This is a genomic window from Xanthomonas euvesicatoria, from assembly GCF_013112235.1.
GTDB classification, from domain to species: domain Bacteria; phylum Pseudomonadota; class Gammaproteobacteria; order Xanthomonadales; family Xanthomonadaceae; genus Xanthomonas; species Xanthomonas euvesicatoria.
On sequence record NZ_JABFFS010000001.1, the window covers coordinates 2,349,498 to 2,405,774 of the forward strand.

Below are 56,277 nucleotides of genomic sequence, written 5' to 3' on the forward strand. Positions count from 1 at the left end.
GTGGTAGGTTTTCTTAGTAGGGTAGTTCCGGAGCTGCTTTGCCGGAGCCACTACCAATAGGATAACTGGTGGAGAGAGCGGGAAGTACTGATCCCGCTCGAACTTCCTGACTCTCCTACAGCCACGCAAACCAGGAAGGTGTCCTGCTTTGAGGTATGTCATTTTAGCGATTAGAGCGCGTCCACTGCTAGTCCATGGACAAGATTGTCGTATTCGATGGTAGTGCTACAGCCCATGGGTGGGCTTTCGCCGTTAACGACATGACCAGCGCTACGGGGGTTCTTTACCATCCCGGCAAACTTTTCCAATTCACAGGAAATCCTAGCTCGGCGAGTGAAACGTTTGGATACTTGATAAAAATGCTTTCAATTTCTGATTTCCAATTATGTGGTAGCCCGGTTTGGCTCAGTAGATAGTTCACCACGGTGGCAATCGCAAAGAAAGATTTCTGGTCGCTGAATTTTATATTCATTGACTTATAGTTTGCAGGTGCTACTTGTATTTTTGTTTTGAGCAGTTGGCCGTGGTGCGCAGCGATGTTGCGAGCTACAGTCAAGGCGTGTATCCATGACTCGAAAACTTCTGACTTATCCACGCCGAACTTTTTTGCGATGCCTTTTTTATCGATTGGGTCACGGAGGATTGAGTAAGTCCTTGACCAAAGGCCAAAAGTTACACATTCACTAATAGACCAACTGGGGGGCAGATATGGCTCGTCGTGTTTTTCGAAGTAGTGCTTAACAAAGCGCTTCTCGTTAGATCGACTGACCTCATCTTCAATTTTTTTGAGGAGTTGCCCCATGCCCCATGATTTATTGGGTTTGAAAATATTAGGAGTCAAAAACCAGTGGGGGGAGTGCTTGAGGCTTAAGTAGTTTGCCATGACAGTGCGAATAGCAACTTCAAGCCTATCTATTGCTGAGATGGTCAAGGCGCGAAGGTTTCGATCAAATTCGTATCTAGCCGCTATGTCTTCAAAGCGAATGCCCGGAGGAAATTTTTTGCTCGTCGGGTCGATTAGATGGAACCAATAGCCTTTCAGCCGGTAGCCTCCCACGCATGTAAGATAGGCTAGGGCGGTTGGTTCGTATGCGGGACTGCATTCGAGCCCGGCGTGTCTAAGCTTTGCCAAAAGTTGCTCTGGCGTCGCCGCAGTTTTGCTAAACGTAGTTTTGGTCACCGGCAAATTCCGGGCAAAATAAAACCCGCCTTTTGCACGTCTGCTTTCGCAGAACCTTGGCCGAGACCAAGACGTGTGGCGGGTGCGTTGGGACTAGTCTACCAACAACTAATGGCTTGGTCAATAAGGTGGAAGGCTGTAAAGAGTTGCCTGTGTAAGTGTTTGTTTTTATTGTGATTAAGCTTGTGTCAGCTGAACCCAGGAAACGATCAGCGCCATTGGTAGCCATTTCAGAAATGCCAGTGCCCCCATGCCCATGGTGACCACCAGCGGGGTCATAACCCACCACTGGGCCCAGCTGAAGCCTTGGTCCCTCTGCCGAGCCAGGTAGGCCTCATGAGGATGAAGCCGCTCCGCCTTTCTCAGGCCCCGCCGGGCCATGAGCGGTCCGACGATAAACCCGAAAGGCCCAAGCAGGAGCAGGCTCAGCGAGAACCACCAGAAGAAGCGATTGTGGGGCGTCAGGACCTTCTTGGGAGTGGCGCGCAAGGCGCCGTCCCCGCGAAAGCCGCCAACGGCGCCGACTGTCGTTCCCACCATCGAATTGGGTTGGGTCTTCATTTCGCGTAGGCCCTCCAGGTTCCAGATTCCCGCACGTAGCGAAGATTTTTGCTGACGGGGATCGGCACCTGCCGGCCCTCGATGTTGAGCACCGCTTGGCCGCGGGTATCGCAGCGGTAGCCCTCGGCGCCTTCCGCTTCAACGCAGCCGGAGAGCTCGAATTGCTGGACGTCGGTGACCTGTCCGGCGCCGCTGTCCTTCAGCAGTTGGACAAAGGCTTCCTTGGCATTGTCAGACGAAGGCTTGCCGCCGCAGGCGGTCAGGCCCAGGGCCATGGTCAACGCGACCAGGCCGATCCTTGCGTGTTTCATGTCTGTCCTTTGATAGCGAGAGGGATTGAGAAGTAGGAGGCAGGGTTACTTGTCGCGGTTCCCGTCGGGCTTGAACCCCGCGATCCACATCCGTGTGTCCTTGAAGGGCGTCAGCATTCCGGAGGGGCCGGGATGCAAGTCGGCGGTCTGGATAAACCCGGAGACCCAGGCGACGCGCAGCGACACGTCCACAGCGCTGTCGGCGACCCCAGGGCGGCTCACGTTGACGACGAAGGGCTGCGCAGGCGTGTTAGGGCCCGTGGACCGCTGAGTGCCGGAGTTCGGCTTGCTGGGCAGCACGCGGATGCCGCTCAAGGTGTCCCGCCCCTTCCACAGCGCAGCGTTGTTGAGTTCAGCGGTCTCGCCCAGGTCGTCCGTTTCCGTCAGCGACGCATCGAAGCACGTGCGGAAGGTCTCGGTCGTCGACGCTGTCGGGCTGGTCCAGATGCGGGCCTCCGTCGTCCAGCAGGGCAGCGAAGCACCCCACTCGGTGAACGTGAGCGCCACTCGCGGCCATTCCAACTTCCCAAGCTGGGCCTGCTGGTGGTTGTCGCCCTTGAAGAGCCCGGGCAGCTTTCCGGCGCCGCTGATAGGCGTGTAGATCGAGCCCGTCCCCTGGCTGCCGGCCTTGTTGCCGCCGTTCGGCTTGATGCCGACCATCTGCTTGCCCGAGTCTGCCAGGCTCTTTCCGAGTTGGCGGAAGAAGCTGGACTTCTGTGCCGGCACGTCCTGGGCGTGGGTGGTCAACGGCGAGACGAGCGTCAACGCCAGGAGCGCAGCGAACGCTCCTTGTCCTGTGTGCTTCATACGAAAAGCCCCTGTAGACCGCCGGTCTGGCAGCATTTACGATATTCGCAGATGAGAAGCCCGCTTCCAAGCGGCACACTGAGGAAATTCAGCTTTCGTGCAATCTTCTCGATGCCCAAACCCAAGACACCGGCCACGGTCTATGGCACGCGTCTGCGCCATGCGCGCATGGCCATGGGCTGGACCCAGGCCGAGCTGGCGGAGCGCATTGGGATGGTGGACAACGTCTCAGGGGCGACGCGCGTGAGCCGTTACGAGACGGGGCAACATGACCCCGACCCCGCGACCGCTGAGGCGTTGGCAAAAGCGTTGAAGTTGCCGGTGGCTTACTTCCACGCTACCTCTGACCTGTTGGCGGACATCATCCTTCTCGTGTCGCGCCTACCAGTGGCGAAGCAGAAGGAAGCGCTAGAACGCCTCAAAGAGTTGTCTGTGAAGCAAGGGGGGGAAGGCTAGGGTGATGTGTTAGCCTTTTAGCACTATTTAAAATTCCGGTTTAGCGTCGTCCATCATCAAATTTCGCTTACAACTCAAGGATCGGTGCTACTAGCGAAAGATGTTGGTCTGTGATCGTCTGATCGTTTCAATTTTTGCTAGTTCATCAACCATGACTTCCCGGGGAAAGGCGATGTCAGAATGGACTGTGTGCTTGGCCAGCACGGCGCATTCTCAGCCAGTGCGATGCATATTGGCGACAATGTGACCAATATTGGAAGGAGTCCAACCCATGCAGTTTCAGTTCTGGTCAGCACTCTTCATTTTTTTGGGCTCCTATTTCCCCTTGGCCTTGATCCTGATGGTTCAAGACATTTCGGCGAAGTATTGGGGTGCACCCTTGTGTGGCTGGAGAGGGCAATGGAACTGCCAGTTTCAGGTATTTGGTCACCCGTGGTTGGCGTCTGGGAGCGTAGGGGTTACCTTGGGAGCGCTCCTGTTGATGGTGGTGGTGCTCCGCTCGGTTCGGCTGACGCACCGCGTGCACGTGCAGGAAGTGAAGGCTATTCCCAATGACCTAATTAACTACGTGCTGCCGTATGTGGTGTCTTTTATGGGTCTGAGCTATGGGGATCCGCAAAAGCTCGGCGGTTTTCTGGTCTTTTGGATTGGGCTGTTCGTCATTACGTATCGATCCGGTCAGATTTTGATGAACCCACTGCTGATCGTGATGGGCTGGAAACTCTACGAGGCTAAGGTTGCCTTAGGCCAAGTCGGTGCCGTTCGAATAGTTAGGGTCTTGAAAAAAGGTGCGCTTTTGCCCAGTATCCAGATAGCCGAAGAAATACAGGACGTTTATCTAATGGGGGATCCATGACCGACCAAGCATTGAGGGAACTGCAGGGTTTTGATCTTGATACCGCAAGGGTTCATTTGTGGGTCTTTAAGTCCAGCACGACTGTAAGCCGATTTACTGCCAACTATGTCCGTATAGATGAGGCTCTGGAGGGTAGGCTGCGCGAGTTCGCTAAGACGCAAAGGGCAAAGATGACTGAGTGGATTCCCTATGGACACTTGGCTCAGCCCACGGACAACGGCTGCTTGTCGGTCTCAGCTGCGGACACCGACTTTGCCTTGCTTCAGGCGCTTGTAGACCGCCCAGAGCTCGAACACCCGGCAAAGAAGCGTGACCAGCTCAAGAATGCCGCTGGTTATGTAGTCAAGTTCTATCAGGAAGAGCGCGTGCTATATGCAGTGCGACGTTCTCCGGCCACGTGGAAGACCGCGTATAGAAAGAAAGGGGTTATCAACATGGCGTTCCAAAACGGCGCGCTCAGTGCCGTGCAGGAAGTGGATTTTACCTTGGAGCCGGGATTTGATCTGTTTGCCTTGGATGACTCGTTGCTCGTAGGTAATAAGCGTGCCTTTGAGTCAATGATGAAATATCGTGCTGGCTTTGTTGACGCGTTTGTTGAGCTTCAGGAGGAAAAAAAGTTCATTTCCCTTTTCACCGACATGGCGCCTTTGGTCGCTCATGTCGGGCTTAATGGCACTCACTTGCGCCGCATGGCGGTCATTCAAGAGCGTAGGCTATACGAAAACCCCAAATATCTGGGGACGCTGCGCGAGGTGTGTGAAAGACACAACTGGGGAATTCAGTTTGATGCCGAAGGATTGATCATCCCAACCGAGGAAACCGCAAGGGTGATAATGACGCTGCTTCTAGATCAGCGCCTGATCAGCGAGATCACCGCAATCATGTATGACGTGCCAGGCGGTCATCGTGTGGATGCGGCTCAGTAACAGAAGCATCGGACTCTTTGATTTTCTACTCCCGGCGGTATCGACGGGAGGGCGCAGCTTTTGTGGCATGTCCAATTGCCTCAGGGATAGAACTTGCTCGAATCTGCCAAGCACGAAGCGAACTGCCCCCTCTTGTAGCGCGGCAGCTCCACGTTGGGCTGATACAGTTCCAGTGCGCTGATTTGCTTGCTGCGCGTTGCTTGCGATCGCTTGTGTAAGTAGTGCTTGCGCAGCACTGGAACCCGTTCACGGGGATCGGTGCTGTGGCCCGTGACCAGGGCAATCTCCTTCTCGGGGACGTCGATTGCATCTAGTTCGGTGGCCAAGGTGTGGCGGAAGGCGTGGAAACCGATTCCTTTCTCGAACCCAAGGGTCTTCAGGTAGCGCCCAAAGTCCACCACGAACTGCTGGCTGTAACGCGCATTCGTTTCCCCGGTCTTCCGGTTCACACCAGCGGAGAGCAACGGGAACAGTCGGGGGTGGCCGGTCGCCTTCATGTCTTCCACGAATTCCAGGAAGCCTGCCTCCAAGAGCGGCTTCGCGATCGGGACGATGCGCATGCAGCCCGCTCCCTTCATGCTCTGCCGGCTGCGCCGACGGCGTTTCGGGTCTGCGGCCAAGTCTTGGTCCAACGTCTTCTGGAAAGAGATGCACCACACCCCGCGTTCCTCGACGATGTCGGTCAGCTTCAGCTGGCAGACCTCGTTGACCCTGGCGCCGGTATACAAGCCGATCATCGGCGCCCACCAATACTGGGGTTTCTTGGCCCAGGGGATGAATGTCTCGGGGTCGAAAATGGTCTGCAGGTCTTCGTCCTCGAACAGCCGGATGGCCTTTTCTGGGTCGATGGTGTCGTCCTGCTTGATCTTCCGGAAGGCTTTCATGGGCGAAGAAACGATGGCCTGTCCGTTGACCAGGTGGTTGAAGAAAGCGACGAGGAACCGGCGATGACGCTCCTCGGTGGCCGGGGCCAGCGGTGCCACGTCCTGCTCTTTCCCCATGGCGATGGCTTCGTCGAAGGTGAGATCCTTCAACAGCGGGTCCGACGTCAAGTTCCTGGGGGCCCAGCGTAGGAGCTTCCAGAGCGCTTGGATGTGGTGGTAGTCGACACGTGATGCGGAGATGTTGCCGCAGGTAAGAAGCAGCAGCTTCAACGTGCGCTCTGTGGCCAGCACTGTCTTTGGGTCCAGCTGCCGGCGGCGCATGTCCTCCAGGTGGTCTTCGACTTCCTTGGCTAAGGGCCGAGCAGGAGTTCCCATCGGCAGCTGCTCGGGATACCGGGTGCCGCGCTTTAAGGCTTGTTTTCGGCCAGTCTCGTCCAAGGCCGCCAGGATGCATTCCTGGAGATTGATGGCCGCTTCCCGGCCTCGAATGATGGCGCGGTCGATGCGGAACCGGCCGATGTGGATGCCTTCCAAATGCAGGAGGCCGAAGGGCGAAGCGATGTAATCGTTGAGTGCTGCGGAGGGTAGAGTGGTCATGGGTCACTTCCATCGGAGATGGAAGTAGGGATATGACAGGACGAAAATTCGTCAACGGGGGCGATACAAAAACTTGCGGCCACGGCGAAGTCCTTAGGTGTTGGGGTATCGCCGCTGGGGTGCTTCCCAGACTCGCCAATCTGTTACCTGGTGAGAAGCCTTATGGACCAAGGATTTGCAGCGAATTGAGGCCGATTTATCGCAGTCAATTGCGTACTGTTTGCAGCAAATAAGCTAACGAGATAATGCTAAAGAGCTGGTTTTAAAATGAATATAAAATAAATGTTAGGTTATTTTCGTTAGTTTAATTGAGTTAATCGATGGCTGCGACGATGCGGACAACTCAGAAATTCCCTACATCGCGAGGGGATTGAGACCTATGGTTTACGAAACAACCTAAGCGTAATTTGACATTGCCGGACGCGAGACCGATGGTCGCTCTCCTCGCGGACGATTGAGCAGCGTCATGCCGGCGCCCTGTAAGAAGCTCACCAGCGACATCATGGCGAGTCCAGGTCTCGTTTGGCGTCATGGCGCTAAATAAGCGAGAAGACCGGATTCGCACTCGGATCTTCGTCGTTCGCTGCTTCGACAGACGTTGCTCCGATACGGACCTAAATTTGTGTAAGATTAAGCTTGCGTGAAGCGAGCTGATCTGCAACGCTATCCACCTTGGGACTGCGCTTACGCAGCTGTAATGGAATTACGAGAAGGTGAGATGGGCAACAAAGCAGTAGCGCTAAGTGCAGTCGCACTGGCAGTCGTAGTAGGTGGCATCATCTGGACGCACGAAGCGCGTAAGGACGAAGGGTCAACGCAGGGCATCTCCCAGAATGAGACTCCCAATGCAGCGAACGAATCAGTCAAGGATCGGGCTCCGTCTCAATCGGTTGAAGGCGGCGTCGATCTTCGGAATGACTCTCATGTTCGACATCCGTTCCCAGAAGTGCCGAAAACTAGAGACGGGATGAGCTTCGATAACGATCCTGGCTATGCCGAAAGCAAGGCCGAGCAGAAGTGGCTGGATCGTCATGGCTATCCCAACGAAAAACAGCTAGAGGCTTACATGGTCGCCCCGGAGGCCCTGCTGAAGCAGGCATCGAGCGCGGGCGATAAAGTCGCTCAAACGATCTTGGATGCGCGGTTGTTGCCTTCAGACCCCATGGCGCAACAGCGCTTGGTGGATGCTGGAGCGGAAGGAAACCTCTTTGCTTTAAACATGCTGGCGTCCTTCCAAGGCGGCAGCGAAAGTGGTGATCCTGTTGCTGCGTATGCCGTGTCGCGTGTGGCGGAAATGCGTGGAGATACCCGTGCGTCTGTTACTCGAGAAGTAATGATGTCTAAGTCACTCTCAACAGAGCAAAGAATGCTCGGGGAGTCTGAAGCCTTGAGACTCAACGCTGAAATAGACCGGATCTACACTTCGAAGCATGGCAGGGCACCGGTATTGGATAAACGTCCAATCGGTCAGTAAGTTTGTGTGGTTAATTGTTCTTTAAAAAAGGAGTGGGGCGTAAATGGGAATTATGAAAAAAGCTGGCGTCGCTGCGATGTCTCTGACGGGGCTTATGGGGGCTGCATTTGCGTGCTCGGAACTCCCGATGCCGCCACTGGTGCCAATTCAGGTGCCCTTGACGCAGCTGCCAAAGTTTAGCGACAGCAAGAATCCTGCCAATGCCCTTTTTATGGATAGGCTTGATTCGGCAGCCTCCAAACTGCTGGGTGAGGGAAATTGGGTCGCAAACTCCTATAAGGGATATGTTTCCTACACCGTAAAGATTCTCAACTATACTGGCCGGGGCATGGTCTACATTGAGAAGCCTTGCGGAAAGAAGGCAAAGGAAATGGCCGAGAAGATTGCTCAGCAGCCTTCGAGCGGCGGCGGTGGTGGTGGCGGCTCCGCTGGAACCGGCGGTGGTGGTGGTGGAGTGCTGATCGGCGGCGGTTGCTACGGCTCTTGCGGCGGCAGAATTCCGACGGGTGACGTGGGTCCCATCGAAACCCTGCCGAGCTGAGATCAGGTCGAGCTTTTCTAAGAACGCCCCAGTTCAAAGCTGGGGCGTTTTTCTTTGTCACCAGGTGATTCTCGTTTCTCAAAAGGTGAGAGGAACCAGGTGGCGCTGGCGAGGTTGAAAGCGTTTCGTTGGCCTACACGTTAGGGCTCGGTGGGCGTTGCCAGGCTTTGAGAAGCTCCCCTATGGAATGCTTGAGCAGCGTCGTGCCGGCACCCTGCAAGAAGTTCGCTCTCGCTGTCCTGACGATGCTAAGTCTCAAGTGGTGCGACGACACTGCCGATACTCGAGCCCATGGACAGAGCCGATCTTCGCCGTCACCTTGAGCGTCTGGATGCTGCGGTGCCGACATTACGGGCCTCCAGTCCTGACCGCCGCCACTTCTGGCAAGCCTTTGCCAGCATGGCCGCCGCCATCGAGAGCAAGGCAGCGACGAGCGAAGACGCGCAGTTCGTCGGCCGTCGGGCCGAGGAAATCTTGTTCTGGCACGGGCTGGAAAACATGGACGAGCACGTCTGACTCCATTGGTGCTGCCTTGGTCCATCCCGAAGCTTGCGTGCTGCTCATGCGCAGCCATAAGGGCTTCAGGCAAGCACAGGTCCGCAGTAGCTTCATCACTGGCTGCAAAGCCCAGCCATCGCTCGCTGATATCAATCGACAGCGTCCATCCGAATGCCGTTTAGCTCGCAAGCCTTGTGGAATGCATGGTGCTGTCTCCACCAGCGCTGGGCCTCTTGAAGGGAATCTTGGCTTCGCTGTCCCGACCGCAAGGACAGGCCTCCTTCTCGGCGCTGGCGCTCTGTTGCGGCCCTTCGCTGTGCGCCGCTTGCGCGGTGCTTGCTCTCGGGTGCGGTAGGGCCGGACGCTCCGCCTACCGGTTCCCACGAGGCGCACAACGCGCTGGTGGAGACAAACCGATGAAGCGCACCCAAGACCTGAAGGCTCAATACCAACTCCAGATGGACGAGGAGGGCATCTTGCTCGCCGCCGCCCACATCCTGGAGCAGCGCCGACAGCGCCAAGGCCGCATCCACAGCCCCGACCAAGCCGGCGATTACTTGGTTGCCCGCTGCGCACATCTGAGTCACGAAGTCTTCGGGGCCGTCTTCCTCGACACCAAGCATCACATCCTGGCAACCGAACATCTCTTCTTCGGCACGGTCGACGGCTGCGAGATTCATCCCCGAGTCGTGGCACAGCGCGCTCTTGAGCTCAACGCGGTGGCCGTCATCCTCTTCCACAACCACCCGAGCGGCAATCCAGAGCCGAGCGAAGCGGACCGCAAGGTCACCCAGCGCCTGCAGGAAGCCTTGGGCCTCCTGGACATCCGAGTGCTGGACCACCTGGTCATCGGTGGCCAGAAGAGCGTCAGCCTCGCGGCAAGGGGGTGGGCATAGCCCCCCTTCTTTCATCGGGTGACGACGGCGCAGATGTGCTCCGTAGAACGGGACCCACTGCTTACCGCATAGCAAGCCACAGCAACAGCAAGAACATGCATGCTCCTGCGACAGCAGCGAACATCTTCCACTGTCGGAGTTCGGCTTTTAAGCCCTGACTATCCAGCTTGCTCTGCTGCAATAGCTCTCCCAGGTGGCGGCGAGTTTCGTCAAGCTCGGACTCCCTCCGATCCAGTTTTGTCGAGAGTTGAATCAACTTGTCTTCGGCATCGCTTGCTTCGGTTCGTGCGTCTTCTGCCTCTTGAGCTGCATCCAGGCAATCTCGCAGTCGGTGGCCGAAATCGCTGGGCGTGAGGAAAACATCGTCGGCGTGCTTGTCCAGCAACAGCACGTCGTTGGCATGGCCCAGCGCGGCATAGAAGGGCAGGCCTGTTTCGATCAGGGCACGGGTGACGTTGCGTGAGTCACCAATGGTCTCTAGTCGCTCGCCACCACCTCGCGCGATGACCAGTCCTTTTACGCCAGTTGCAGTGAGCTGCTTCAACGCTTCAAGGAACTTGGTTTCATCACCGAAGTTGGCCGTCACAAGCGTGTTGTTTCGAAGTTTCTGCAGTCTTGCCGCAGAGCAGATGTCGTCCCAACCGGTCTTGCTCGCAAGGAAGCCAAGCCCAGAAAGGCCATTTTTCCCGAGGAACTCCCCAATCGTCACTGGATTGCGTCCGCGATCCGGGATGGGAACCCGTGGCTCCCGCGCTGCCGTGAGCCAGGGGCCCTCCACACGCCCCTGGAGCTCTACGGACATTTTTCTGTTCACCGTCAAAACGCCCGCGATGATGATCGGTGCGTCGTCTTGGGGTTGTTCCTCTAAAGGGATACGGAAGCTCAACTCTGCGCCGGGATAAGGCTCAAAAACCCCATAGCAGAACTGTTTCCATGGCATGAGTTTCTTGGCTCTCCCGGCTACCCGGATTGGTAGCTTCCCGCCCTCCAGGCGCGCAAGAGGCAACACCTGGTCAGCGGTGATCCAAGGCGTGTTGGCGTCGGTGGCTGCTGAGTCGAGATTGCGGCTTGCTTGAGACATGAGCGCATCAATGAAAGCATTTCCTACAATGTAGCCCAGCGATCGAAACGTGGCCCACGAGTGACTCGCTATACCGGGAGATTTGTCACACAACCATGCGGTGCGCTCGACAATTCCGACGTTTGACTTGCTGGGCTACTGTGCGGATAGACTGAGCCTCCCAACTCTTCGTATGAGCTGGCTTATGGACTTCAGTTGCAACGGACGCCCCCTCTCCTTTGCCTTGGCCATGACATTGGCCGCAGGGGTTTTGACTTCGGGACTGGTGGCGTGCGCTCAACCTTCGGCCTTGCCCCAGGAGACCACTGTGCCAAACCCCCCAAGCAAGGCCGCGATTGAGGCCGAACAGAACAAAGCTGCTGCGGCATCCGATATCGCGGCGGATGCCGCGGCAAAGGTCACGCCTCGGCTTGTCGATGAAGACGACTACCCCGAGTTGCAGCCGGGGCCCGCGTTGACTGCCCCCGCACTCATCAAGGTCATAGCTCAGTTGGCACAGGCTCTTCGCTCCCAAGCCGACACGGCCCCCGGAGCTGTTGAGCACGCCACGGGATTGAAGTTGCCCTCCGATGCCAAGGGGCGACGCTATGGGGCTAGGGGCGCACTTGAGAAGGTAGGTTACGAGGTGGCGGTCTGGAAGCCCTACGCCAAGCACCCTGGCCACTTGATAGAAGTGTCGGTCAGCCCGCCTGGCTCATGCGAACTCACCATGGACGCGGTGCAAGCCCCTCTGTTGTCGGCGGGCTTCCGGATGACCAAGCCGGGTTTTGGTGACGACCACCGGATCATGTTCGACAAGCACGCCGGTCAAAACCTTGGTGCCTACATCGCCGTTAAGACAGACAACCGCAACGATCCGCACTGTGTTTCGAGAGTGACCTTCGAGTTGGAGCCAATCGATGGTTGACCCACGTGTCGAACAGCTCCTCAGCGAGGTAGAGAAGCAAGCCGGGTTGCCGCCTTCGGCTGCTCGGGACTTTCGCGAGGCCGTCGAAACCTCTCCCTACCTTGCGTCTGCGATGGCCCAGGCCGTGGAGAGCGGCAGTTTGCGTCACCTGTCGGTGTCAAACCGGCCGAACGAAGGCGGGCACTACGACGCGAGCACAGGCACGGTCAATGTCAGCGCGGATATATTCCAGAGAACCAAGCAATCGGATCGCGTGGATTTGCTGACGGGTGTGCTGGGTCACGAGACCGGGCATGCGTTGATGGCCAAGTCGGCTGAGCAATCGCGATACAAGCTTGCCTACGGCATCGATCAAGCCCTCAAGGAGGGAGCGCAATACGGTGAGCCGGTGGTGGATGTCACTCCTACAGCCAAGGAATATCTTGCCTCCGCTCGCCGGGATGAGGGCCTGGCAGAGTTGATGAGCATGAACTCTGTGGCGAGCCGGGTGGTCACGACCACTGGCGAAGTCAACCAAAAAGATCTGCTGCGTCGGCTAGACCCCACGACCGCTTGCGTCACCAACGAACAGTTGGAGCCCGGTGTCCGGCTAGATAAGCATGGATTGCAGCTTACGCAGGGCCGCATTGCCAGCCCTGCCGTGGAGGCGGTGGCCGAGTGCCATTTTGACAAGGGTGGCAACACCTTGGGACACAAGGGCACCTCGGCCTACCAGGCTTACTACACGGCTTACGCCATTGGTGCTGGCGCCGACATCTGGAAAGATCGTGCGAACGTCACGGCGCAGCCGATGCCTAAGTTGGGCTACAACCTGCAGGAGCTAGGGGTGAGTGCTCAGCAAGCCGAAGATGCGGGTATTGACCTGGGTGGGGTGGGCAAGACGTTCGGGTTTGCGGACACCTCCCAGGGACAAGTGCGTCAAGTGGAAGTGCGGCAGTTAGGTGCGGGCAACAGCAATCGCCCGGAGTTGATGTCAGGAAATGATGTCCAGCCGCAGCGGATTTTGGCCGACAACCCGGCCCATGCCGACCATCAGACTTATGTCCGCATCCACGACTGGGTCAAAGGCACGGGCAACTGGAACGACGAGGAGAGCCGCAACGTGTCGGCGTCGCTCTACAAGCAGCAGGCCGAAGATTCACTTTTGCAGCGGGTCGATCGGGTGACCGGAGGCCTGGGGAGCAATGGCGCTCAGAACGTCGTTGCGATCTATGCGCCCTTTGGGGACAAAGGGCCGTTCTTCCATGCTCATGTGGACGGGCGCGAGGCTTCTCAGCAGCCCGCGCAGCAGAGCCTCCAACAGGCGGAGGTCATTAAGCAGGACCAGATGCGACAGCAGCAGATGGAGCAGACCCAGCAACAAACAGCTCAGCAGGAGCAAGGACCGCGCATGACCATTTAGCGGGAAAGCTGGATGGAACGATGAGCAAGAATTTCGATTGAATTTGTCGGTGGGCGAAGACTCAACGAACAGGGGGCGGCATGAGCATAGTTGCGTATCGCTGCGGGAAGCAGATCACTGACGAGATAGAGCTTCAGGCTTATCTCGCCTCTTTGTTGAGGCTAGAAAACGTCGGTTTGCTGCTTGGGGCCGGAGCATCCTGCTCTGCTGGTGGGCAGACGATGAGGACTCTATGGAGCAGCTTCTTGGCAGGGAACCCAGTCAAGGCAGATTGGCTTCTGGCGCAAAAGTTCATCACGGAGAACGAGAAAAGATTGCCACTGCCTCCGGCTCCCCGGCCTCCTCCTGGAGTTGTGCCGTCCGCGGCGAACCCCTTCATCCAGGTCTCGGTCCCTGTCGCAGTTTTACCAAACTTCGAAGTCCTTCTGGACAAGCTTGAAATCGCAATCCTTGAATGGGAGCGTCAAGGTAGTCCTCAACTTACCGAAGCCCAGGGTGTCAGAACGGCCCTCTTCAGATCCGTCGTGAATGCTGCGAAGCTCAAGGAGGATTGGTGGAAGTCTCCCTTAGGTGCTGACTTGGCCGACGAACTGGGAGCCCATCGCTCGATTCTTCAGAAGCTCACTGCAGCACGCCAGCCCGGCCAGCCAGCCCCCTGGGTCTTCACAACCAACTACGATCTGGCGATTGAGTGGGCAGCGGAATCGGTAGACCTTCAGGTCATCAACGGCTTCTTAGGCGTGCATAGCCGCCGCTTCTCGCCCCAAAGCTTCGACCTCGGGTTCCGCAATGCCCAAGCCAAGGGAGAGGCCCGTTTCGGCGTCTACAATATCTACTTGGCCAAGCTCCACGGGTCGTTGACCTGGAAAGAGGTTGACCACAGCTTGTATGAGGTCTCGGCCTCTGAAGCATGGCGTGACATCGGGGATTTTTTGATAGGCCTCCAAGACACGCTTAGCTACTTGGTCCTGCCGCGTGCCGCGAAATACCTCCAGACCGTCGGGTATGTCATGGGCGAGCTGCTGCGACGGTTCGCGGAGTTCATGGCCCGACCGCAAACGGCGCTCATCATAAGTGGCTATGGTTTTGGCGATGAACACATAAACCGACTCATACGCTCCGCCTTGCTCAATCCGACGCTTCAGGTGGTCGTGTATCTCCCTGAGTTCAAGGGCGATCCCACAGCGGGTGATCTCCCGCAAACCGTGCGCAGATTGCTTGCGCTTCAAACGCCACGTTTGACCATCGTTGGTGGTGGTGAAAGAGCCTACACCAGCGCTTTGGCAGCCGATCTGCCTGACCCCACGATCTACGATCAGGAGCTGGCGGACTTGCGCAGGCGTTTGATGCCCGAGAAGCCCGACGTAGAGGAGGACGACGAGCTATGAGGAGCCGGCAGGCCATCGGCTACGTTGTCCAAATCGACGGCGTGGATATCACGCTGAACCTCATGGATGTCCATCGCGGCCAACTGGCCGCTCACGCGCACGGGGTCTCGGTTGTCACTGAAGTGGGAAGTCTTCTCGGGATTGAATCCGGTGGCCGGCTATTGGTGATGAAAGTTCAGTCCTTGTCCTTTGCTGAGCCCAAAGAGGTTCACCGGTTTGGGCTCTCGGGAACATCGGTTGCTTCCGAGCCATTGCGTCATCTCACCGGTTTGGTGGTGGGTCGGCTGCGGCGTGACACAGGAAAGCTGGCTTTCGTGTCTGACTCTCTTTCCTCGCCTGCGCTAGGGGCTGAGGCCTTTCCGCTCACTGACGAAGAGCTGTCTTCGATTCTGCACAGTTCTTTGGCCTCACCGGCAGACATTCACTTGGGGGATGACCTGCGGGGTGGCGGCCGTTTGATGGTGGACCTGGAGAGTTTGGTTTCCAGGCATGTCGCGGTGCTTGGCAGTTCAGGGCAAGGAAAGAGCTGCTTTACAGCTGCGGTGCTCCAGCAGATCGCCAAGATGCCCAAGGCGCGGGTGGTCATCTTCGATATCAACGGCGAATACGAAGACGCTTTCCCTGCTGCCAGCTATCCTCCGGGAGCCATCAAAGTCACACGCATCGGCGGGTCAGATCCGAATAGCTACCGTATCCCTTATTACGCGTTGGGTCGCTTGGGCCTGCAACGCCTGTTGTTGCCCAGCGATAAGACTCAACGGCCCGCCCTTACCTTTGCCTTGGACCACCTCAACCAGGTGAAGTGGTTCCCGGCTTACGGTGGCGTGGGCCTAGCGACGGACACGCAAGCATCGTTGTTCGACGACTGTCGGAGTGACCGCGTATCCGAGGCGCAGACCATCATTGAAAGCCTACGTGCAGGGATGCCACCGCCGGCGCTCTCTTGGCCTCCCATGCAGGCCCTCGGTCCCTTGATTGCTGACAGCCACGCCATTGCTCCTGCGCGAAACGGCTTCGAACGCAGCGCCTGGAACTACGGAAACATTGCCCCGCTCATTACTCGCATCGCCAGATTCGTGGATGACGAGATGTTCAAGGATGTGGTGAGCGTAGCTGGTGGCCCGGGCTGCGGTGGTCCGCTCAGCTGGAAAAACGAATCAAAAGCGGTCGTGGAACGGCTGTTTGGCGGAGATGAGGTCAACTGGCGGGTGCATATCGTTGACCTCCGTCGGGTGTCGCACGATCTGACGCCGTTTGTTTTAGGGGCAGTGTTGGAGCTCTACGCGTTTGAGCTCTTTAGACGGGGGCAGGAGAACAAACGGGAGACCTTGCTAGTGCTTGAGGAGGCGCACCACTACCTCCGGCAAATGGGGACTGGCGATGAAGCTGTGAACAATGCTCTGGCCTACGAGCGTCTAGCAAAGGAAGGGCGAAAATTTGGGTTGGCACTATGGCTCAGCACCCAGCGACCTTCAGAGATATCTCCGACCGTGCTTTCCCAGTGTAATACCTGGGTCTCTTTTCGCCTGTCCTCGGAGAAGGATCTTTCCGCGATCCAATCCGCAAGCGAGTGGGCGGATAAGCGTGAGGTGCGAAGGATCGCTGGGCTTGCTCGCCAGAACGCTTTGGCTTTCGGTGGAAGCCTCCAGATGGCCACTCTGATTAAAGCTCCAGTAGCTCATCCTCTCCCTCGTTCTGAAGACGGCCGCTTCAACAGCTGGGCTTCCGACGTGAGCGAAGAAGAGGAAGAGGGTTTTGGTGACTACCTGTGATGCGCTTGTCTCGTGGCATGACCGCGCCCGACTGCGCGCATCGCGTCAGTGGAACCTAGCTTCCGGCGATTGACTCTTGCCGGTTACGTGCTCCCGGAGCAGTGACTCTAGTTCCGCGTCGTCCAGTGCATGGGCACCCGTCTGGAAGACTAGGTCAGCCACTCGCTGCCGTCGTCTCATCTCTTCGCGCCTTGCTGTTTCCTGCGCCTTTGCTTCGCGGCGCTGGTTGGCTAAAAGCTCTTTCGCTTGCAGCTGTGCTAAGCGCTCGGTGGCCCGCTGAATTTGGTCTCGGTAGTGATTCGTTGCGGTCATGCGTTTCTCCTGTCGCTTGAAAATGAGTCAAGCAGGAAAACGGCTCGCGTCAAGCATTGAGGTGGTCTCGAATTTCGTCCGCCGCGTGACTCGAAAGTTCTGAAAAACAGGAGCTTTCAAGAACAAGCAAGAGCGCACCTAGGTGTCACTGCGTGACACGTGCGCAAAGGGCTTCGCCCCTTGAACCCCAAGTGCTTTCAGCCCTTGCGCAAATCCGAATCCAAGGCATAACGAAGCGAACCCAATCGCTTCGGAACCCATGCTTCATGGCCATCTATCACGCGCAAGTCAAGACATTCAGCCGCGCCAAGGGGCACTCATCTGTCGCAGCGGCCGCCTACCGCGCCGGCCTGCTGCTTGAGGACGCGCTCACCGGCCTGCGCCACGACTACCGCCGTCGGGACGGCGTGGTCGAAACGCGCTGCATTGCTCCCGAGGACGCGCCCGATTGGGCTCTGGTCCCCGCTGAGCTCTGGCCGGCGGCAGAGGCGGCTGAGCGTCGCAAAGATTCCACGGTTGCACGTGAGTTTGAATTTGCCTTGCCCCACGAGCTCGACGATCTTCAGCGCTCCGAGCTGGCCGTGGAAGTCACCCGTGCGCTCGTCGGGCGCTACGGCTTTGCGGCCCAGGCCAGCATCCACAGCCCCGGCAGCAAGGACGGCTTGAACTGGCACGTCCACGTGCTGGCGACGACGCGGCGCATGGGGCCAGACGGTCTCACGGACAAAACAAAGGAACTGGATGGCGGGCCGTCGGGACGTGTTGAAGTGCAGTGGGTGCGCGAACTCATCGCCTCCACCATCAACGCCCACCTTGAGAAGGCGGCGCTTGAGATTCGCGTGGACCACCGCCGACTTAAGGTCCAAGCCGAAGATGCACTGGCGCGCGGCGACCTTGCCGCTGCTGCCGTCCTGTCCCGAGAGCCCACCAAGCACGTCGGCAAAAACGGCACGGCGTTGGCTCGACGGGGCCAGCCGTCGGAGCGTTCGGACGCAAACCGTCGAATCGAAGAAACCAACGAGGAGACCTTCCGAAAACTCATTGACGTGTTCGAGCAGGAGGGGCGCGCCATGCCGGTGCCCGATGGTCATAGCCGGGCCCAGGCCGAGCGCGAGGCTCGCCGGTCTTCCGCCGTGCTATCTCTGCCACTGGGGCGCGGGGCGGGGCACATCGAGATGTCGAGCAGCATGGCGCCCATCGCCCGTGGGCTGGGACTGCTGGAAGCCGAGGATGCCAAGCCGCATCGCGATCCGCGTTCGGTCTCCGAGCTCGCGGAGGAGGCCAGCGACGAATGGGGAGTGGCTGTTCAAGCGGATCCCCGCTTGGCGAAAACACTCCACGCAACACTGGACCTGCTGCAGTGGATCAGGGAACGCGTGGCTGCCTTCGCCGACGAGGCCCGGCTGCGTCCGGACCTCAACGAGCTGCTGCGGCGGCTGCGGCGCTTCAAGGCAGCCGCCATGAAGTTCGCCCGGCGGCTATTGGCGGTGCGCCGAGCGGAGAAGCTGCACCACATGGCCGAGAACTCATGGAACGACTTCGTTGCGAACAACCCCGAGCCCGGTCCATCGTGGATGCAGGGGGGATGGAATCAGAGGCGTGGTCGCCGACTGAGCACCCTCGAAAGTAGAACCGCAGAGATGGCGGATGCAAGGGCCAGGGTGACCCCGGAGGAACAAGCCCTTTGCGAGAAAGAAGCCTCGGCCAACGCGGCGCATCTGGAGGTGTGGAGCCGAGACATGCTCCAGCGGTATCCCCTCCAGCTCGACATGGCGAGTGAACCCGAACAGCATCGTCCCAGCCCTGCCATCTTCGTCCCTCCCGCTCCTGTCTACGTTCCCAAGCCGCCGCGCTTCCACTGAAACCATTGAGCCCCGCACTGCGGGGCTCAATGTTTATATGCTCTCGGTAGACTCAGTGAAGGGTCGGCCGTTTTTTGGCACGCACAGGATCCAACTGTGCGTCTTTGTTCTTCCGGCCCGCGCGCCATTCGTCTATCGATGGGAGCTCTCGAACAATGACAGCCTCGCGTGTGCGCACGGCCGGCGAGGGCCGGGGAGGAGCATGGTCCAACGATGGAGCGGCGTTGCTTCCGCCTGGGACGTTCTTCTGGCTGTAGACGATCAGTTCGCCAGCGGAGGCCCAAGCATTGCAAACATTTCGCTGGCGCGTAAGGGGCTCGTCCGAAAGGGTTTGGCTCATCAGCCCTGCGAGCAGTTGGCCAGCGATTTCGAGTTGTTTGGGATGGGTGGTCATGAAAATTCCTACGTGTGGGGAAGCCCTCATCCAATCAACAATTCTCGACTGCGCAAGAGCTCGCTTGTGGGCTTATTTCACAAATTTGAATACGGGTCAAAATTTGATGGCTGCTATGTCATAAGGAAGCAGTTAAGCCGAGTCGGGCAGTTCGGGCTTGTGTGCGCTTCAACCGTCGGTTTCCCTCTGCTGTGACAGGCAATTCTGTCAAAGTAGCTTAGCTCAAGGTGACTTCGTCGGATGAATCAGATAAAGGGGGGAACACCAATCCCTATCTTGCTTGACAAGTCCCAAAATGGGACTATGATTGCGGCATGAGAGTCATCGCCATTGCCACGCTTAGGGACTACTGGGAGGCGAACCCCCCAGCCGAACAACCCTTGAAGGCGTGGTATGACGAAGCGAAGGCGGCCACTTGGAAGTCACCGCAGGACATCAAAAACGCTTACCGAAATGCAAGCTTCATTGCCAACAACCGAGTGGTGTTCAACATCAAAGGCAATGATTACCGATTGATCGTGGCGGTGGCTTACCGAGTCCGCATTGTTTACGTGAAGTTTATTGGCACACACGCCGAATACGATCAGATAGACGCCGTAACCATAGAGGTTGACTGACATGAACATCACCCCCATCCGCACCCCCAGTGATTACAAGGCTGCATTGAGGTCGATCTCCAAGCTGGTGGAGGCTGACCCCGCGCCCGATAGCCCGGAAGGCGAATACCTGGACGTGATGGCTACGCTCATTGAGGCGTATGAAGCCAAGCAGTTCCCCATAGATGCGCCGGATCCGATCCAGGCAATCAAGTTCAGAATGGAGCAGGCCGGTCTTGAGCCAAAGGATCTCGCCGCCTCCATTGGCAAGCCCAACCGCGTGTATGAAGTGCTCAACGGGAAGCGTGGTTTGTCCATTGAGATGATCCGAAACCTTCGCAAAAACCTGGGCATCCCTGCGGAAAGTTTGATTGGCGCCTAATCCTTAGCCCCCGCTTCGGCGGGGGCTTTTCTTTCGGACTAATTGGTGTCGAAAGGCGACCGTCTGCTTGGCGTGCTCCATAATGTCGGTCGGCACGTTGTCGCAATCTACCAGCACGGCGACGTGAGATTCGTGCGGAAGTCCAGGTGTGCTCATGTGGATTGCTTCCTTGGCTTGGAAGGTTTCTTGCTCTGTGGTGGTTCTTCGAGCAAAGGGAGAAGAGTGTCCAGGCTGAGTCCATAGGCCAACACCGACAGCCCAGGCGACACGCCCCGGAGCCCGTCCAGCTTCTCCTGAGCTGTGAACGCCCTGCTATAGGTCACGTGGTGCTCGTCGTCCAGCTCGTGGCCGACCAACTGGGCGCGGAGCTCAGACACCACGCCCGCGCCTTGCAACTCTTGGATCAGGGTTTTGCGCAGCGAGTGGAAGCCTCGCTTGGCCGTGGGCCAGTTCTTGCCCACCTCGGCCAGGTGCCGGCTGAAGGCTTTGGAGATCCAGTTCCCCTGGCCGTTCTTGGCATCGGCTTTGGCCGCTGGGAACAAACGTTCCTGTCCTTGGGCGCGCGCCTGCTCGACCCAGTCCAGGAAGCCTAATGCGAGTAGGTCGGGGTGGATAGGCACGGTTCTCAAGCTCACGTCCGTCTTGACCTTCTGATGCTCTCCCTCATCTGAAATCTGGACGCAGGGGATGCCGCCATCAACCACCACGTCGGCAGTCAGCAGTTGGCCGACCTCCGAAGCGCGGGCGCCGGTATACAAGCCAATGAGGGACGCCCACCGTGCCGCCAAGGGCAGACCTTCGAAGGCGGCCGGCGCGAACAGGGCCTGGACCTGGTGGGCGTCGTAGGCTTTGAAGCCGAACTTGCGGCGGGCGCGCTTTTCCCGGGTGGAGTAGCTCACGTGTCCGGACGCGGGGTTGTCGCCCCGAGGGTAGTGGCCGGAGGCTTGGGCCCACTCAAAAAAACCTCCCCGCCCACCGATATACGACTGCTTGTTCGTGAGGGTCGGGGTGGAGGCTCCCTTCTCACGCATGTCCTGATACCACCGGGCCAGATCTGAGCGGGTGACCGTGTGCAGCTTGGTCTTCTCACCCAGGAAGCTGGTCAGCAGTTCGACAGCGGTCCGCTTGATGGTCCAGGTCTTGGGCAAAGTGCTGCCCTTGAGGCTGTTCAGCCAGGCGTCTCGGGCCTTCCCGAGCGTGATTGATTCGAGGGCGGGCTTTGTCGTCCGCCGTGGCGTCTGGAGGGGCGGCACGTGCTGATGAATCAGCTCCCCCAACGCGCTGGGCTGCGGGGCCGTCAACGCCATGAGTTGCTGGTAGAGCGTGACGTCCTCGGGCGTGTCGATCTGCCATTGCTCGGTGATCGACCCATCTGCCGAGCGCGTCCGATTCAGGGTCAACTCCTGCGGACGTTCGGTGCCGGTCAGGCGCGCCAGGAGCGCGTCCAGGTCGTCGTCTTGGCTTTGCATGCGTCGTTCCTTCAACACGGTGAAGACCTGAGCATAGCGGGCGGCCATCGTCAGCGCGCGCAACCTTGCCTCGCGCATGTCGTAGGTGTGCAGGGTGCGTTTGAAGGTCTGCCGACCGACGATAGGCTGCAAATCGACCGGCACACGCTGGCGATACGACCAGAGTCCGGACGGGGCTCGAACGAGATGATGAGGAATGCGCATGGGCGTCGTGTGTGTTCCGACTTGCGCAGCTGCAGCCAGTTTTTACGCTAACAAAAAACCCCTGATTTCTCAGGGGTTTGCGTATTCTGGCGGAGAGAGGGGGATTCGAACCCCCGAAGCGCGGTTTAGACGCTTACACACTTTCCAGGCGTGCTCCTTCAACCACTCGGACACCTCTCCGTGCCTGCCCGACCGTGGTCGAACAGGGCCGCAAATTCTAGCGGTCGCCGGCCCGTACCACAAGCTGAATCTTCCAGCCGCAGTCGCTGAGACCGGGCATGGCACAATATCGGCTCAAACAGAGCCGGTTGCCCGATGTCTTATCTCGTTCTCGCCCGCAAGTGGCGCCCGAAGCGTTTTGCCGAACTCGTAGGCCAGGAACACGTGGTCCGCGCGCTCAGTAACGCGCTCGACAGTGGGCGCGTGCATCACGCGTTCCTGTTCACCGGCACCCGTGGCGTGGGCAAGACCACCATCGCGCGCATCTTCGCCAAATCGCTCAATTGCGAGACCGGCACCAGTGCCGATCCCTGCGGGACGTGCCCGGCCTGCCTGGACATCGACGCCGGGCGCTACATCGACCTGTTGGAGATCGATGCCGCATCCAACACCGGCGTGGACGATGTGCGCGAGGTGATCGAAAACGCGCAGTACATGCCCTCGCGCGGCAAGTTCAAGGTCTACCTGATCGACGAAGTGCACATGCTGTCCAAGGCGGCGTTCAACGCGCTGCTGAAGACGCTGGAAGAGCCACCGGAGCACGTGAAGTTCCTGCTGGCCACCACCGACCCGCAAAAATTGCCGGTGACGGTGCTGTCGCGCTGCCTGCAGTTCAACCTCAAGCGATTGGACGAAGACCAGATTCAGGGGCAGATGACGCGCATCCTGGCCGCCGAACAGATCGAGTCGGATCCGTCGGCGATCGTGCAGCTTTCCAAGGCGGCCGATGGCTCGCTGCGCGATGGTCTGTCGCTGCTGGACCAGGCCATCGCCTATGCCGGCGGCGCGCTGCGCGAGGATGTGGTGCGCACCATGCTGGGTACGGTCGATCGCACCCAGGTCGGCGCGATGCTGCAGTCGCTCGCCGATGGCGATGGCGCGCGCCTGTTGCAGGTGGTGGCCGCGCTGGCCGAATTTTCGCCCGATTGGAGCGGTGTGCTGGAGGCCCTGGCCGAGGCCCTGCACCGGGTGCAGGTGCAGCAGTTGGTGCCATCGGTGGCCTTTGTCGGCGACGGGATCGACCCGACGCCGTTTGCGGCGCAGCTGCGGCCTGAAGTGGTGCAGCTGTGGTACCAGATGGCGCTCAACGGGCGACGCGACCTGTATCTGGCGCCCAGCCCGCGCGCCGGTTTCGAAATGGCAGTGCTGCGCATGCTTGCCTTCCGCCCCGCAGCGGCGGTGCCGGCTGGCGGCTCGGACGACGGTCGCGGTGCCACGGCGGGCGGTGGTGCGCGTTCTGGCGCTGCCGGCGGTCAGGCTGCTGCGCCGGCAGCGGCAGCGCCGGTGACGGCTGCGCCCGCCGTAGTGGCCGCGCCTGCTGCAGTGACGGATACGGTGCCGGCTGTGGCTGCGGAGGCGTCCTTGCCGGCATCAGCGACCCGGGCAACGCCGATTTCGGCTGCGGCTCCCGTTGTCGTGCTTGCCCCCCAAGAGTCTTCTTCGGCCAGCCGTGCGTCTGCAGCCAGTGCGCGTAATGATGACACGCCGCCGTGGGCAGTGGACGATGCGCCGGTGCGTGCGCAGGTCGCGCCGGCACCCGACACGATGGCCGTGCTTGCGCCTGAAGCGGCGATGGCTCCGCCATCTGCCCCCGCCGAGCTCGCGCACCCCGATGCGATTGCGTCTGACGCTGCGGTGGAGGCTCCGGCTTCGGTCGCAGTGTCGTCGCTTGTCGAGCCCTCGTCGCTTGAGGAGCCAGCGGTGGTCGCGCCATCGGCAACGGCAGGGGCTGCATCAGACTCGGCGACCGACGCGACGGCCCTGCTCGATGACGGCCGCATCGCCGATGCCGAGCAATGGCTGGAGCTGGTCACGCGCAGCGGCTTGAATGGCCCGTCGCGGCAGCTGGCCGCCAACGCCGCATTCATCGGCCATCGCGATGGCGTGCTGCGGCTGGCGCTGGCGCCTGGCTTCGAATATTTGAACTCCGAGCGCTCCATCGCCAACCTCGCGCAGGCGCTGGCACCGGTGTTGGGAAACCCGCCGCGCATCGTCATCGAAACCGGCAGCGCCGATGTCGAAACCTTGCACGAGCGTGCCAACCGCCAGAAAGGCGAGCGCCAGAGCGCGGCCGAAACAGCCTTCATGAACGACCCGACGGTGCAGTTGCTGATCCAGCAGCAAGGCGCGCGGATCGTGCCCGATTCCATCCGCCCTTACGACGAGTAACGACCCATGCGTGGAAATATTGCCCAACTGATGCAGCAGGCGCAGAAGATGCAGGAAAACCTGCAGCGCGCCCAGGAAGAACTGGCCAAGCTGGAAGTCATCGGCACTGCCGGTGGTGGCATGGTCAGCGTGACGCTGACCGGCGCCAAGGAGTGCCGCAAGGTGCGCATCGACCCGAGCATCCTCTCCGACCAGGAGATGGCCGAGGATCTGATCGCCGCCGCCTTCAACGACGCCTCCAACAAGATCGACGCCGAATCCAGGGACCGCATGGGCTCTGCGACCGCCGGCATGCAGTTGCCGCCGGGCATGAAGTTGCCGTTCTGAAAGGCAGGGAATCGGGGGTGGGGAATCGGGAATCGTAGAGCGAGCTGGCTTTGCTGTTGCGATTCCCCAATCTCGATTCCCGATTCCCGATTCCCGACCCAATGTCCACTTTGCTCGAACAACTGATCGAGGCCTTCCGGGTATTGCCCGGCGTGGGCCAGAAGTCGGCCCAGCGCATGGCCTATCACGTGCTCGAGCGCGAGCGCGAGGGTGGGCGGCGGCTGGCCGCTGCGTTGGGCAACGCGGTGGAAAAGGTGGGGCATTGCGTGCAATGCCGCGACTTCACCGAATCGGAAATCTGCAGCATTTGCGCCAGCAGCAGCCGCGACCGGCAGCAACTATGCGTGGTGGAGTCGCCGGCCGATCGCCTGGCGATCGAACATGCCACCGGCTACCGCGGGCTGTATTTCATTCTGCAGGGGCGCCTGTCGCCGCTGGATGGCATCGGCCCGCGCGAACTGGGGCTGGATCGGCTCGGCGAGCGTCTGGCTGCCGGCGAAGTGACCGAAATGATCATCGCCACCAATGCGACGGTCGAAGGCGAAGCCACGGCCCATTACCTGGCGCAACTGGCGCGCCAGCACGCAGTACGCCCAAGCCGGCTCGCCCAGGGCATGCCGCTGGGTGGCGAGCTGGAGTATGTGGACCGCGGCACCCTGTCGCACGCCTTCGGCACCCGCAGTGAGGTGCTTTGAGGGCGGGGAATCGGGAATGGGGAATCGGGAATCGGAGAAGCAAAGTCAGAAGCGCGCGCGGTAAGCTCTTGCGATTCCCCAATCCCGATTCCCTATTCCCATCCTATGACCGACACCATCTTCGGCAAAATCATTCGTCGCGAAATTCCGGCCACCATCGTTTACGAGGACGATGAGGTGCTGGGCTTCGAAGACATCGCGCCGCAGGCGCCGGTGCATGTGCTCTTCATTCCCAAGCAGCATGCCTTTCCGACCCTGGACGATGTGCCGCCGGAGCAGGCGCTGCTGGTTGGCAAGCTGGCCATCGCAGCGGCGACCTATGCGCGTGCGCAAGGGCTGGCGCAAGACGGCTACCGCATCGTGATGAATTGCCGCGAGCATGCCGGCCAGACGGTGTTCCATCTCCATCTGCATTTGCTGGCCGGTGCGCCGCTGGGCCGCTTCGGCACGCCTTGACGCGTCGTCGGATCGCGCGTTGCGCGCAAGCCGCGTCATGCAGCGATCGTCGTGCACAAACAAAAACGCCGCTCCCTGCGAGCGGCGTTTTTGCGAGTAACCCAGCTCAGCGGCGCATTACCACCAGCCGCGGCCCCAGCCCCAACCGCCGCCCCAGCGCGGGCCCCACGGGTCGCCCCACGGGCCATACGGGTAAGCCGGCACGACTTCCACGTCGCGCACGACCGGCCACAGGTAGACCACGTCGGCATTGACCTTGGGCAGCTTGTAGTCGTATTCGCCGATCTTGGTGGTTTCGTAGCCTTCGATCTTGCCGATGAAGGTCACTTCGCGGCCCGGCTCGAACACCGCCGGATCATAGAAGCCCGAGCGGCAGGCCAGGAAGCGGCCATCGCTGGCATCCACGGCATTACGGTCGGGGCGACCGCTGGCATTGAGCGGGCGCGAGATCAGCTCGAAGCAGGTCTGGCCCTGGCCAGGCGTGGTCTTGATGATCTTGCCACCCCAGCGCACGGACGTGCCGACCTGGGCGCTGGCAGTTGAATCACTCGGACTGACCGCGGGGAACTGGCCCTGCAGCGGCTTGGGTGCGGTGGCGCAGGCTGCGAGCCCGAGCACAGCGATAAGAGGAACAAGAAAACGGGTACTCATGAGGAAGCTCCGGTTCGCGGGCGATGCTGCAGCAAGTCTTTCAAGAGAGTGGCGCTGTCCGAATCAGCGCCAGCGTATCGCGCGGCAGCGAAACGTTGGCTGAGTGCCAACAGTGCCGTATTCGGGTGTGAGCGGGCGACACGTTGCGCCCACACACCGGCCGGTTCGTGCAGTTCACGGGCAAGGCCGAGCTTGCGGTAGCGGCGGCCCAGGCGGTGCCAGGCACGCAGCAACGGGTCGCGCTCACGTTCGCCACGTGCCAGCAGCCAACCCATCCACGCCAGCGCGCTTACCGCGAACACGCCGAAGATGGCGGCCAGCTGCGAGGTGTCCAGGCGATCGATGCCGAAGGGTTGCAGCAGCCGTTGCTGACGGTCGGCATCGAAGGACAGCACTAGCTCGTTCCAGCCGCGCCGCAGCCAGTCGCTGACCTGGCCCAGGCTGGCCCATGTGCCGAGGTCGGCGAAGTCGTTGCCGCCGCCGGCTTGCAGGCGATCTTCGAGGGTGTCGTAGATGCGTTCCGGCGCCACTGCGGCGGTGGGGTCCACGCGAACCCAGCCACGCCCGGCCAGCCAGACTTCGGCCCAGGCGTGCGCGTCCATGCGGCGTACCACCCAGTAATTGCCCAACCGGTTGTAGGTGCCGCCGGCATACCCGGTCACCACGCGCGCCGGGATGCCGGCCGCGCGCATCAGCACCACGAACGAGGAGCTGAAGTGTTCGCAGAAACCGGCCTTTTGCTGAAACAGGAACTCGTCGACGCTGTTGCGGCCGAGCAGCGGCGTGTCCAGCGTGTAGGCGAATTCTCGGGTGATCCACTGCAGTGCGCGCTGCACCACCGCATCGTCGTTGTTGCCGGCCTCGCCACGCCATTGCCGTGCCAGCGTCAGCGTACGCGGATTGAAACCGGGCGGCAGGGCAAGTGCACGCTTGCGCAACTGGTCGGGCAGGTCGGTATCGAAGCGTGTTGGCGGCGCCGATTGCAGGTCCCAGCGCGTCAGTGCGCTCAACGGCCGTTGCGCGAACAGTTCGTAGTCCGGCGATAACTCGGCGTTGGGCACGCCCTGGGTAGGCAGATCCAGCGACACCAGCTGGCGGCGATCGGTGGGCTCGTAATCCAGGCGATAACGGTAGGTTTGCGGACCTGCGGTGACCGAAGCGGGCTGACCGCGGCCGGTCCAGTGCGCGCGCTGCCAGGTGCGGCCGTCGAAGTCCCACATCACCGGGCCGCGCCAGTAGCGCTGTTGCGGCGGCGGCGCCTTGCCGGCAAATTGCACGCGCAAGGCCGGGCTGTCGTCGGCCATCAGGTCGATCCATTCGCCCGGCGACATGTTGTCCGACAGGCCAGGCCGGGATAGCGCGCGCTCGGGCACGCCCCACAGCGGCGCACTCAGCCGCGGCAGCAACCAGAACGTGGCCAGCGCCAGCGGCACGCCGATGGCAACCAGCTTGCCCATACTGCGCAATTGCAGGCGCAGGGCCGGCGTGGCGGTGTGCTGTTCTTCGTCGGCCAGCCGCTGCATGCTCAGCAAGGCGCTGACCACCGCCAACAATGCCAGGCCCATCGTTGCCGGGCCCTGGTCGAGCAGAAAGGCGGCAAACGGTGCGAACAACGCAAAACCCAACAGGCTGCGGGCATCGCGCAAGGTGCGCAGTTCGGAGGCCTTGATCGCCAGCATCGATGCCAGCACCGCGCAGCCGGTGTCGCGGCCAAAGCGCATGCCGATCTGCCAATACACCGCCGCCAGCATTGCGATCACCAACAACAGCCGCACCGGCGCCATCAAGGTGCCGCGCCAGCTCAGCACGCCGACCAGCACCGCCGCCACCGCGACAGTGGCCGCAAGCAGGCCGGGCAACTGCAACAGCAGCGGGGTCAAGGCCAGCCAACTGGTGGCCAGTACCCAGGCGCGGCTGGCCTGGCTGATCGGGGGCGAGGGCTCAGTCATGCGGAAGCAGGGCCAGGGCGCGTTGGCACAGGTGGTGGTGCGAAGGTCCTTGCGCGGGACCTAACGGTGGCTGGCCAGGCAACAGCAGGCGATACCGGCGCCCGTCGCGCTCGGCCAGGTTGACCCAGCGGGCAAGGCGCGCAATGCGGCGCTCGTACGGCAGCGCGCTGAGCGCCCGCCAGTCCAGTGTGACGTCGATTCCCAGCGGCTGTTCGTATTCGCGCACCAAGAGCGTGTCGCGCCGTGCCGAGTGTTTCCAGGAAATCGTGCGCGGAGCGTCGCCAGCGCGATACGGGCGCAGCTGGTGCAGCTCTTCGCCTTGCGCATGCAGACGCGTCTTGTTGGGCGAGCCCGTCCCCTCGGGCAACGCCGGACCCTGTTCTTCGGGCCGGGGGTAGGCCAGCAACGGCGTTTCCGGCCATACCCACGACCAGGCGCGCACCAGGCCCAGCGGCTGGGTGCTGGACAGGCGGATGCGCTCGATATCCTGCCAGCCGCGGCGCTCGGTCGGCACCAGCAGGTCGATCTCGGCCATGTCGTGCTCGATCAACGCACAGAAGCCGCTGCTGTCCAGATGATCCAGCCGCAGCCCGCGTCGTAAGCGGGTATCGCGGCGCGCCAGCGACACCCGCATGCGCAGCGGTTCGCCGGCGACCACCGGTTCGGCCGAGACCGCTTCGATACGCAGTGCCGATAGCTGCAGGTGCGCCATGATGCTGCTGGCGATCCCGGCCGTGGCCAGCAACAGCGCGAGCAGCAGCGCCGGATTGTTGTTGTAGTTCAGTGCGCCGAGCAGCATCGCCAGCAGTAACGCCGTGACGAACAGCCCGAAGCGGGTCGGCAACACATAGATGCGCCGCCGATCCAGCACGATCGGCAAGCCCTCCGCGCCCCGCGGCCGCGCCAGCAGGCTGAGTCGGCGGACGATGCCGCGCAGGTGCGCGCGCACCAGGTCAGTCCACCGGCACGCTGTGCAGCAGCGCCTTGGCCAGTGCCGGCCCGGACGACGATTCGGCTTCCGGCACCAGCCGGTGCCCGGCCACGGCCACAAACAGCGCCTGCACGTCTTCGGGCAGCACGTGCTCGCGCCCAAGCAGCAATGCGTAGGCCTTGGCCGCGCGCAGCAAGGCGATCCCAGCGCGTGGCGACAGGCCTACGCGCACCCCAGCATGCTGGCGGCTACGCAGCAACAGGGCCTGCACATAGCCGATCAGCGCATCGCTGGCATGGATCTGGTTGACCACCCCGCGCAGCGCGACCACGTCGGCGTCGCTCAGTTGCGGGGCGGCCTGGGCAATCAGTTCGCGCCGATCCGTACCCGACAGCAGCGCACGCTCGGCATCGGCGCTGGGGTAGCCCAGGCTCAGCCGCAGCAGAAAACGGTCCAGCTGCGAATCGGGCAGCGGAAAGGTGCCGGACAGATCGACCGGGTTCTGCGTGGCAATCACGAAAAACGGCTCCGGCAATGCATGCGTCACGCCATCCAGGGTCACCTGCTGCTCGGCCATTGCTTCCAGCAGCGCGCTCTGCGTACGCGGCGGGGCCCGGTTGATTTCGTCGGCCAGCAGCACGTTGGTGAACACCGGTCCGGGATGGAACTGGAACTGCCGCGAGGCGGCGTCGTAAACGGACACGCCCAGCACATCGGCCGGCAGCAGGTCGGAGGTGAACTGCACGCGCTGGAAGCCCAGCCCCAGGCTGGAGGCCATCGCGTGGGCGAGCGTGGTCTTGCCCAGGCCGGGCAGGTCCTCGATCAATAAATGTCCTCCGGACAACAAGGCCACGAATGCCAGCCGCACTTCCTGCGCCTTGCCCAGCAGCAGCGAATTGACCTGGTCCTGTGCGCGCCGCAGCGATTGGCGCAGCGCATCGGTTAGCATTTCCGTGGAACGCAGCGGTGTCGACATCACAATTCCGTAGGTGAAAAGAAGAGTGCACAGGGCAATGCAGGGGGACCAACGCGCACATCGCACCTTCGTGATCCTGTGGACACTGGCGACAGCCGTCAAGCTATTGATCGCCGCACGCTTGCCGCTCTTCGTTGACGAGGCCTTCTACTGGCAGGAAGGCCAGCATCTGGCGGCGGCGTATTCGGATCTGCCGGGCATGACCGCCTGGCTGGCGCGACTGGGCGTGGAGCTGGGCGGACATCATCTGCTGGCGCTGCGGCTACCGTTTCTGGCCATTTCCGCGCTGATTCCCTGGTTGATCGCGCATATCGCCACACGCTGGTTCGGCTCCACGATGGGGTGGCAAGCTGGCAGCCTGACCTTGCTGATGCCGCTGTCTGCAACGCTGGGCATTCTGGCCGTGCCGGATGTGCCGATGGCATTGGCGGCGGTGCTGTGCATGGATGCCGGGGCGCGCTTATTGCGCGAGGTCGATGCCACCAGCGCGCTGGAGCTCGCCATCGGCCTGGTCATCGGCGCGCTCAGCCACTACCGCTTTGTCGGGGTGATCGGGGTGGGCTGCATCGCATTGCTGTGCATCCCGCAGGGGCGTGCGGTGTTGCGCGACCCACGCATCTGGATGGCACTGACCGTCGGCGCGGTGAGCTGGCTGCCGCTGCTGTTCTGGAATACCGACCACGACGATGCCGGGTTGCGTTTTCAATTGGTCGACCGGCACCCGTGGCGGTTCCAGATCGGCGGGCTGTGGTTTGTGCTGATCCAGACGGTGGCGGTGACGCCGCTACTGGCCTGGGCGATGGTCAAGGTCGGTCTGGCCGGCACCCGCAGCGGCGGCGGCTCGCGCGCGCAGTGGCGCTATTTCGGTTTGCTCGGCGGCATTTCGACCGTGGCGATCTTCGTGCTGGGCTTCTTCAGCGATGCCGAGCGGATCAGCTTCCACTGGCCATTGCCCGGCTACCTGGCGTTGCTGGTGGCGGTGCCGGTGATCCTGATGCGCTGGCCGCATCCGCTGCGCCGCGCGGCGTGGCTCATCGCACTGCTGGGCATGCTTGGCGCATACGGCTACTACCTGGCGGTGTCGGTGCCGTCGATCCGCGCGCATGCCGCTGGCGAAAAGTACTACCCGCGCAACTTCGCCGGCTGGAACGATCTGGCCCATGCGGTCAAATCCCGATTGGCGCAGATGCCGCCAGGCACACGCGTGTTGGCAGAAAATTTCAAGGTTGGCGCCGAGCTCGGCTTCCAATTGCACGACGCCAAGATCGAGGTGCTGCCTGCCACGTTGAACGACAAGCACGGGCGCAGCGCGCAGCTGCAGCAGTGGGGCCTGCTCAGCGATGGCACGCGCACCGGACCACGGCTGCTGGTGCTCTCACCCAGCGATCAGCGCTATCGCGAGCTGTTGAAGCGCTACCACGCCATCTGCGACATGGTCGGCCCGCTGCCGCCGCCCACCGTGGTGTCCACCGATCACGGCTATCAGCGCTTTCTGCTGTTCGCACTGCCTGCGCAACGCCAGCCGGGCCCGTGCGTGGCCCCGGCGATGGCCTGGATCGATGCGCCGCTGCCGAAGGTCTCGGTGTCCGGCAAGTTTGAGGTGCGCGGCTGGGCCTTCAAGGATGGCGTCGGGCTGGCGAATGTCGAGCTGCTGCTCGACGGTCGCCCGGTCGCGCAGGCTAGGTACGGCACGCCGCTCGATGTGCGCCCATACTGGAAAATCTCCAACGACCCACAGCACCCCAACGTCGGCTTCACCGCCGCGCTCGACACCCACGCCTTGCCGCCCGGCACTCATTGGTTGGGGCTACGCCTGCACGGCCGCGACGGCAGCGTTGAAGATTGGTGGGAGCAACCACTTATTACTGTCAGAAATGATGCCCAGTTGCACCGATCGAGCGCCCGTTAGAGCGGTCGGCAAGAGTCGCCACGCTGTTCAAGCAAACTTCTACGTTGTCCTGTTTCTCGGGCCGAAGACGTAGGCTGTGGGTGAGGAGTGTTGCAACTCGATCAGAGATACTGAGCGAAAACGTTTGGCCGCGCTGGCGGTCGCCAAGATGCACCCATCAGGCCTTGTGCTTGGCTCCTCCGTCGTGACAGGGCCGGCGCTGGCCGACAAGGCAATAAAGGAAAAGCAATTGCAGCGCAAATATAGGGATTTATCCAGCGACTCCGGCCACCGGCTGGGAGCAGGCCGGGCTTGGAACAGGTTCTCGCGCCAGTTGCTGTTTGGTGCAAAGTGGTTCTATCTCGCGGTCGGAGTGCTGGCAATGGTCGCGCTGTCGCCCAAGGTGCTCTATGCCGATCCATGGCGATTCGCAAACAACCTGCTGAGCCAGCCTTGGCCGCGCAATGTACTTGCGGTGGATAACGGACATCGTGAGGTCCTGCCCAATCTGCTGCGTCTTGCCGAGCTCAGATGGTTTGATGGAAATCAATGGCTGCAGATCTGGGCGGGTGTTGCGCTGGCTTTGCTGACAGTGTGGATGCTGCTACGTCTGGTTCGGACTGAGCGTCTGGGTGCTATGGCGTACGCTGCCGCCGGGCTGGTTTGTACGCTAAGTGTTTTCTGGCTGGGAAACGAGCGGGCACTGGCGCATGCAAATGAGTCAGTGCATGTCTATCTGATTACCACGTTTCTGGTCGGCGGTTGTTGCTTGCTCGGTCGCGGTGGCGGTTGGTGGCGTGCCGTGCTTGCGGCACTGTGCGGGCTCGCAGCGACCTTCTGTTTTGGTGCGGGGATTGCCACGTTCGTTGCCTTGCTGGTGATGTTGTTGCTGCGGAGGGCGTCATGGCTCCAGTGGTGCATTGTGCTAACGGGCTTTTCTGTATCCCTGCTGCTGGTCGTGGGCTCTGGTGATGCGCACATGCAAAATGCGCGCGTCATCGCGCCACTTTCTCAGTTGGATATTGTGCTGCGTTGGCTGTCGGCGCCGTTTATCTATGCCTTGCTGCCACTGGTTGACGTGAGCGTTGCAGAAAAATTGCCGGTGGAATCATTGAGGGCAATGGCCGTTGCAATCTCACATGGGTACACATCGGTATTCGGCCCGGTCATGATCTCGGCCTGGCCGCACAGAGTGGTCGGGCTGTTGGGCGTAAGTGGGTTGATGGGCATTACCTACTCGCGCTGGCGTCAGCGGGCCGAATCGGCTGCAGAGCTGACGGCGATCTCAATGGCCTGGTTTGCGCTTGCCGTCGGAGCGGCAATCGCGTTGGCGCGGGCCGTGTATTTTCAGTCGTTTCCCGAGCAATTGCTCGCGGCGCGCTACTTGCCTTGGTCGGTCCTGTTCTGGAGCGGTCTATTGTTGTGGTCGTTCGTTCGGTATGGAAATTTGCACCCGCGCCGTGTCGCGTTGGCGGGCCTGGCGCTGGCCTGTTGCCTGGTGCCGAGCACGCTATGGATGGCGCTCCTTGCGCAGCGCATGCAGACTGCCGCCAACATGACGGCAACCGCAGCAGCGGCCGGCGTGATTGATGTCGATGCCATCCACGGAGAGACGGTTCTTGCGGAAGTTGCCGACGCGCTGCCGGTACTGAAGGCAGCAGATACGTCCATCTTCGCTTGGCCAGAAACGCGCTATCTGGAGGGCACGCAGGTCCCCACCGATCCAGTTGCCATCGACGATGTTGCTGCGACACCTGTCCGTAACCTCTTGAAAGATGCCTCGGCGGTTCGATTTGATTTCAAGGCAGAGACATCGGCATCGCGGCTGGTACTGGTATGCGATGAAGCTCCGCTAGGCATGGCAACGCGTGTGGGAGGGGCGCAGTGGGTTGGTTGGTCGGCACGCAGCGTTGCTCCCTCGTGTCTTCGTGCTTTCAAGGTAAGAAGGAGCGCCTGGTTTTAGGCTTGCCTTCGCGTCTGGTGGTTCAAGCGGTTGAATCGGTTCTGGCGCCCTGCTTGCCTGGCAGGTGAGGTCGTGCGCCCTTCTGAGTCATCGCTGTCGATCACTCAAGGCAGGTCGAATTCCGCCTCCCGTAGCAGCCGCGCCAGCGCGATCAACGGCAGGCCCACCAGGGCGGTGGGGTCCTGCGAGCGGATCGCGTCGAACAGGCTGATGCCGAGGCCTTCGCATTTGAAGCTGCCGGCGCAATCAAGGGCCGGTTCGGCGTCCAGGTAGCGTTCGATCTCGGCGGACGTCAGCGCGCGGAGCTGCACCTCGGTCAGGTCCAGCGCGTGCAGCTGGCGCTCCGGGCCGACCAGGCTGACGGCGGTATGGAAGCGTACGGTGTGACCAGACATGGCAGTCAGCTGCATTCGGGCCCGCTCGCGCGAGCCGGGTTTGCCCAGCGGCTGACCGTCCAGGTCGGCGACCTGATCCGAGCCGATCACCCAGGCAGCAGGGAAGCGGGCTGCCACCGCGGCGGCTTTTTCCGCGGCCAGGCGGCTGGCCATTGCGCTCGGGGATTCGCCCGGCTGCGCCTGCTCGTCGACCTCCGGCCGGACGGTGTCGAAGTCGAGTTGCAGACGGGCGAGCAGCTCACGCCGATAGACAGAGGTGGACGCAAGGATCAGGCGTGGCATCATGGCGCGCTACCGGGGTGGTCACGGGAGTCTGCCGTCCTGCGGCCCATGCGGCAATCGCATGAATGGGGTCATTTGACAGGGCTGCCGCGGGTCTTTAACATTCTGCGGCTTATGTCCGCGAACGTGCCCGAAATGCTGGATGCTTGGCGGATGGTCGCAGCGCGCAGGCGCTTCGATGGCCGCATCCCGCTATCTGCGATGACCCGCCTGCAGGGAAGCCTTGTCGATACCGATGGCGAATGTGTCTATTCGCTTCAATTCGATCAAGACCCTCTGCTCAAGGTCGCCTATGTCGAACTCAGTATCGATGTGGAGCTTCCGCTGGCCTGCCAGCGCAGCCTGCAACGCTTCCTGTATCCGGTGCAAATCAGACAGCGTCTTGGTTTGATCCGTGACGAGGCCGACGAAGCTGCATTGCCGGCCGAGTACGAAGCGTTGCTGGTACCGGAAGATGGCATGCTGCGGGCCGTCGACACGATCGAGGACGAACTGGTGCTGTCGGTGCCAGTGGTGCCGGTGGCGCCGGGCAGCGAAGCGGTCGACGCCGAATGGGTTCCGACCCAGGAAGAGCAGGACAAGGCCAGTCCGTTCGCGGCGCTGGCAGCGTTGAAGAAACAGTAACCGCCGCTGTTAAGGGCGGTAAGACAGGTCGACGCGGGCGTAGAGCGTGCTGTTCGACTCAACAGACAAGTTATCGAACTAAAGTTGGAGCAATCCCATGGCTGTGCAGAAATCCCGTGTCACCCCGTCCCGTCGCGGCCAGCGTCGTTCGCACGATGCCCTGACCGCCAAGCAGCTGTCGACCGACCCGACCAGCGGCGAGATCCATCTGCGCCATCACATCACCGCCGACGGTTACTACCGTGGCAAGAAGGTGATCGCGACCAAGTCGTCGGCCGTCCAAGAAGATTGATCCGTGGCGCCCGCCGCGTTCGACGCGGCCGGGTGACTCTCGCTTCTTCAGGAGCCGCCGGTCACCGCGGCTCTTGCAACAGGGAACAGTATGAGCAAGCGGATCTATTCCAGAATCGCGGGCACGGGTAGCTATTTGCCCGAAAAGGTGTTGACCAACGACGACATGTCGAAGATCGTCGACACCAGCGATGAATGGATCTTCTCGCGCACTGGCATCCGTGAACGTCACATCGTTGCCGACGACCAGACCACCAGCGATCTGGCGTATTTCGCCTCGCTGAAGGCGATGGAAGCGGCCGGTGTGACCGCCGACGAGATCGATCTGATCGTCATCGGCACCACCACCCCGGACCTGATCTTTCCGTCGACCGCCTGCTTGTTGCAGGCCCGGCTGGGTAACGTCGGTTGCGGTGCGATGGACGTCAACGCTGCCTGCTCGGGTTTTGTCTACGCGCTCAGCGTGGCCGACAAGTTCGTGCGCAGTGGCGACGCCAAGACCGTGCTGGTGGTGGGCGCAGAAACCCTGACCCGCATCGTCGACTGGACCGATCGCACCACCTGCGTGCTGTTCGGCGATGGTGCCGGCGCGGTGATCCTCAAGGCCGACGAAGAAACCGGCATCCTCAGCACCCATTTGCACGCCGATGGCAGCAAGAAAGAACTGCTGTGGGACCCGGTTGGGGTCTCGGTGGGCTTCGGCGAAGGCAAGAATGGCGGCGGCGCGTTGCTGATGAAGGGCAACGACGTCTTCAAGTATGCGGTCAAGGCGCTGGACTCGGTGGTCGATGAGACCCTGGCGGCCAATGGCTTCGACAAGCACGACCTGGATTGGCTGATTCCGCATCAGGCCAACCTGCGCATCATCGAAGCCACCGCCAAGCGGCTGGAGCTGCCGATGGATCAGGTGGTCGTCACCGTGGATCGCCATGGCAATACGTCGTCTGCGTCGGTGCCGCTGGCGCTGGACGAGGCGGTGCGCTCCGGTCGCGTGCAGCGCGGCCAGTTGCTGTTGCTGGAAGCCTTCGGCGGCGGGTTTACCTGGGGCTCGGCGCTGCTGCGCTACTGACGTTTCTGCGTCCTGCGCCGAGCAGGTGCGCACGTCCACTCACGCGGATGCGTGCATGGCGGGACACTCGTCTTTCCTTGCGATGGTGGCAATCTTGCCGCCTGGGGCCTGTGTAGGTTTCCGGAGCGCTTGAATTCCGTGAAGGGTAGCGCCCGGTTTTAGGTCACGTGAGTGGCTTGATTCGCTGGATGCGACCTGTCTGCGGGCCGGGGCGTCGGACAGGCCGGCCGGCAAGTAAAGTCTGCGCATGCACCCCGCCCACGACCCCGTTTTCGTCGCCTTGCTCACTGGCAGTTACCAGCGGTTTGCAGGCCGCCCGCTGGTCGCAGATCGACAGATCGAGCCCGATTGGCTGTATCGCGATGCGCCGTTCGCCCTGCTTGCGCACGATATCGCGGCAGATCCGCGGTTTGTCTATGCGAACCAGGCGGCGCAGCGCGTATTCGGCTACAACTGGGGCGAGTTCGTCGGCATGCCATCGCGGCTATCGGCAGAATTGCCGGAACGCGCGGAACGTCAGCGTTTGCTCGATGCGGTCACCCGCGATGGCGTCGTCAGGAACTACGCGGGTGTGCGGATCGCGAAGGATGGTTCCCGCTTCCGGATCGCCGACGGTGTGGTCTGGCAACTCGTCGATGAGGACGGGATGCTGCGTGGACAAGCGGCAACATTCCCATTGCCAGGGTAGACGAGGCGCAGGTGGCAGCACCGGGTGCGCCTGGCCCTTCACTTCCTCGCCCGCCGGCCTTGCGGGCGCTGGCCGCGCCGCCTTTGCCGGCAACGCTTTCACCATTGAACCCGAATAGCGGCGCGTCAGCGCGACGGTTGCCGTTGCGCGCGCCCGGCCCGACCAGGCCCGGTGTGCGGTTTCGCGACGTCGCGACACGTTCGCGGAGCCTTCTGCATACGCGGCAGTACAGACGCCGGGGCGATTTCGCACGTATGATCCCGGCTCGATTTTTGTAGGCAGCAACGCGTGACCGAATCCACTCTCGCCTTCGTGTTTCCCGGCCAGGGCTCGCAGTCCTTAGGCATGCTGGCCGAACTGTCCGAACTGCACCCGCAGATTCGTGAAACGTTCGCCGAAGCCTCCGAGGGCGCCGGCGTCGACTTGTGGGCATTGTCCCAGGGCGGCCCGGAAGAAATGCTCAATCGCACTGAATACACCCAGCCCGCCTTGTTGGCTGCGGGCGTGGCGGTGTGGCGTCTGTGGACTGCCCAGCGCGGGCAGCGCCCGACGCTGCTGGCGGGACACAGCCTGGGCGAATACACCGCGCTGGTCGCGGCTGGCGCCCTGTCGTTGCACGATGGTGCGCATCTGGTGCGGTTGCGCGGCCAGTTCATGCAGGCTGCGGCACCGGCGGGCGTTGGCGCGATGGCTGCGGTGCTGGGCGCCGAAGACGCCGTGGTGCAGGAGGTCTGTGACCAGGCGTCCGGTAGCGACGTGGTGGTGCCGGCCAACTTCAATTCGCCCGGTCAGATCGTGATCGGCGGCCACGCTGCGGCGGTGGATCGCGCGTTGGCGCTGCTGGCCGAGCGCGGCGTGCGCAAGGCGGTCAAGCTGGCAGTGAGCGTGCCCTCGCATACCCCGCTGATGCGCGATGCCGCCAATCAGCTTGGCGAGGCGATGGCCGGGCTGACCTGGCACGCCCCGCAGATTCCGGTGGTGCAGAACGTGGACGCGCGCGTGCATGAGGGCAACACGGCCATCCGCCAGGCCTTGGTGGAGCAGCTCTACCTGCCGGTGCAATGGACCGGCTGCGTGCAGGCGCTCGCCAGCCAGGGCATCACCCGCATTGCCGAATGCGGCCCGGGCAAGGTGCTGAGCGGGCTGATCAAGCGTATCGACAAGAGCCTGGACGCGCGGCCGCTGGCAACGCCTGCCGACTATGCCGGCGCGCTCGACGCGTGGGTGCACTGATCCAACGCCGCTGCCGGCCGTGCCGGCATCCCTCGACGTTCGCGGCCACGGTTGCGGCGTCCCCCATCGAGGAACAGCAATCATGAGCAAGCCCCTGCAGGGCGAAATCGCCCTCGTCACCGGCGCCAGTCGCGGCATCGGTGCGGCCATTGCCGATACCCTGGCCGCCCAGGGCGCCACGGTCATCGGCACCGCCACCTCGGCCTCCGGCGCCGCGGCGATCGGCGAGCGTCTGGCCGCCCACGGCGGACACGGCCGTGAGTTGAACGTCACCGACGCGACTGCAGTCGATGGCCTGATCGATGCCATCGGCAAGGAGTTCGGCGCCATCTCGATCCTGGTCAACAACGCCGGCATCACCCGCGACAATCTGTTGATGCGGATGAAGGACGACGACTGGCAGGCGATCATCGACACCAACCTGACCAGCGTGTTCCGCACCTCCAAGGCGGTCATGCGCGGCATGATGAAGGCGCGCAAGGGTCGCATCATCAATATCGCCTCGGTGGTGGGCGTGACCGGTAATCCTGGCCAGACCAACTATGCCGCCGCCAAGGCCGGCATCATCGCGTTTTCCAAATCGCTGGCCAAGGAAATCGGCTCGCGCGGGGTGACCGTGAATGTGGTGGCGCCCGGTTTCATCGATACCGACATGACCAAGGCGCTGCCGGACGAGGCCAGGACCGCCTTGCTGCAGCAGATTGCGCTGGGCCATCTTGGCGAGCCGGAAGACATCGCCAATGCGGTGGCGTTTCTGGCCGGCCCGACGGCCCGCTACATCACCGGTGAGACCCTGCACGTCAACGGTGGCATGTACATGCCGTAAGCGTGCGGCGCCGGGAGGCGCTAAGTGGCTGATCGGCCGGGAGTTGTGATGCAATGCAAGGCCCGGTCGCTTCCACTACACTATCCAACGCGGCCATCGCAGCGGCGATGGCGTTTTGTGAGTCCCTCACAGGAGCACCGCACATCCGTGTGCGGGGATCCTAAAACTCGAACCACCACTACTCCAGCTGGAGCGATATCCCCAATGAGCACCATCGAAGAACGCGTCAAGAAAATCGTCGTCGAACAACTCGGCGTCAAGGAAGAGGAAGTCACCACCAGCGCATCGTTCGTCGATGATCTGGGTGCCGACTCGCTGGACACCGTCGAGCTGGTGATGGCGCTGGAAGAAGAGTTCGAGTGCGAGATCCCGGACGAAGAGGCCGAGAAGATCACCTCGGTGCAGCAGGCGATCGACTACGTCAAGGCTCACGTCAAGAGCTGATGCGTTGTTCCTGATCGTGGCGGCGTGCATCGAGCCGCTGCCGCATCAGACATTCCATGGGGCCGCTGATGCGGCCCTGTGTTTTTCAAGTGTCACCCGCAAACCCCAAGCACCGTCCGTTCCGTGGTGAGGAGATCTGCAATGAGTCGTCGTGTTGTCGTTACCGGCATGGGCATGGTGTCGCCGCTGGGCAATGATCTGGCCACCAGCTGGGATGGAATCGTCCACGGCCGCTCGGGCATTGGCCCGATCACGCAGATCGATGCCTCGCAGTTCACCACCAAGATCGCCGGTGAAATCAAGAATTTCGACCCCACGCTTTTTGTGTCCGCCAAGGACGTCAAGAAGATGGATTCGTTCATCCACTACGGTGTCGGCGCCTCGTTCATGGCGCTGGACGATTCCGGCCTGGAAATCGACGAAAGCAATGCCGAACGCGTGGGCGCCATTCTCGGCTCCGGCATCGGCGGGCTGCTCGGCATCGAAGAGCAGACCATCAAATTCCATGAGGGCGGCGCGCGCAAGATTTCGCCGTTCTATGTGCCCAGCACCATCATCAACATGCTGCCCGGCCAGGTGAGCCTGATCAAAGGCCTGAAAGGCCCGACGTTCTCGGCAGTATCGGCCTGTGCCACGTCCAACCACTCGATCGGTACCGCGATGCGCATGATCCAGCACGGCGATGCCGATGTGATGCTGGCTGGCGGTGCCGAGCGCGGTTCGTCGCCCAGTTCGGTGGGCGGCTTTTGCGCCATGAAGGCGATGTCCACCCGCAACGACGACCCGACCGGCGCTTCGCGGCCGTGGGACAAGCAGCGCGATGGCTTCGTGCTGGGCGACGGTGCCGGCGTGCTGGTGCTGGAAGAGTACGAACACGCCAAGGCGCGTGGCGCACGCATCTATGCCGAGCTGGTGGGCTTTGGCGCCAGTTCCGATGCGTTCCACATGACCGCTCCCAGCGAAGACGGCGAGGGCGCGGCGCGCAGCATGGCGGCAGCGATGCGCGATGCCAAGCTCAACCCCGAGCAGATCGGCTACCTCAACGCGCACGGCACCTCCACGCCGCTGGGCGACCTGGCCGAAACGATGGCGATGAAGCGCGCCCTGGGCGATCACGCCTACAAGACCATGGTGAGCTCGACCAAGTCGATGACCGGGCATCTGCTCGGCGCGGCCGGCGGTGTGGAAGCGATTTTCTCGGTGATGGCGCTGCACACCGGCATCATCCCGCCGACCATCAACCTGGAAGAGCCAAGCGAGGGCTGCGACCTGGATTACGTGCCGAACGTGGCGCGCGAGGTACAGGTGGATGCGGTGATGTCCAACGGCTTCGGCTTTGGCGGCACCAACGGCACGCTGGTGTTCAAGCGCGTTTGACCCTGCATATCGGTCGCGTGGCCGTCATCGGCGCGCGACCTGCCTGGCTGCCGCATGCACTGCCGGCTTGCGGGTTGATGTTCACTCCTGCGATCACCCTTTGATTCACTCCTCGCGCGCTGCGTAAGGCAGCGGCGCGTCTGTATCCCACGCCATGCCGGACCGATGACGCTTACCCGATCACTGCACGCGGACATCGACCTGCTGGCGCTGCATCGGCTGTCACCGCAACGCTATCCGGCCCTGCTGGAATCCAGCGCTTCCGGCACCGAGCACGGTCGCTGGGATGTGCTGTTGCTGGCAGAGGGGCCATGCCTGCGGCTGGATCCGGACGGATGCACGCGCGATGGCGCTGGGCAAGTGCTGGAGGGCGGCTTTCTGGCGGCGCTGGATGCCGCCTGGCAGGCCGAGCGGGTGCCGCACGCGCCTGCAAGCCCCTGGCCGTTTCGCGGCGGTTGGGCGGTGCTGCTGGATTACGAACTGGCCGCGCAGGTCGAACCGATTCTGCAACTGCCGACGCGCACCGATGGCTTGCCCACTGCGCTGGCCTTGCGCGCGCCGGCAGCGGTGCTGCGCGATCGCCTGCACGGGCACTGCGTGGCGCTGGCAGAGCCGGGCCGCGAGGAGTTGTTGCAGCAGATCGGCGAGGACATTGCTGCCTGCGCCGCACTGCCGCCGCTGCCTGCCTGGGCCGGGCCGCTTGCCGTGGACGAAGATGCTCCCGAGCGTTTCACCGCGGCGGTGGAGCGCGTGCTCGATTACCTGCGCGCCGGCGATGTGTTCCAGGCCAATATCTCGCGCGCGTGGCACGCGGCATTCGCTGCGGTGGTCGATCCGGCCGCGTTGCATGCGCGCCTGCGTGCGGCCAATCCTGCGCCGTTCGCCGGCCTGTTCGTGGCGGCCGGGCGTGCAGTGGCCAGTTCCTCGCCCGAGCGGCTGGTGTCGGTACAGGGCGATGTGGTGCAGACGCGCCCGATCGCCGGCACCCGCGCGCGGTTTGCCGGCGACGACGATGCCGCACGTATCCGTGAGCTGGTCGGGCATCCGAAGGAGCGCGCCGAGCACGTGATGCTGATCGATCTGGAACGCAACGACCTGGGCCGCCTCTGCGCGCCGGGCACCGTGGAGGTGGACGAGTTGATGTGCGTGGAGAGCTATGCCCATGTGCATCACATCGTCAGCAACGTGCGTGGGCGCCTGCGTGCCGGAGTGACGCCCGGTGAGGTGATTGCCGCGGTGTTCCCCGGCGGCACCATTACCGGTTGCCCGAAGGTGCGCTGCATGCAGGTCATCGCCGAGCTCGAACAGACCGCGCGTGGGGCCTATACCGGCGCATTCGGCTGGCTCAATCGCGACGGCGACATGGATCTGAATATCCTGATCCGCACGGCCGAGGTGGCCGGTCACCAGGTGCGGTTCCGCACCGGGGCCGGGATCGTGGTGGATTCGGATCCGCAGCGCGAGCTGGACGAAACCCGCGCCAAGGCACGGGGCGTATTGCGTGCGATCGAGCAGACATGAGCGCTTCAACGGGACATCACCGGCGCGCGGTATCCTGCGCGGCGCAGGGGCAATGACGAGGTGGGTGTGGCGGTGACTGGCAAACGCGGATGTCTGGCCGTGCTGGGCACGGCATTGCTGCTTGCAGCGCTGCTGGCGATTGCCGCCGTGGTGGCGTGGCGGCATTACCTGCACTTCGCCGATACCCCCGTGCCTGCGAGCGCGCCCAGCGTGGTGATTGCGCCCGGCGATTCGCTCAAGGCCACATTGCGCAAACTGCGCGCTGCCGGCCTGGTGCAGGGCGCCGAGCTGGAGTGGCAGCTGCTGGCGCGCCAGGTCGATGCGGCCGGCAAGCTCAAGGTGGGCGAATACGCGCTGTCGCCAGCGCTGTCGCCGCGGGAACTGCTGACGCGCATGCGCCAGGGACGGGTGATCCAGTACCGCTTCACGATCGTGGAAGGCTGGAATTTCCGTCAGCTGCGCGCCGCACTGGCGACCGCCACGCCGCTGCAACATTCCATCAATGCGCTGGACGATGCGGCACTGATGGCCCGCCTGGGATTTGCCAAGCAGCATCCGGAAGGGCGCTTCCTGCCGGAAACCTATGTCTACCAGCGTGGCGACAGCGACATCGATGTACTCAAGCGCGCGCATGCGGCCATGGACAAGGCATTGGCACAGGCCTGGGAGCAGCGCGCCCCGAACCTGCCGCTCGTCTCGCCGGAGCAGGCATTGATCCTGGCCTCGATCATCGAGAAGGAAACGGCGCTGGCCTCCGAGCGCCCGCTCATTGCCGGGGTGTTCCTGCGCCGCTTGCAGCTGGGCATGAAGTTGCAGACCGACCCCACCGTGATCTACGGCATCGGCAGCAGCTACGACGGCAATATCCGTCGCCGCGACCTGACCACCGATACGCCGTACAACACCTATACCCGCACCGGCCTGACGCCGACGCCGATCGCCATGCCGGGGCGCGAGGCGCTGCTGGCGGCGGTGCGGCCGGCGCCCGGCGAGGCGCTGTATTTCGTGGCGGTGGGCGATGGCACCGGCGCGCACGCGTTTTCGGCCACGTTGGCCGAACATAACGCAGCGGTGGCGCGCTATCTGCAGCGCCGCCGCCTGCCGAGTACGCCGCAGACGGAGACCACGCCATGACCGCCGCATTTTCGCCCTGGCAGCAGCGCGCCTTCGACCAGACCGTGGCTGCGCTGGATGCGGGGCGGCTTGGACATGGGCTGCTGATCTGCGGCCCGGAAGGGTTGGGCAAGCGTGCCGTCGCCCTGGCCCTGGCCGAGCACGTCCTGGCCGCCTCGCCCGACCCGACGCTGGCGCAGCGCACGCGCCAGCTGATTGCCGCCGGTACCCATCCGGACCTGCAACTGGTCTCGTTCATTCCCAATCGCACCGGCGACAAACTGCGTACCGAGATCATCATCGAGCAGGTGCGCGAGATTTCGCAGAAGCTCGCGCTGACCCCGCAGTACGGCATCGCCCAGGTGGTGATCGTCGACCCGGCCGATGCGATCAATCGCTCGGCCTGCAATGCCTTGCTCAAGACCCTGGAAGAACCGTCGCCGGGGCGCTACCTGTGGTTGATCAGCGCGCAACCGGCGCGTCTGCCGGCGACCATCCGCAGCCGTTGCCAGCGCCTGGAATTCAAGCTGCCGCCTGCGCACGAGGCACTGGCCTGGTTACTGTCGCAAGGCGTGAGCGAGCGCGCCGCGCAGGAAGCGCTGGACGCCGCGCGCGGCCACCCCGGCCTGGCCGCGCAGTGGTTGCGCGAAGACGGCCTGGCCGTGCGGCGTGCGGTCGCGCAGGATCTGGAGCAGATCGCCAGTGGCCGCGCCGGCGCAGTCGATGTCGCGCAGCGCTGGACCAGCGATGGCCAGGCCGACCAGCGCCTGCGCCATGCCGCCGATCTGGCATTGGCACAGGCATCGGCCGGCTTGACCGATCCATCGCGGTTGCACAAGCTGGCGACCTGGTTCGACGCTGCCAACCGCACCCGCGATCTGCTGCGCACCACCGTCCGCGCCGACCTGGCAGTGACGGAATTATTGCTGTCCTGGCGCGAGGGAGAGCGCCAGCCACGTTCTAGGGGAACTCGATGAGTGCAATGAATGCACGCCAAGGCATTTTGTCGCTGGCGTTGAAAGACAAGCCAGCGCTTTACAGCGCCTACATGCCGTTCGTGAAAGGCGGCGGCATCTTCGTGCCCACGCCCAAGCGCTACATGCTGGGCGACGAAGTCTTCCTGCTGCTGACTCTGCCTGACTCCAGCGAGCGCCTGCCGGTCGCCGGCAAGGTCATCTGGACCACGCCTGCCGGCGCGCAGGGCAACCGCGCCGCCGGCATCGGCGTGCAGTTCCCCGACGGCCCGGAAGGCGAGGCGGTACGCAACAAGATCGAGACGCTGCTGGCCGGATTGACCACCTCGGACAAGCCGACGCATACGATGTAAGCGCCAGGGGCACGGCAAGACGCCAGTGAGGCTCGCGGTGAAGCTGCTAGGTCATCGCGGCAGACCGGTGCGATGAAGGTGCGATCTGGCTGGCGTGAAAGAGGGCAGGTAAACAGTTGTTGACGACCGCCGCCGCTGCCCTATAATGTGCGGCTCGCGTCACCGGGCGGTTAGCTCAGCGGTAGAGCATTGCCTTCACACGGCAAGGGTCACAGGTTCGAACCCTGTACCGCCCACCATGAATTCAGAGTCAAACAAAAACCGGCGAAAGCCGGTTTTTTCGTAGTTGCAGGGCATCAGCCACAGGCTTGGTGATATGACTACGCGGCAGTCACCTTTCGATGCAGCGATACAGCCAGTCACCGCCGCCAACTCGGCGGTATGGCATGCGATCGCTGGCTTCCGCTACATGCGGGAGGCGGGGGATGCAGGGGGCCCCTTTGAGCTCATTCTCGACGGCGACGACATTGCCACCGAGCCATTCCCAGTCCTGGCGTGAACTGGACCTTTAAGGTCTACCCGGAGCAGTGGCGCGAGCGTGCGCAGGAAGTGGTTCGATATACCGCGCGTCAAGCAATCGTCGACATCTCTGATGCCATGTGAAGGTATGCGCATCAGGCCCCAAGCGGAGCTATCAAAGTGAGCCCGCCGTTGTCTTGCTGCGCGCCTTGCGCAACGCATATGCCCATCGTAGGGACGACTGGAATTTCGGGAATGCAAAGTTGCCGCTTCGGTGGCGGCAGCTGGATCTTGTTGCTGGAATGCAGGGTCTGACAGTCAGCGAGATGATTTTTCTCAATGAACAACTGCTACTCATCAACGACGCGATCCATCTGCTCGATCCCGACAGCGCTTTGACGACACAGATTCATCGTTGAACTGGGCGCTGCACGGTTTGCTCGGCCTATCGACTGCCAGAGCAACTAGCTCCGATGCTGGTATCACCATGCTTAATTGAGAGCGGCGTTCGGCACTATTGGCGACAGACGCTGCATTTAAGCACTTTTCGCTAGGGCCGGTGCCTTGCGAGCTCGACAGGGACTTGCCATCCTGCAAGGCCCCGGATCGAGATGGAGTGGCGATGAAGACGCTGCTTGGAAGTGCGCTGGTTGCGACATTGCTGTTGGCCGGGTGCGCGCGCGACGTTGGCGAGCAGTACGTGGGCAAGTGGGTCAACGTGAAGTCGGAAAAGAATGTGCTGAGCATCGAGCACAATGGCGAGAGTTTCATCATTCGCGACACCCAGCCGGAGCTGTTCGGCAATGGCGTCAAGACCCGCAACCATCCGGCGCTGCTGACCAAGGGCGTGCTGCAGGTGTCCAACGGGGTCGGCACGGTCAACTACGCGATCGATGAGGCGACCGGCAAGTTGAGCACGGGCGATACCGAGTACACGCGGGTCAAGTGACGGCGAGACGCTTTTCAAAGGCATGCGATGGAGGCGCGGCGTTGCGGCAGGCGAGTTGTTCGTTTCACCAGATCGCTGCCTCGTGTCGTTCTGAGTGCGTCCATATCGCGATCAGCGTGGCTCGGGCATTCATGCGCCGAGCGTGCATGCCATTCATTGTCGCCTGAGTGTGGAAGGCCGCGCCTCTATGTGTGGCCTGGTCAGCCGCGCGAGTTCGCGCTTGCCTTATGCACGCGATGCCACCGCCTGCGCCTGCATCCAGCGCCACAGCGTGGTGCGCGAGACGCCGAGCGCTTGCGCGGCAAGGGCGCGGTTGCCGTTGGCGCGGTCGAGCGCTGCGCGGACTGCGGTGGCAGTGAGCTGCAGGCGAGAGGTTGCCAAATCGGCAAGCTCACGCGGTGCTTCGTGGTTGCCGAAATGCGTATCGAATAATTCCGGCACCCAGCGTTCGAGTTGCTCCAGGCTCAGGCTGTCGTGCGCTTGGGCTTTCCAGTGAATGCACAGGCGTTCGACCAGGTTGCGCAGTTCGCGTACGTTGCCGGGCCAGGTGTGCTGTTGCAGGCGTTGCAATGCCGCTGGCGATAACGGCGATGCGATGCTGCCGAGTTGCTGGAAATAATGCGCAAGCAACAACGCAATGTCGTTGCGGCGATTGCGCAACGGAGGCAGTGCGATGCGCAGCGCGGCAAGGCGATAGAACAGGTCGCGGCGGAAGCGGCCTTGTTCGACCAACTGCTGCAGGTCCAGCAGGCTGGCGGCGACCACGCGCACGTCGATCGCAACGGGCACCGTTGCGCCGACACGCACTACTTCACGTTCTTCCAGGACGCGCAGTAGCCGGGTCTGCAACGGCACGGGCAATTCGCCGATTTCGTCGAGGAACAGCGTGCCGTCCTGCGCAGCTTCGATCAGGCCGGTGTGGCCGCCGCGACGTGCGCCGGTGAAGGCGCCGTCGCTGTAGCCGAACAGTTCCGCCTCCAGCAACGATTCGCTGATGGCGCCACAGTTGATCGCCACGAAACGGCCGCGGCGACGACTGCCGGCATGCAGTTGTCGTGCGACCAGTTCCTTGCCGGTGCCGGTGTCGCCGCTGATCAACACGGTGCCGGTATGCGGTGCGTAGAGCTGCACCAGCTCGCGCACGCGCAGCATTGCGCCGTCTTCGCCCAGCAGGGCGTCGGCGCGTCGTGCACGGCGCGGGGCGGCACGGCCGGCGACGCGATCGATGCCTGGAGCGGTGCCCAGCGCGATGGCCTGTTCCAGCGCATGACGCACCGAATCGGCCGAATACAGCAGCACGCCAGGCAGCCCCGCCTGCTCGGCGAAGTCGATCGCCATGCCGGTGCCGACAATGACCTGGATGCCGCTGGCGCGCAGATCGGCGATGCAGTCGCGTGCGTCTTCGGCGGTGACGAAACGGCGGTGTTCGATCTCCAGATCGAAGCTGTGCTGAAACGCGCGGAACGACGGCACATCAGTGGCGTGGGTGACCACGCCGATGCGTGGCGCAATGCGGCGCGCTCGCGCCAGCGCTTCCATCAGATCGAACCCGGTGGCCTGGATGGGCGCCAAGGGCAGCGCGAGCCGGCTGCGCAGGTACGCCGCATTGGATCCGCCGGCCACCAGCGCGTCGCAGCGCTCGCGGCGCAGGCGCTGGCCGATGACCTCGACCGCTTCGGCAAAGCCGAGGTTGATCTGCTCGATGCGCGCGCGCTGGTCGAACTCGGGGATGACATCGGCCAGCAGGCCGGTCAGGCGCGAGACGCTGACGGTCCAGATGATGGGCAAGGAGGCGTCTGCGGTTTCCGGAGGGGCAGGGGGGCGCATGACGGTGTCGCGTTTCAATGACGTTTCATGGTGAATCAGTCGTTGCATTTTTGCAACGATTGGCGCGTGGGATTGTCATCAAATCAACGACTTGTACTTGGCATGGTGCTTGCGCCTGCTCGGTGATCCCATCCAAGGAACCGCCATGACGTCCTCGTCCACTCCCTCTGCTGGCGCGCGGTTTCGCGCTGCACTGGCTGCCGAATCGCCGCTGCAGGTGATCGGCGCGATCAATGCCAACCATGCGCTGCTGGCCCAGCGCGCCGGCTATCGGGCCATCTACCTGTCCGGCGGCGGCGTGGCGGCCGGGTCGCTGGGGTTGCCGGACCTGGGCATCAACACGCTGGAAGACGTATTGATCGACGTGCGCCGCATCACCGACGTGTGCGAGCTGCCGCTGCTGGTGGACGTGGACACCGGCTTCGGGCCGAGCGCGTTCAATATCGAGCGCACCATCAAGTCGCTGATCAAGGCTGGCGCAGGCGGTTGCCATATCGAAGACCAGGTGGGCGCCAAGCGCTGCGGTCACCGGCCGGGCAAGGAGATCGTGAGCCAGGGCGAGATGGTGGATCGGGTCAAGGCCGCGGCCGATGCCAAGACCGATGCGGCGTTCTTCCTGATTGCGCGCACCGATGCAATCCAGATGGAAGGCGTGGATGCGGCGATCGAACGCGCCATCGCCTGCGTGGAAGCGGGTGCGGACGGCATCTTCGCCGAAGCTGCCTACGACCTGGACACCTATAAGCGCTTCGTCGATGCGGTAGGCGTGCCGGTGCTGGCCAACATTACCGAGTTCGGCAAGACCCCGTTGTTTACGCGCGACCAGCTGGCGCAGGCTGGCGTGGCGATCCAGCTGTTTCCGCTGTCGGCATTTCGCGCAGCCAACAAGGCGGCCGAGGCGGTCTATGCCGCGATTCGGCGCGACGGTCATCAGCAGGGCGTGCTGGACAGCATGCAGACGCGCGAAGAGCTGTACGAGCGCATCGGCTATCACGATTACGAGCAGCGCCTGGATGCGTTGTTTGCGCGCAAAGGCGCATGATTGCGCGCTGCTGATCATCTCATTGCCACCTCGCACGCCATACCGCGACACCACACAGTTTGGGAGCTCATCGCATGAACGACACTGCTATTGCTGGTTTCAAGCCGAAAAAGTCCGTTGCCCTGTCCGGCACTGCCGCCGGTAACACGGCCCTGTGCACGGTGGGGCGCAGCGGTAACGATCTGCATTACCGGGGTTACGACATTCTCGATCTGGCCACCACCAGCGAGTTCGAAGAAATCGCGTACCTGCTGGTGCACGGCAAGCTGCCCAACAGCGGCGAGCTGCGCGGTTACAAGGCCAAGCTGCGCTCGCTGCGCGGTGTGCCGGCAGCGGTGAAAACTGCGCTGGAACAGTTGCCGCCGTCGGCGCATCCGATGGATGTGATGCGCACCGGCGTGTCGGTGCTGGGCTGCCTGCAGCCGGAAAAAGACGACCATAACCACCCGGGTGCGCGCGACATCGCCGACAAACTGATGGCCTCACTCGGTTCGATGCTGCTGTACTGGTATCACTACAGCCACAACGGCAAGCGCATCGAGGTGGAGACCGACGACGATTCCATCGGCGGCCATTTCCTGCACCTGCTGCACGGCTTTGCACCCAAGGATTCGTGGGTGCGCGCGATGCATACCAGCCTGATCCTGTATGCCGAGCACGAATTCAATGCATCCACCTTTGCGAGCCGCGTGATTGCCGGGACCGGCAGCGATATGTACAGCGCCATCGCCGGCGGCATCGGTGCGCTGCGTGGCCCCAAGCATGGCGGCGCCAACGAAGTGGCGTTCGAAGTGCAGAAGCGCTACGACACCCCGGACGAAGCAGAAGCCGATATCAAGGCGCGGGTGGAACGCAAGGAAGTGGTGATTGGCTTTGGACATCCGGTGTACACGGTGTCGGACCCGCGCAACAAGGTGATCAAGGAGGTGGCGCGCGAGCTGTCCGATGAGCAGGGCAGCCGCAAGATGTACGACATCGCCGAGCGTTTGGAGAGCGTGATGTGGGACATCAAGAAGATGTTCCCGAACCTGGATTGGTTCAGTGCGGTGAGCTACCACATGATGGGCGTGCCGACGGCGATGTTCACCCCCTTGTTCGTGCTGGCGCGCACAGCCGGCTGGAGCGCGCACATCATCGAGCAGCGCATGGACGGCAAGATCATTCGCCCCTCGGCCAATTACACCGGGCCGGAAGATCAGGTGTTCGTGCCGCTGGATCAGCGCAGCTGAGGACGCTTTGCGCAGCCGCTGATTTCTGGGCTTCGGTCGCCTTCCATGAAGGCGATCGGACCTCGCAAGCCAGGTCAGCAGCAAGACCTGCAAACCTCTGCAACGCCAAGTCCGATTCCCGATTCCCGATTCCCCCCGCCCGCTTCGATATCGCCAGCCATGAATAGCCAGTACCGCAAGCCCTTGCCGGGCACCTCGTTGGATTACTTCGATGCACGCGCCGCCGTCGATGCGCTGCAGCCCGGTGCGTATGCAACCTTGCCATACACCGCACGCGTGCATGCCGAGAACCTGGTGCGGCGGGCAGAGCCACCACTGCTGGAGGCGTACCTGCGGCAATTGATCGAGCGCAAGCGCGATCTGGATTTCCCGTGGTTTCCGGCGCGGGTGGTGTGTCACGACATCCTGGGCCAGACCGCACTGGTGGATCTTGCGGGCTTGCGCGATGCCATTGCCGAGCAAGGCGGCGACCCGGCGCAGGTCAATCCGGTGGTGCCGGTGCAGTTGATTGTGGATCACTCGCTGGCAGTGGAATACGCCGGCTTCGACAAGCAGGCGTTCGCCAAGAATCGCAGCGTGGAAGATCGGCGTAATGCCGATCGCTTCCACTTCATCGAATGGACCAAGCGTGCGTTCGAGAACATGGAAGTGATTCCGCCAGGCAACGGGATCATGCACCAGATCAATCTGGAGAAAATGTCGCCGGTGATCTACACGCTGGACGGGGTGGCGTTTCCGGATACGTGCGTGGGCACCGACAGCCATACGCCGCACGTGGATGCGCTGGGCGTGATTGCGGTTGGCGTTGGCGGGTTGGAAGCGGAAAACGTGATGCTGGGGCGCGCCTCGTGGATGCGCCTGCCGGACATCGTCGGCGTGGAATTGACCGGCCGGCCGGCGCCGGGCATCACCGCCACCGACATCGTGCTGGCATTGACCGAATTCTTGCGCGCGCAGCGCGTGGTCGGCGCGTATCTCGAGTTTTATGGCGATGGTGCACGCGCACTGACCATCGGCGACCGCGCGACCATTTCCAACATGACACCGGAATTCGGTGCGACGGCGGCGATGTTCTACATCGACCAGCAAACCATCGATTACCTGCGCTTGACCGGTCGCGACGATGCGCAGGTCGCGTTGGTGGAGACCTATGCGCGGCATACCGGCCTATGGGCGGACGATCTGGCCACCGCGCAGTACGAACGCGTGCTGCAGTTCGATCTGGCCAGCGTGGTACGCAACATGGCCGGGCCGTCCAATCCGCACAAACGCGTGGCCACTACCGAGCTGGCGGATCGTGGGATTGCCGGTGCGTGGGGGCAGGTGCCGGGGCAGATGCCCGATGGCGCCGTGATCATCGCAGCGATCACCTCGTGCACCAATACCTCCAACCCTCGCAATGTCATCGCTGCCGGCTTGCTGGCGCGCAACGCCAATGCACGCGGATTGACCCGCAAACCGTGGGTGAAGAGCTCGCTGGCGCCCGGATCCAAGGCCGTGCAGCTGTACCTGGAAGAGGCCGGTTTACTGAGCGAGCTGGAGCAGTTGGGCTTCGGCATCGTGGCGTTTGCCTGCACCACCTGCAATGGCATGAGCGGGGCGCTGGATCCTGCGATCCAGCAGGAAATCATCGATCGCGATCTGTATGCCACGGCGGTGCTTTCGGGCAACCGCAATTTCGATGGGCGCATCCATCCGTATGCCAAGCAGGCGTTCCTCGCCTCGCCGCCGCTGGTGATTGCCTACGCCATTGCCGGCACGGTGCGCTTCGATATCGAGAAGGATGTGTTGGGCATCGACGCCGCCGGCGTGCCGGTCACGCTCAAGGACCTGTGGCCGAGCGATGCCGAGATCGACGCGGTGGTGGCGCGCAGCGTCAAGCCGGAACACTTCCGCAGCGTATACGACCCGATGTTCAAGCGCAGCGTGAGGCAGGGGATCAGCGTGAACCCGCTGTACGACTGGCGCCCGACCAGTACGTATATTCGGCGTCCGCCGTATTGGGAAGGCGCGTTGGCCGGTGCGCGCACGCTACGCGGCATGCGCCCGTTGGCCGTGCTGGGCGACAACATCACCACCGACCACTTGTCGCCGTCGAACGCGATCATGGCCGGCAGCGCGGCTGGGCAATACCTGGCGCAGATGGGCGTGCCGGAGGAGGACTTCAATTCCTACGCCACCCATCGCGGCGACCATCTCACCGCGCAGCGCGCCACGTTCGCCAACCCCAAATTGATCAACGAAATGGCGGTGGTCGATGGGCAGGTCAAGGCCGGCTCGCTGGCGCGGCTGGAGCCGGAAGGCCAGGTGCTGCGCATGTGGGAGGCGATCGAAACCTACATGACGCGCAAGCAGCCGCTGATCGTCATCGCTGGCGCCGATTACGGGCAGGGGTCTTCGCGCGACTGGGCGGCCAAGGGCGTGCGGCTGGCCGGTGTGGAAGTGATCGTCGCCGAAGGCTTCGAGCGGATTCACCGCACCAACCTGATCGGCATGGGCGTGCTGCCGCTGGAGTTCAAGCCGGGCACCGATCGCAAGACCCTGGGCATCGATGGCAGCGAAACCTTCGACGTGGTGGGTGAGCGCACGCCCGGCGCCACGCTGACGTTGTCGATCCACCGGCGCAATGGCGAGCAACTGCAGGTGCCGGTGACTTGCCGCCTGGATACTGCAGAGGAAGTGTCGATTTACGAAGCCGGTGGCGTCTTGCAGCGGTTTGCGCAGGATTTTCTTGAGGCAAACAAGGCCGCATAGGGCAGCACCATGGCCGATTCTTCGCGATTGATCTTCATGCTCAAGCCGCCACCGCAGGTGCTTGAAGCGATGGCCGGTGTCGTGGCTGCACACCGCCTGGATGCACTGCTTGGTGAGGCGTACTTCGATCCAGGCAACTGGCATCAATCGGTTTCGGATCGGTTTGAAGGGTCGGCTGCGCGTGCCGCAATGCTGCGCGCGGGCGATCGTCTCGATGCTCAGGCAGTGACGTTCTGCTTGAACCGGATCACCAGTGGCGGAACCGACCCGGTGCATTGGGCATTCCGGGCAGAGGGCACGCCATTTGCCTTCGTTGCATTGCAGGCTGCCATCGCAGCAGCGCTGTGTGCGGAAGGCCTGCATGGCGGGGGCGGACACACGCCACACATAACGATCAGCTATGCCGCGCCCGGTAAGCTCAACCAGCCAATCGTGCCCATCACCTGGCACGCCACCGAGGTGCTATTGGTCGAAGGCGGTGGGCGACCGTATCGCTATGTACCCATCGGATCTTGGCCATTGCGACCTGAGGGGCTCATGCCGGAGCAGACGCAACTGCCACTATGACATGAGCAGCAAGGCGTGCCTGCGACTGTCATGGCGACCTTCGCCAGGCCGTACAGATGCATTACGCAAAATTATTCACATCACGTCCGCACGTCGTTTCCAAGGAACATGCATGGCATTCGCTCCCCAACTCCGCATCCCCGCCGCCTACATGCGCGGCGGTACCAGCAAAGGCGTGTTTTTCCGTCTGCAGGATCTGCCCGCGGCCGCGCAGCAACCGGGCGCTGCACGCGATGCGCTGTTGTTGCGGGTGATCGGCAGTCCGGATCCGTATGCCAAGCAGATCGATGGCATGGGCGGTGCCACTTCCAGCACCAGCAAGAGCGTGATCGTGTCGGCCAGCACGCGCGATGGGCATGATGTGGACTACCTGTTCGGGCAGGTGTCCATCGATAGCGCGTTCGTGGATTGGAGCGGCAACTGCGGCAATCTGTCGGCGGCGGTGGGGCCATTCGCCATCGCCGGCGGCTTGATCGATCCCACACGCGTGCCACGCGATGGCGTGGCCACGGTGCGCATCTGGCAGGCCAATATCGGCAAGACGATTGTGGCGCATGTGCCGATGGCCGATGGGCTGGTGCAGGAAACCGGCGACTTTGAACTGGACGGCGTGACCTTTCCTGCAGCCGAAGTGCAGCTGGAATTTCTCGACCCGGCCGACAATGCCGAAGGCGAGGGCGGGGCGATGTTTCCCACCGGCAAGGTCATCGATCAACTGGAAATTCCCGGGCTGGGCACGCTCGATGCCACGCTGATCAATGCGGGCATTCCCACCATCTTCGTCAACGCGCGCGACCTGGGCTACACCGGGACCGAGCTGCAGGACGCCATCAATGGCGACCCGCGCGCCTTGACCATGTTCGAGACATTGCGCGCGCACGGTGCGGTGCGGATGGGTTTGATTGCGAAGGTGGAAGACGCCGCGACACGGCAACACACGCCCAAGGTCGCCTTCGTGGCACCGCCGGCCGACTACACCGCGTCCAGCGGCAAGCCGGTGCACGCGGCCGAAATCGATCTGTTGGTGCGTGCGATGTCGATGGGCAAATTGCATCACGCGATGATGGGCACTGCAGCAGTGGCGATCGGCACCGCTGCAGCCGTGCCGGGCACGCTGGTCAATCTGGCTGCCGGCGGTGCGGCGCGCTCGGCGGTGCGCTTCGGGCATCCATCCGGCACCTTGCGGGTCGGCGCGCAGGCGCAGCTGGTCGAGGGCCAGTGGCAGGTGACCAAGGCGCTGATGAGCCGCAGTGCGCGGGTGTTGATGGAGGGGTGGGTCAGGGTGCCGTCGCCGGTTGCCGAGGTTGGATAGGCCCGCGCAGGGTGTTGGCGCGCGTGGATGCACGCGACACATGCCTGGCGTGCGAGGCGCTTCATCGGTGCTGGTGTGCGATAGCGGCATTGCGTCGGTCGGGCACCCCTGGTGGCGATGCGGAGCCGGCGTCGCGCTGCCCGCATTAGCCGGATCTGCTCCGCATCGGCTCTTCCAGGCATGCGCGTAGAACCCAGAACATCTGCGTTTCAGTCCGGCGTGTGTCCACCCTGGATGGTCATTCCCGATGCCATTGATCGATGTTGTTGCGCCCCAAGCGATTGGCGCTGGCCACCACAGCAGTAAATGGCAGCGTGGCCAGCGTCGCTAACGAGCCTCCTTTTTCGCCATCGTGTAAAACGCACTGCTGTGTTGCATTAATTCGAACGCTGTTTCGAATTCTGGAAACTTTTTCGCACGCGCCCTGCCATAATTGTGTAAATCGTGTTAATTCTGTTGCACCGCGGCACGCAGGCCGGGCCGCCCCGCCACCAGAATCCGGAGTTCTTCCCATGTCCGCCAGCCGGTCGCTCAAGATCAGCGCGCTTGCCGTTGCCGTCGTTTCCCTTCTTCCGCTCCATGCCGCTGCCCAGCAGGCGCCCGGCGACGACGGCGTCGTGCGTCTGGATGCGGTCAAGGTCACGGTCGAGCGGCGTTCGGAAGACTCCAAGGATGTGCCGGTTTCCGCATCGGTATTGCGCCCGGAGTTCCTGGATGCCATCTCCACCAGCGGTTCGGACATCCGCGTGCTGGCCGGCAAGGCGCCCAGCCTGAACATCGAATCGTCCAACGGCCGTGTGTTCCCGCGCGTGTACATCCGCGGCTACGGCAATACGGACTTCAACACCTACGCCTCGCAGCCGGTGTCGTTGATCTATGACGACGTGGTGCAGGAAAACGCCTTCCTGAAGGGCTTCCCGATCTTCGATCTGGAAGGCCTGGAAGTGCTGCGCGGCCCGCAGGGCACG

Annotated in this window: 54 protein-coding genes, 2 tRNA genes and 1 pseudogene (1 of these 57 cut by a window edge); 41 read left to right on the forward strand and 16 right to left on the reverse strand. The window is 62.3% G+C overall.

The window, feature by feature from the left end:
- Nucleotides 1-283: 283 nt before the first annotated feature.
- The 4 genes from HLH45_RS10190 to HLH45_RS10205 form a co-directional block, all read right to left on the reverse strand.
- On the reverse strand, nt 284-1,180 hold the full coding sequence (locus tag HLH45_RS10190) for an Abi family protein (protein ID WP_158070651.1): 897 nt from the start codon (nt 1,178-1,180) through the stop codon (nt 284-286).
- 177 nt (nt 1,181-1,357) lie between these two features.
- Nucleotides 1,358-1,741 (reverse strand): hypothetical protein, encoded by a 384-nt coding sequence (locus tag HLH45_RS10195; protein WP_008573350.1) that lies wholly within the window; start codon nt 1,739-1,741, stop codon nt 1,358-1,360.
- Nucleotides 1,738-2,052: a hypothetical protein gene (locus HLH45_RS10200; protein ID WP_008573349.1), complete on the reverse strand. Its 315-nt coding sequence runs from the start codon at nt 2,050-2,052 to the stop codon at nt 1,738-1,740. The genes HLH45_RS10195 and HLH45_RS10200 overlap by 4 nt, the downstream gene beginning before the upstream one ends.
- A 45-nt stretch (nt 2,053-2,097) precedes the next feature.
- Nucleotides 2,098-2,859, reverse strand: a complete 762-nt coding sequence (locus HLH45_RS10205) for a hypothetical protein (protein ID WP_008573348.1) — start codon at nt 2,857-2,859, stop codon at nt 2,098-2,100.
- Nucleotides 2,860-2,910: 51 nt separating this feature from the next.
- Between HLH45_RS10205 and HLH45_RS10210 the strand changes: the two genes are divergently transcribed.
- The 3 genes from HLH45_RS10210 to HLH45_RS10220 all read left to right on the forward strand — a co-directional run bounded on the left by HLH45_RS10210 (nt 2,911) and on the right by HLH45_RS10220 (nt 5,097).
- Nucleotides 2,911-3,315, forward strand: a complete 405-nt coding sequence (locus HLH45_RS10210; RefSeq protein ID WP_008573347.1) for a helix-turn-helix domain-containing protein — start codon at nt 2,911-2,913, stop codon at nt 3,313-3,315.
- A 271-nt stretch (nt 3,316-3,586) separates the two neighbouring features.
- The gene (locus HLH45_RS10215; protein WP_008573346.1) at nt 3,587-4,171 is read left to right on the forward strand and encodes a KwaA family protein; all 585 of its coding nucleotides are present in this window, start codon (nt 3,587-3,589) and stop codon (nt 4,169-4,171) included.
- Complete coding sequence (locus tag HLH45_RS10220) at nt 4,168-5,097, forward strand: Kiwa anti-phage protein KwaB-like domain-containing protein (RefSeq protein ID WP_008573345.1); 930 nt, start codon at nt 4,168-4,170, stop codon at nt 5,095-5,097. The genes HLH45_RS10215 and HLH45_RS10220 overlap by 4 nt, the downstream gene beginning before the upstream one ends.
- A gap of 80 nt (nt 5,098-5,177) precedes the next feature.
- On the opposite strand, the gene HLH45_RS10225 is transcribed toward HLH45_RS10220, so the two are convergent.
- Complete coding sequence (locus HLH45_RS10225; RefSeq protein ID WP_008573344.1) at nt 5,178-6,578, reverse strand: site-specific integrase; 1,401 nt, start codon at nt 6,576-6,578, stop codon at nt 5,178-5,180.
- A 967-nt stretch (nt 6,579-7,545) separates the two neighbouring features.
- Here HLH45_RS10225 and HLH45_RS10230 point away from each other — a divergent pair.
- From HLH45_RS10230 to HLH45_RS10245, 4 genes are all read left to right on the forward strand, one after another.
- Entirely contained in the window at nt 7,546-8,052 is a 507-nt protein-coding gene (locus HLH45_RS10230) for a hypothetical protein (protein ID WP_033478733.1), read from the forward strand.
- Nucleotides 8,053-8,095: 43 nt separating this feature from the next.
- Nucleotides 8,096-8,593 (forward strand): hypothetical protein, encoded by a 498-nt coding sequence (locus tag HLH45_RS21640; protein ID WP_046931830.1) that lies wholly within the window; start codon nt 8,096-8,098, stop codon nt 8,591-8,593.
- A 291-nt stretch (nt 8,594-8,884) separates the two neighbouring features.
- Nucleotides 8,885-9,109, forward strand: coding sequence for a hypothetical protein (locus HLH45_RS10240; RefSeq protein ID WP_008577078.1), 225 nt, complete (start codon nt 8,885-8,887; stop codon nt 9,107-9,109).
- A 398-nt stretch (nt 9,110-9,507) separates the two neighbouring features.
- Nucleotides 9,508-9,987 carry a JAB domain-containing protein gene (locus HLH45_RS10245; RefSeq protein WP_033479244.1) on the forward strand — a complete coding sequence of 160 codons (480 nt, stop codon included), beginning with the start codon at nt 9,508-9,510 and terminating at the stop codon, nt 9,985-9,987.
- 61 nt (nt 9,988-10,048) lie between these two features.
- On the opposite strand, the gene HLH45_RS10250 is transcribed toward HLH45_RS10245, so the two are convergent.
- The gene (locus HLH45_RS10250; RefSeq protein WP_008577075.1) at nt 10,049-11,068 is read right to left on the reverse strand and encodes an exodeoxyribonuclease VII large subunit; all 1,020 of its coding nucleotides are present in this window, start codon (nt 11,066-11,068) and stop codon (nt 10,049-10,051) included.
- 184 nt (nt 11,069-11,252) lie between these two features.
- On the opposite strand from HLH45_RS10250, the gene HLH45_RS10255 reads away from it, so the two are divergent.
- From HLH45_RS10255 to herA, 4 genes are all read left to right on the forward strand, one after another.
- Nucleotides 11,253-11,975: a hypothetical protein gene (locus HLH45_RS10255; RefSeq protein ID WP_108723351.1), complete on the forward strand. Its 723-nt coding sequence runs from the start codon at nt 11,253-11,255 to the stop codon at nt 11,973-11,975.
- Nucleotides 11,968-13,377, forward strand: coding sequence for an XVIPCD domain-containing protein (locus HLH45_RS22075; protein ID WP_008577072.1), 1,410 nt, complete (start codon nt 11,968-11,970; stop codon nt 13,375-13,377). Before HLH45_RS10255 ends, HLH45_RS22075 begins: the two co-directional genes overlap by 8 nt.
- Nucleotides 13,378-13,457: 80 nt before the next feature.
- Entirely contained in the window at nt 13,458-14,765 is a 1,308-nt protein-coding gene (locus HLH45_RS10265) for an SIR2 family anti-phage-associated protein (protein ID WP_008577070.1), read from the forward strand.
- Nucleotides 14,762-16,537, forward strand: a complete 1,776-nt coding sequence (herA, locus tag HLH45_RS10270) for an anti-phage-associated helicase HerA (RefSeq protein WP_008577068.1) — start codon at nt 14,762-14,764, stop codon at nt 16,535-16,537. Before HLH45_RS10265 ends, herA begins: the two co-directional genes overlap by 4 nt.
- Before the next feature lie 45 nt (nt 16,538-16,582).
- On the opposite strand, the gene HLH45_RS10275 is transcribed toward herA, so the two are convergent.
- Nucleotides 16,583-16,849, reverse strand: a complete 267-nt coding sequence (locus HLH45_RS10275; RefSeq protein WP_008577066.1) for a hypothetical protein — start codon at nt 16,847-16,849, stop codon at nt 16,583-16,585.
- A 266-nt stretch (nt 16,850-17,115) separates the two neighbouring features.
- Here HLH45_RS10275 and HLH45_RS10280 point away from each other — a divergent pair, with 266 nt between their 5' ends.
- Complete coding sequence (locus HLH45_RS10280) at nt 17,116-18,711, forward strand: MobA/MobL family protein (protein ID WP_046931835.1); 1,596 nt, start codon at nt 17,116-17,118, stop codon at nt 18,709-18,711.
- A gap of 52 nt (nt 18,712-18,763) precedes the next feature.
- Here HLH45_RS10280 and HLH45_RS10285 read toward each other — a convergent pair whose 3' ends face one another.
- A complete protein-coding gene (locus tag HLH45_RS10285) occupies nt 18,764-19,105 on the reverse strand; it encodes a hypothetical protein (protein ID WP_033478862.1) in 342 nt (113 codons plus the stop codon).
- A gap of 314 nt (nt 19,106-19,419) precedes the next feature.
- Here HLH45_RS10285 and HLH45_RS10290 point away from each other — a divergent pair, with 314 nt between their 5' ends.
- Nucleotides 19,420-19,722, forward strand: coding sequence for a type II toxin-antitoxin system HigB family toxin (locus HLH45_RS10290; RefSeq protein WP_008574518.1), 303 nt, complete (start codon nt 19,420-19,422; stop codon nt 19,720-19,722).
- 1 nt (nt 19,723) lies between these two features.
- Complete coding sequence (locus HLH45_RS10295; protein WP_008574516.1) at nt 19,724-20,083, forward strand: helix-turn-helix domain-containing protein; 360 nt, start codon at nt 19,724-19,726, stop codon at nt 20,081-20,083.
- Nucleotides 20,084-20,235: 152 nt separating this feature from the next.
- On the opposite strand, the gene HLH45_RS10300 is transcribed toward HLH45_RS10295, so the two are convergent.
- The gene (locus tag HLH45_RS10300; RefSeq protein WP_033478861.1) at nt 20,236-21,756 is read right to left on the reverse strand and encodes a site-specific integrase; all 1,521 of its coding nucleotides are present in this window, start codon (nt 21,754-21,756) and stop codon (nt 20,236-20,238) included.
- An 87-nt stretch (nt 21,757-21,843) separates the two neighbouring features.
- Nucleotides 21,844-21,936 (reverse strand) — tRNA-Ser (locus HLH45_RS10305).
- Between the two features lie 135 nt (nt 21,937-22,071).
- Between HLH45_RS10305 and dnaX the strand changes: the two genes are divergently transcribed.
- From dnaX to HLH45_RS10325, 4 genes are all read left to right on the forward strand, one after another.
- Complete coding sequence (dnaX, locus tag HLH45_RS10310; RefSeq protein ID WP_046931839.1) at nt 22,072-24,144, forward strand: DNA polymerase III subunit gamma/tau; 2,073 nt, start codon at nt 22,072-22,074, stop codon at nt 24,142-24,144.
- A 6-nt stretch (nt 24,145-24,150) separates the two neighbouring features.
- Complete coding sequence (locus tag HLH45_RS10315) at nt 24,151-24,471, forward strand: YbaB/EbfC family nucleoid-associated protein (protein ID WP_008571620.1); 321 nt, start codon at nt 24,151-24,153, stop codon at nt 24,469-24,471.
- Nucleotides 24,472-24,572: 101 nt separating this feature from the next.
- Nucleotides 24,573-25,166 carry a recombination mediator RecR gene (gene recR, locus HLH45_RS10320; RefSeq protein WP_008571619.1) on the forward strand — a complete coding sequence of 198 codons (594 nt, stop codon included), beginning with the start codon at nt 24,573-24,575 and terminating at the stop codon, nt 25,164-25,166.
- Nucleotides 25,167-25,271: 105 nt separating this feature from the next.
- Entirely contained in the window at nt 25,272-25,622 is a 351-nt protein-coding gene (locus HLH45_RS10325) for a histidine triad nucleotide-binding protein (RefSeq protein ID WP_008571618.1), read from the forward strand.
- Nucleotides 25,623-25,739: 117 nt separating this feature from the next.
- Here HLH45_RS10325 and HLH45_RS10330 read toward each other — a convergent pair whose 3' ends face one another.
- The 4 genes from HLH45_RS10330 to HLH45_RS10345 are packed head-to-tail and all read right to left on the reverse strand — an operon-like array spanning nt 25,740 to nt 30,129.
- Nucleotides 25,740-26,273, reverse strand: coding sequence for a Slp family lipoprotein (locus HLH45_RS10330; protein WP_007968994.1), 534 nt, complete (start codon nt 26,271-26,273; stop codon nt 25,740-25,742).
- On the reverse strand, nt 26,270-28,222 hold the full coding sequence (locus HLH45_RS10335) for a transglutaminase TgpA family protein (RefSeq protein WP_008571616.1): 1,953 nt from the start codon (nt 28,220-28,222) through the stop codon (nt 26,270-26,272). The genes HLH45_RS10330 and HLH45_RS10335 overlap by 4 nt, the downstream gene beginning before the upstream one ends.
- Complete coding sequence (locus HLH45_RS10340; RefSeq protein ID WP_008571614.1) at nt 28,215-29,171, reverse strand: DUF58 domain-containing protein; 957 nt, start codon at nt 29,169-29,171, stop codon at nt 28,215-28,217. Before HLH45_RS10340 ends, HLH45_RS10335 begins: the two co-directional genes overlap by 8 nt.
- Before the next feature lie 4 nt (nt 29,172-29,175).
- Entirely contained in the window at nt 29,176-30,129 is a 954-nt protein-coding gene (locus tag HLH45_RS10345) for an AAA family ATPase (RefSeq protein WP_031421433.1), read from the reverse strand.
- A 37-nt stretch (nt 30,130-30,166) separates the two neighbouring features.
- Here HLH45_RS10345 and HLH45_RS10350 point away from each other — a divergent pair, with 37 nt between their 5' ends.
- Nucleotides 30,167-32,038 (forward strand): ArnT family glycosyltransferase, encoded by a 1,872-nt coding sequence (locus tag HLH45_RS10350; protein ID WP_008571612.1) that lies wholly within the window; start codon nt 30,167-30,169, stop codon nt 32,036-32,038.
- A gap of 124 nt (nt 32,039-32,162) precedes the next feature.
- Complete coding sequence (locus HLH45_RS10355; protein ID WP_008571611.1) at nt 32,163-33,980, forward strand: hypothetical protein; 1,818 nt, start codon at nt 32,163-32,165, stop codon at nt 33,978-33,980.
- A gap of 104 nt (nt 33,981-34,084) precedes the next feature.
- Here HLH45_RS10355 and HLH45_RS10360 read toward each other — a convergent pair whose 3' ends face one another.
- On the reverse strand, nt 34,085-34,660 hold the full coding sequence (locus HLH45_RS10360; RefSeq protein ID WP_008571610.1) for a Maf family protein: 576 nt from the start codon (nt 34,658-34,660) through the stop codon (nt 34,085-34,087).
- Nucleotides 34,661-34,771: 111 nt separating this feature from the next.
- On the opposite strand from HLH45_RS10360, the gene HLH45_RS10365 reads away from it, so the two are divergent.
- From HLH45_RS10365 to HLH45_RS10435, 15 genes and pseudogenes are all read left to right on the forward strand, one after another.
- Nucleotides 34,772-35,281, forward strand: a complete 510-nt coding sequence (locus HLH45_RS10365; protein ID WP_008571609.1) for a YceD family protein — start codon at nt 34,772-34,774, stop codon at nt 35,279-35,281.
- A gap of 97 nt (nt 35,282-35,378) precedes the next feature.
- Complete coding sequence (rpmF, locus tag HLH45_RS10370; RefSeq protein ID WP_003483870.1) at nt 35,379-35,573, forward strand: 50S ribosomal protein L32; 195 nt, start codon at nt 35,379-35,381, stop codon at nt 35,571-35,573.
- A 90-nt stretch (nt 35,574-35,663) separates the two neighbouring features.
- Nucleotides 35,664-36,641 (forward strand): beta-ketoacyl-ACP synthase III, encoded by a 978-nt coding sequence (locus tag HLH45_RS10375; RefSeq protein WP_008571607.1) that lies wholly within the window; start codon nt 35,664-35,666, stop codon nt 36,639-36,641.
- Nucleotides 36,642-36,888: 247 nt separating this feature from the next.
- Entirely contained in the window at nt 36,889-37,329 is a 441-nt protein-coding gene (locus HLH45_RS10380; protein WP_008571606.1) for an MEKHLA domain-containing protein, read from the forward strand.
- A 288-nt stretch (nt 37,330-37,617) separates the two neighbouring features.
- The gene (gene fabD / locus HLH45_RS10385) at nt 37,618-38,562 is read left to right on the forward strand and encodes an ACP S-malonyltransferase (protein WP_033478521.1); all 945 of its coding nucleotides are present in this window, start codon (nt 37,618-37,620) and stop codon (nt 38,560-38,562) included.
- Between the two features lie 82 nt (nt 38,563-38,644).
- On the forward strand, nt 38,645-39,388 hold the full coding sequence (fabG, locus tag HLH45_RS10390; RefSeq protein WP_008571604.1) for a 3-oxoacyl-ACP reductase FabG: 744 nt from the start codon (nt 38,645-38,647) through the stop codon (nt 39,386-39,388).
- A gap of 204 nt (nt 39,389-39,592) precedes the next feature.
- A complete protein-coding gene (gene acpP / locus HLH45_RS10395; protein WP_002814322.1) occupies nt 39,593-39,832 on the forward strand; it encodes an acyl carrier protein in 240 nt (79 codons plus the stop codon).
- 141 nt (nt 39,833-39,973) lie between these two features.
- On the forward strand, nt 39,974-41,209 hold the full coding sequence (gene fabF / locus HLH45_RS10400; protein WP_011346636.1) for a beta-ketoacyl-ACP synthase II: 1,236 nt from the start codon (nt 39,974-39,976) through the stop codon (nt 41,207-41,209).
- Between the two features lie 165 nt (nt 41,210-41,374).
- Entirely contained in the window at nt 41,375-42,730 is a 1,356-nt protein-coding gene (locus HLH45_RS10405) for an aminodeoxychorismate synthase component I (protein WP_008571601.1), read from the forward strand.
- Nucleotides 42,731-42,790: 60 nt separating this feature from the next.
- The gene (gene mltG, locus HLH45_RS10410; RefSeq protein ID WP_008571600.1) at nt 42,791-43,864 is read left to right on the forward strand and encodes an endolytic transglycosylase MltG; all 1,074 of its coding nucleotides are present in this window, start codon (nt 42,791-42,793) and stop codon (nt 43,862-43,864) included.
- A complete protein-coding gene (locus HLH45_RS10415) occupies nt 43,861-44,820 on the forward strand; it encodes a DNA polymerase III subunit delta' (protein WP_008571599.1) in 960 nt (319 codons plus the stop codon). Before mltG ends, HLH45_RS10415 begins: the two co-directional genes overlap by 4 nt.
- A complete protein-coding gene (locus HLH45_RS10420) occupies nt 44,817-45,170 on the forward strand; it encodes a PilZ domain-containing protein (protein WP_003483889.1) in 354 nt (117 codons plus the stop codon). Before HLH45_RS10415 ends, HLH45_RS10420 begins: the two co-directional genes overlap by 4 nt.
- Nucleotides 45,171-45,334: 164 nt before the next feature.
- Nucleotides 45,335-45,409 (forward strand) — tRNA-Val (locus HLH45_RS10425).
- A 77-nt stretch (nt 45,410-45,486) separates the two neighbouring features.
- A pseudogene (locus HLH45_RS21645) lies at nt 45,487-46,048 on the forward strand (hypothetical protein).
- 203 nt (nt 46,049-46,251) lie between these two features.
- Nucleotides 46,252-46,578, forward strand: coding sequence for a hypothetical protein (locus tag HLH45_RS10435; protein WP_008571594.1), 327 nt, complete (start codon nt 46,252-46,254; stop codon nt 46,576-46,578).
- A gap of 225 nt (nt 46,579-46,803) precedes the next feature.
- On the opposite strand, the gene prpR is transcribed toward HLH45_RS10435, so the two are convergent.
- Entirely contained in the window at nt 46,804-48,405 is a 1,602-nt protein-coding gene (gene prpR, locus HLH45_RS10440) for a propionate catabolism operon regulatory protein PrpR (protein WP_074053218.1), read from the reverse strand.
- Between the two features lie 145 nt (nt 48,406-48,550).
- Between prpR and prpB the strand changes: the two genes are divergently transcribed.
- From prpB to HLH45_RS10470, 6 genes are all read left to right on the forward strand, one after another.
- Nucleotides 48,551-49,447 carry a methylisocitrate lyase gene (gene prpB, locus HLH45_RS10445; protein ID WP_008571592.1) on the forward strand — a complete coding sequence of 299 codons (897 nt, stop codon included), beginning with the start codon at nt 48,551-48,553 and terminating at the stop codon, nt 49,445-49,447.
- A gap of 74 nt (nt 49,448-49,521) precedes the next feature.
- Entirely contained in the window at nt 49,522-50,676 is a 1,155-nt protein-coding gene (gene prpC / locus HLH45_RS10450) for a bifunctional 2-methylcitrate synthase/citrate synthase (protein WP_008571591.1), read from the forward strand.
- 159 nt (nt 50,677-50,835) lie between these two features.
- Complete coding sequence (gene acnD, locus HLH45_RS10455; RefSeq protein ID WP_008571589.1) at nt 50,836-53,430, forward strand: Fe/S-dependent 2-methylisocitrate dehydratase AcnD; 2,595 nt, start codon at nt 50,836-50,838, stop codon at nt 53,428-53,430.
- 9 nt (nt 53,431-53,439) lie between these two features.
- Nucleotides 53,440-53,997 carry a hypothetical protein gene (locus HLH45_RS10460; protein ID WP_008571588.1) on the forward strand — a complete coding sequence of 186 codons (558 nt, stop codon included), beginning with the start codon at nt 53,440-53,442 and terminating at the stop codon, nt 53,995-53,997.
- 112 nt (nt 53,998-54,109) lie between these two features.
- Nucleotides 54,110-55,309, forward strand: coding sequence for a 2-methylaconitate cis-trans isomerase PrpF (prpF, locus tag HLH45_RS10465; RefSeq protein ID WP_033478518.1), 1,200 nt, complete (start codon nt 54,110-54,112; stop codon nt 55,307-55,309).
- A 512-nt stretch (nt 55,310-55,821) separates the two neighbouring features.
- On the forward strand, nt 55,822-56,277 hold the start of the coding sequence (locus tag HLH45_RS10470) for a TonB-dependent receptor (RefSeq protein ID WP_008571586.1). It continues 1,761 nt past the right edge of the window; only the first 456 of its 2,217 coding nucleotides appear in the window; it begins with the start codon at nt 55,822-55,824; its stop codon lies off the right edge, out of view.

Bases quoted from the DNA above. Each gene is read 5' to 3' on its own strand.
- HLH45_RS10295 (WP_008574516.1), top strand. From the start codon at position 19,724: ATGAACATCACCCCCATCCGCACCCCCAGTGATTACAAGGCTGCATTG.
- prpR (WP_074053218.1), bottom strand. From the start codon at position 48,405: ATGCGCCCCCCTGCCCCTCCGGAAACCGCAGACGCCTCCTTGCCCATC.
- dnaX (WP_046931839.1), top strand. From the start codon at position 22,072: ATGTCTTATCTCGTTCTCGCCCGCAAGTGGCGCCCGAAGCGTTTTGCC.
- HLH45_RS10265 (WP_008577070.1), top strand. From the start codon at position 13,458: ATGAGCATAGTTGCGTATCGCTGCGGGAAGCAGATCACTGACGAGATA.
- HLH45_RS10315 (WP_008571620.1), top strand. From the start codon at position 24,151: ATGCGTGGAAATATTGCCCAACTGATGCAGCAGGCGCAGAAGATGCAG.
- HLH45_RS10460 (WP_008571588.1), top strand. From the start codon at position 53,440: ATGGCCGATTCTTCGCGATTGATCTTCATGCTCAAGCCGCCACCGCAG.
- HLH45_RS10290 (WP_008574518.1), top strand. From the start codon at position 19,420: ATGAGAGTCATCGCCATTGCCACGCTTAGGGACTACTGGGAGGCGAAC.
- HLH45_RS10350 (WP_008571612.1), top strand. From the start codon at position 30,167: ATGCAGGGGGACCAACGCGCACATCGCACCTTCGTGATCCTGTGGACA.
- HLH45_RS10435 (WP_008571594.1), top strand. From the start codon at position 46,252: ATGAAGACGCTGCTTGGAAGTGCGCTGGTTGCGACATTGCTGTTGGCC.
- HLH45_RS10205 (WP_008573348.1), bottom strand. From the start codon at position 2,859: ATGAAGCACACAGGACAAGGAGCGTTCGCTGCGCTCCTGGCGTTGACG.
- HLH45_RS10210 (WP_008573347.1), top strand. From the start codon at position 2,911: ATGAGAAGCCCGCTTCCAAGCGGCACACTGAGGAAATTCAGCTTTCGT.
- HLH45_RS10375 (WP_008571607.1), top strand. From the start codon at position 35,664: ATGAGCAAGCGGATCTATTCCAGAATCGCGGGCACGGGTAGCTATTTG.
- fabG (WP_008571604.1), top strand. From the start codon at position 38,645: ATGAGCAAGCCCCTGCAGGGCGAAATCGCCCTCGTCACCGGCGCCAGT.
- HLH45_RS10325 (WP_008571618.1), top strand. From the start codon at position 25,272: ATGACCGACACCATCTTCGGCAAAATCATTCGTCGCGAAATTCCGGCC.
- HLH45_RS10220 (WP_008573345.1), top strand. From the start codon at position 4,168: ATGACCGACCAAGCATTGAGGGAACTGCAGGGTTTTGATCTTGATACC.
- acpP (WP_002814322.1), top strand. From the start codon at position 39,593: ATGAGCACCATCGAAGAACGCGTCAAGAAAATCGTCGTCGAACAACTC.
- HLH45_RS10280 (WP_046931835.1), top strand. From the start codon at position 17,116: ATGGCCATCTATCACGCGCAAGTCAAGACATTCAGCCGCGCCAAGGGG.
- prpC (WP_008571591.1), top strand. From the start codon at position 49,522: ATGAACGACACTGCTATTGCTGGTTTCAAGCCGAAAAAGTCCGTTGCC.
- HLH45_RS10380 (WP_008571606.1), top strand. From the start codon at position 36,889: ATGCACCCCGCCCACGACCCCGTTTTCGTCGCCTTGCTCACTGGCAGT.
- HLH45_RS21640 (WP_046931830.1), top strand. From the start codon at position 8,096: ATGGGAATTATGAAAAAAGCTGGCGTCGCTGCGATGTCTCTGACGGGG.
- HLH45_RS10195 (WP_008573350.1), bottom strand. From the start codon at position 1,741: ATGAAGACCCAACCCAATTCGATGGTGGGAACGACAGTCGGCGCCGTT.
- HLH45_RS10365 (WP_008571609.1), top strand. From the start codon at position 34,772: ATGTCCGCGAACGTGCCCGAAATGCTGGATGCTTGGCGGATGGTCGCA.
- HLH45_RS10200 (WP_008573349.1), bottom strand. From the start codon at position 2,052: ATGAAACACGCAAGGATCGGCCTGGTCGCGTTGACCATGGCCCTGGGC.
- HLH45_RS10300 (WP_033478861.1), bottom strand. From the start codon at position 21,756: ATGCGCATTCCTCATCATCTCGTTCGAGCCCCGTCCGGACTCTGGTCG.
- prpF (WP_033478518.1), top strand. From the start codon at position 54,110: ATGGCATTCGCTCCCCAACTCCGCATCCCCGCCGCCTACATGCGCGGC.
- HLH45_RS10245 (WP_033479244.1), top strand. From the start codon at position 9,508: ATGAAGCGCACCCAAGACCTGAAGGCTCAATACCAACTCCAGATGGAC.
- HLH45_RS10225 (WP_008573344.1), bottom strand. From the start codon at position 6,578: ATGACCACTCTACCCTCCGCAGCACTCAACGATTACATCGCTTCGCCC.
- recR (WP_008571619.1), top strand. From the start codon at position 24,573: ATGTCCACTTTGCTCGAACAACTGATCGAGGCCTTCCGGGTATTGCCC.
- HLH45_RS10255 (WP_108723351.1), top strand. From the start codon at position 11,253: ATGGACTTCAGTTGCAACGGACGCCCCCTCTCCTTTGCCTTGGCCATG.
- HLH45_RS10420 (WP_003483889.1), top strand. From the start codon at position 44,817: ATGAGTGCAATGAATGCACGCCAAGGCATTTTGTCGCTGGCGTTGAAA.
- HLH45_RS10215 (WP_008573346.1), top strand. From the start codon at position 3,587: ATGCAGTTTCAGTTCTGGTCAGCACTCTTCATTTTTTTGGGCTCCTAT.
- HLH45_RS10415 (WP_008571599.1), top strand. From the start codon at position 43,861: ATGACCGCCGCATTTTCGCCCTGGCAGCAGCGCGCCTTCGACCAGACC.
- rpmF (WP_003483870.1), top strand. From the start codon at position 35,379: ATGGCTGTGCAGAAATCCCGTGTCACCCCGTCCCGTCGCGGCCAGCGT.
- HLH45_RS10330 (WP_007968994.1), bottom strand. From the start codon at position 26,273: ATGAGTACCCGTTTTCTTGTTCCTCTTATCGCTGTGCTCGGGCTCGCA.
- acnD (WP_008571589.1), top strand. From the start codon at position 50,836: ATGAATAGCCAGTACCGCAAGCCCTTGCCGGGCACCTCGTTGGATTAC.
- HLH45_RS10405 (WP_008571601.1), top strand. From the start codon at position 41,375: ATGACGCTTACCCGATCACTGCACGCGGACATCGACCTGCTGGCGCTG.
- HLH45_RS10240 (WP_008577078.1), top strand. From the start codon at position 8,885: ATGGACAGAGCCGATCTTCGCCGTCACCTTGAGCGTCTGGATGCTGCG.
- prpB (WP_008571592.1), top strand. From the start codon at position 48,551: ATGACGTCCTCGTCCACTCCCTCTGCTGGCGCGCGGTTTCGCGCTGCA.
- HLH45_RS10285 (WP_033478862.1), bottom strand. From the start codon at position 19,105: ATGACCACCCATCCCAAACAACTCGAAATCGCTGGCCAACTGCTCGCA.
- herA (WP_008577068.1), top strand. From the start codon at position 14,762: ATGAGGAGCCGGCAGGCCATCGGCTACGTTGTCCAAATCGACGGCGTG.
- HLH45_RS22075 (WP_008577072.1), top strand. From the start codon at position 11,968: ATGGTTGACCCACGTGTCGAACAGCTCCTCAGCGAGGTAGAGAAGCAA.
- HLH45_RS10360 (WP_008571610.1), bottom strand. From the start codon at position 34,660: ATGATGCCACGCCTGATCCTTGCGTCCACCTCTGTCTATCGGCGTGAG.
- HLH45_RS10275 (WP_008577066.1), bottom strand. From the start codon at position 16,849: ATGACCGCAACGAATCACTACCGAGACCAAATTCAGCGGGCCACCGAG.
- HLH45_RS10345 (WP_031421433.1), bottom strand. From the start codon at position 30,129: ATGTCGACACCGCTGCGTTCCACGGAAATGCTAACCGATGCGCTGCGC.
- HLH45_RS10250 (WP_008577075.1), bottom strand. From the start codon at position 11,068: ATGTCTCAAGCAAGCCGCAATCTCGACTCAGCAGCCACCGACGCCAAC.
- HLH45_RS10335 (WP_008571616.1), bottom strand. From the start codon at position 28,222: ATGACTGAGCCCTCGCCCCCGATCAGCCAGGCCAGCCGCGCCTGGGTA.
- HLH45_RS10230 (WP_033478733.1), top strand. From the start codon at position 7,546: ATGAGCTTCGATAACGATCCTGGCTATGCCGAAAGCAAGGCCGAGCAG.
- fabF (WP_011346636.1), top strand. From the start codon at position 39,974: ATGAGTCGTCGTGTTGTCGTTACCGGCATGGGCATGGTGTCGCCGCTG.